The sequence below is a fragment of the Vitreimonas sp. genome, assembly GCF_036392335.1.
Classification (GTDB): Bacteria; Pseudomonadota; Alphaproteobacteria; order Caulobacterales; family Aquidulcibacteraceae; genus Vitreimonas.
This window is the reverse complement of the sequence record NZ_DASVYD010000070.1, coordinates 1-55,466: the sequence shown is the minus strand read 5'-3', so window position 1 is coordinate 55,466 and position 55,466 is coordinate 1. Positions and strand designations below refer to the sequence as shown.

The following is a 55,466-nucleotide window of genomic DNA, read 5'->3' as shown; positions in this document are numbered from 1 at the left end:
TGGGCGCCGCAATGGGAGCTGGCGTTGGCCTTCTTGATGGTCCCGATGTTCTTGAACTCGTTCTTCCTGACGGCCACGGTGACCCTGGTGCAGGGCGAGGTGAGCGCCAACCAACGAGTCATGGCCGGCGCATTGTTGCTGCTGGTGATGAATTTCATAGGCCTCGGCCTTGGGCCGACATTCGTCGGCGCGGCCAGCGATTTCTTTTCGCCGAACTTCGGCGCGCACGCTTTGCAGGCAGCGCTCTACGCGCTCTCACCCATGTATCTGATCGCAGCACTCCTCTATCTCGCCTTGGCGCGCCTTATCAAAGCATCAACGGCTTCTGGAGCATTCGCACGATGAAAAAGCCCTCACTCGTGCTGGCCTGCGTCTCGCTGTGCGCATTCCTACTCTCATGCGCGACGCCGCAGGCCGCCATGCAAACCGCCGGGCCCGTCGTCGATGCGCCCGCTGGCGCGGTGCGCGGCGTACGAGAGGGCGACGCAAATGTATTTCGCGCCATTCCGTATGCGCGTGCGCCGATCGGCGATCTGCGATGGCGCGCGCCGCAGCGCTTGCCGCGCTGGTCCGGCGTGCGTGAAGCCGCAGAGCAAGGGGTGGCCTGCATGCAGCCCGCCATGGCGTCGGGTCCGTACAATCGCGGCTCTGTGGCGATGGACGAGGACTGTTTGACGCTCGATGTCACCGCGCCTGCCAACGCGCGCGACGCGCCGGTGATGGTATGGATCCACGGCGGTACGCTCATCTGGGGCAGCGGGCATTCGCCCATGTATTCCGGCCGCGAGTTCGCCGAGCGCGGTGTGGTGCTCGTCTCGATCAATTATCGCTTGGGGGTGCTTGGCTATCTCGCGCATCCAGAATTGAGCGCTGAATCCACACACGGCGTTTCGGGCAATTATGGCCTGCTGGATCAGATCGCGGCACTGCAATGGGTACGTGACAATATCGCGGCGTTCGGCGGCGATGCGAGCAATGTCACGATCTTCGGGGAATCGGCCGGGGCTTTGAGCGTCGAAATGTTGCTCGCGTCGCCTGCCGCGCGAGGCCTGTTCGATCGCGCAATCGTGCAGAGCGGCTATCTCTTCACAATGCCGGAACTCAAGAGCGCGCGGTTCGAGGAATATTCAGCCGAAGCCATCGGCGCGTGGGTGGCGACACAAGTCGCGGCGCCCGATCTGGCGCATCTGCGTGCGATGGATGCGCGCGACCTGGTCGATCGAGCCGCCGCGGCTGGCTATGCGCCTCTCGGCACCATCGATGGGAGAATTCTTCCACGCCAGCTCGTCGATACGTTCGAGCGCGGCGAACAGGCGCCTGTGCCGTTGATGGCGGGCCTCACCAGCGGTGAAATCCGTGGATTGCGCTTCCTGCTGCCGCCGCTCGCCGCGAACGCAGACGCCTATATTGCGGAGATCAGAGCGCGCTACGGCGATCTTGCCGACGAGTATCTGCGACTCTACCCGCCGACGGACCTTGAACAGACGCGGCTTGCGGCTTCGCGCGACGTTGTGTTCGGTTGGGCGTCCGAGCGATTGGCGCGCAACCAAAGCGCCATCGGCCAGCCTTCCTTCCTCTATTATTTCGACCAGGATTATCCTGCGGCCGCCGAAGCGGACCTAACCGCCTTTCACGCGAGCGAAGTGCCATTTGTCTTCGGTACATTCGACGCAACGCCAGCTCACTGGCCGCAAATCCCTGATACCGCCGATCAGCGCGGCGTCTCGGATGCGATGATCGATTATTGGACGAGCTTCGCGCGCAACGGCGGGCCTGTTGCGGCGAACGGGCCTGCTTGGACGCCGTATGCGCAAGAGCGCGCCTTCATGCGCTTCAATCAGGGCGCACACCTGGAGACGCAATTCATGCCGGGCATGTACGAATTGCACGAGGAGGTGATGTGCCGCCGTCGCCAAAGCGGCGCACAATCCTGGAACTGGCGCTCCGGCTCCACAGCGCCCGTGCTTCCGGCGTCAGCGGCGGGGTGTGTGTCGGAGTGACGCGCGCGCCGAGATGTCAACTGAGAGGCGCGACTCGCACATTGCGGACGTGAGGAGTCTGTTGTCGGGTGACGAACGGTGGATTTCCGCTTCTTGGGATTGAACGCCTCACGAGGCGCCATCAGGTGCTCCATTTTCGAGTTGAGGCGCGAAGGCAAGTGTCTGCCTCTCGGTACGCGTGTGCGATACGACGGCCTGCCAATTTCATCTGAGTTCGGCGTCGTGGGTGATTTCGATCGGGTCGCTCGCTGGTATCGGCGACCGCGTCGCAAGCAGGACTTTCGACTTGCGATTATATGCGCCGAAGTCGCGCCACCGGATCGTCGGATGGGCATCGCGGAATTCGTGAAAAGCGCGGTACTCGCCTTCCTGCGCTAGATCCAGATCGTTGAGCCGTGAGGCTCTGAAGGATAGTCGTCCAAGCGGAGGGGAGAATGTGGGGGCGCTTCGGCGTACCAGTGGCGCTATGGCTGACTGTCGCTTTGCCGGCCGCGACCACAGCACAGATGAAGAGAGAGCGGGGCTAGTGCGAAGGGCGCGGAAGTGCGCTCTGGCACGTACACCATGCCCGACGGTCATCCAGTGCGGGCATTTGGTCTCCGTCATCCGCAAGGAGCGACAGCAAGCGGGCTTCGCGCTTCTGTCGAAGCTGCCCTTGGACCGGACCAAGGTCCGCTTAGGGGCGGTTCAACGTGGGAGTCTGAAACTGGGATGAATGGGATGGCTGGTGAGGCGTCGAAAACGGCCGGCTGCTCAGGTCGTGAGGACTGCTCGAACGGCTGCGATTGGCGCAGCATCCTCGCAGCGGACGCGTCATGCAGCACGCGCATGTGCTAATGCCGCCTGGGCATTTCGTCCAGGGGATCGACTTTGCTAAGCGACCCTCATGGACGCTGGCAGAGGAACCGGGCGGACGCTATACGACAAGATCGTCGACGCGCACGTCGTCCGTGATCTGGATGGCTTGGGTGAAGAAGTCCTCCTTTACGTCGATAGAAGCGTTCTCAACGAATACACCAGTCCCCAGGCCTTCACGCGGCTTCGCGCGGCCAACCGCCCGGTCTGGCGTCCTCGCGCAACCCTGGGCGTCGTCGATCATGTGAACTCGACCGCAGCCGATCGCGGTGCGCTCATGCCCGACGAGGCGGGGCAGACGCAGACCGATTATTTCGCGCGCAATAGCGCCGATTTCGGCATCGAGAAGTTCGACGTACTCCATCCTATGCAAGGGATCGAGCATGTCGTCATGCCTGAGATGGGCTTGGTCCAGCCGGGCATGGTGATCGCCGCGGGCGATAGCCACACGACCACCTATGGCGCGTTCGGCGCGCTCGGCTTCGGCATCGGCACGTCCGACATCGAGCATTATTTGGCGACGCAAACGCTCGTCTATCGCCGTCTGAAGAACATGCGCGTGCGCATTGACGGCCGATTGGGCTTTGGCGTGGTGTCGAAAGACCTCGTGATGACGCTGATCCGCGAGATCGGCGCGTCGGGCGCCACAGGTTATGCAATCGAGTTCGCAGGCCAGGCGATCGCGGCGCTCAGCGTCGAGGCGCGAATGACGATCTGCAATATGGCCGTCGAGTGCGGTGCGCGCGGCGCATTGATCGCGCCGGACGACAAAGTGTTCGCCGCCATCGAAGGCAAGCCACGCGCGCCGCGCGGCGCGCTCTGGGATCAGGCGGTCGCGTATTGGCGCACGCTGCGCAGCGATGAGGGCGCACGCTTTGACCAGGAGATCGCGCTCGACGCTTCCGAGATCGCGCCGATGGTCACTTGGGGTACAAGCCCGGATCAAGCCGCGCCCATCTCCGCGTACGTGCCGCAGCCCAACGGACGCGCCGACATCGCCCGGGCGCTCGACTACATGGACCTGAGGCCAGGCGCAGCACTCGCCGATATCCCTATCCAGCGCGCTTTCATTGGCTCGTGCACCAATGCACGCATCGAAGATTTGCGCCAGGCCGCCGCCGTGCTGCGCGGACGACGCGTTGCAGCCGGTGTGCGCGCCATGATCGCGCCCGGCTCCAGCGCGGTGCGTCGTCAAGCTGAAGCGGAGGGCTTGGATCGAGTCTTCATCGCCGCCGGCTTTGAATGGCGCCAATCCGGTTGCTCGATGTGTCTGGCCATGAACGACGACGTCTTGGCGCCGGGCGAGCGCTGCGCCTCGAGCACCAACCGCAATTTCGAAGGGCGCCAAGGCGCGGGCGGCCGAACGCATCTGATGAGCCCCGCCATGGTAGCCGCCGCCGCGGTGATGGGGCGTCTCACCGACGTACGTAAACTCGGTGCGCGCGCATGAGCTTTGAGCCGTTCATTGTGCGTGAGGGGCTCGCGGCAGCGATGCCGGTCGCCAACGTCGATACTGACGTGATCATGCCGAAGCAATTTCTGAAGGGCATCGATCGCGCCGGGCTTGATCGCGGCGTGTTTCATGGCTTGCGCTATGATGCGTCCGGCGCGCCGATCGCCGATTTCATTTTCAACGACTCACGCTGGCGTGCGCCGCGCTTCCTTATCGTTGGCCCCAATTTCGGATGCGGCTCCAGCCGCGAGCACGCCGTATGGGGCTTGATGCAAGCCGGTGTCTCCGCCCTCATTGGCACGAGCTTCGCCGGCATCTTCTTCGACAATTGCACGCGCAACGGCCTGCTCGCGATCTGCGCCGCGCCGAACGACGTAGACGCGCTCCTGGCGCGTGCGACGGAGGGGCCGTGTGCGATGCGTATTGATCTGCCGGAGCAAACCATTGTTGCTGGCGATCTCAAGAGCCGTTTTGAGATCGAGCCCGGCCGCAAGCGCGCGTTGACGAGCGGCTTGGACGCCGTAGGCCTCACACTCGAACACCGCGACGCCATCGCCGCGTTCGAAGCGGAGCACTTTGCTCGATACCCCTGGATCAAGCCCTGAGCGGGCGATGGAGTTGCTCATGCCCGCCAACAGGCGCGTCGTCATCACGCAGAACTTTTTCGATGAGGCATCACTGGACTATCTGCGTGCGCATGGCTGTGACGCGGAAATCGGCAAACTGCCGGCGGGGCAAACCGAAGCCACGCTCGATGTCGCCGCTATTAAGGAGATTGTCGGCGCCGCCGCCGGCTGGATCGTCGGGCACGCGCGGATCACACGCGAGGTGCTGGAAGCGCTGCCGCAGCTCAAAATCGTCTCGCGCCGCGGCGTGGGTTACGAACGCGTCGACACGCAAGCGGCGCAGGAACTCGGACGCGTGGTGACCATCGCGGCCGGCGGCAACGACGCGACGGTGGCGGATCAGGCGATCGGCATGATGATCGCGGTCGGCCGCCGCTTCCGCGAAGCACAGGCGCAGATGCAGGCCGGCCCATGGAAGATTCTTCTGGGGACTGACCTCTATCGGAAGAAGGTCGGCATTGTCGGTCTCGGTCGCATTGGCCGGTCTCTGGTGCAGCGCCTGCGTGGCTTCGAGGCGAGCATTCTTGTGGCTACGCCAAACCCAGATGCCGATTATGCGGCGCAGACCGGCGTGCGGTATGTCGATCTGGAAACGATCTGGCGCGAGAGCGATTATATCAGCGTGCACGCCCCGCTGACGCCAGCGACGCGGCACATGATTGACGCCGCCACGATCGCCAAGATGAAGCCGGGCGCGATTGTCATCAACACGGCGCGCGGGGGCCTGGTGAACGATGCCGATCTCTTGACGGCGTTACAAGCGGGGCATCTCGGCGGCGCGGGGCTCGACGTGTTCGAGAGCGAAAGCGATCCTTCGATGAAGTCAGTCACGGATGCGCTGCTCGCGCTGCCAAATGTCGTGGCGGCGCCGCATGCGGGCGCCTCAACGCGCGAAGGGCTGGATCGCACCAATATGACTGCGGCTCAGTGCGTGGTCGCGGTGCTGGATGGCAAGAAGCCGGCGGACGCGTGCGTCGTCGTCGACGGCCGTTAAGCGATGTCCGCGGCTTTCATCGCCGCGCGCCAGAAGCGTTCGGCGATAGCGTGCTGTGGCGCGAGCGGCCGCACGGCGCGGATCTCGACGGCGACATCCATCTCCGGCCCTGCCGCCCGTACGAGTTCGCCATGGCGCAGTGAATCTTCGATGAGACTGCGTGGTAACCAGGCCAGGCCGCGGCCGTCCCGCGCCATTGCGTAGAGCACACTGGCCAGCGGCGAGGCGAACGCAGCCGTTGCGCTGATCGGCCCGTGCGCTGCAGACAAAATGCGGCCCATGCCGGAGCCTTCGCTGAAGGCGAGCAGCGCGCCGCCATCGGCCAGGCCATGGCGCGGCGTTGGATCGTCAGCGCTTCGTGGCGCACTGACGGCGATCAATGTATCCCCACCCACGGCAATGGAGCGAAAGTGCGGTTCGTCCAGCGCATGTGCGGCGGCAGGGTGGTGATGGCACAACAAAAAGTGCGCATCGCCGCGCAACATCAAGCGCTCACATGCCGCCATGTTGTCGGCGACGAGGCTGATCGGGGTCTCGAGAACGAAGCTCCGCTCGATGCGCCGCACCCAATCTGGGAAGAACGTGGTGGAGAGCGAATTGGTCGAGAGGAAGCGCAAAGTCGTTTCGCTCGCGCCGCCAACCTCACGCGCCTGCTCGCGCGCGCTGTAAGCGCGGCGGACGATCTCCGCGATGGTCGGCCGCACCGCTTCACCTGCATGTGTGAGCGCCAGCCTTGGTGCGTCGCGATCGAACAATTGGGCGCCGAGCCAATGCTCAAGCGCGCGGATGCGTCGGCTAAAGGCGGGTTGAGTGATGTGGCGTAGTTCGGCGGCGCGCGAAAAGTTCCGCGTCTCGACCAGCGTCAGAAAATCTTCGAGCCAGTCCAGTTCCATTAGTCGGCATAGCCTGGCGAGAGGCGGTCGAGGCGGCGTAGCAGCGCGGGCCAGACCAAAATATCAGCCGCTTGGCCGAGTCCGCGCGATTGTTGCTCAACGACCTCCTGGACGTGGTCATGTGGAATGCGCAGCTTGCCGCCGGCTTGCGCCGCGATCTGCATCGCGCAGGCGCGTTCAAGAAAATACATGAACGTGAAGGCCTCGGCGACACTGCGTCCAGCCGTCAACGTGCCATGATTGCGCAAGACCATCGCATTCTTGTCGCCAAGATCGGCGACCAAGCGCGGGCGTTCGTCGTGATTGAGCGCGACGCCTTCAAAATCGTGATAGGCGATTTGGCCGTTGAGCAGCATCGCCGTTTGATTGAGCGGCAGCAGGCCTTCATCCTGGCAGGAAACGCCCGTGCCCGCGATCGTGTGCAAATGCATGACGCATTGGGCATCTTCACGCGCGGCGTGAACGGCGGAATGGATGGTGAAGCCAGCCGGGTTCACCGGAAAGTCGGATGGCTCGACCTTATTACCATCGAGATCGACCTTCACCAGCGAGGACGCAGTGATCTCATCGAACATCATGCCGTACGGGTTGATCCGAAAATGATGCTCTGGCCCTGGCACGCGCGCAGAGATGTGGGTGAACACCAGATCATCCCAACCGAACAGCGCGGTCAGTCGATAGGCGGCGGCGAGATCAACGCGCAAGGCGCGCTCGGCGGCGGCGGCGTCAGTGGGTGCGTGAAGCGTGGCGGCGTCGGCCATGTGTAGTTCCTAATCCAGTTCCACGTCGAGCAGGCGCACATATTGCTGGCCGCAATGCATGTCGCGTTCGACCTCGCCGCCCTGCGGGCTTGTGCGAGCGTAGGAAATTTTCACCATATGAAGGGTGCGCACCGGGTAGTGCTTCACGTGTGCTGGGTCTGCGCCGTAGAGGCGCGCGAACGTGTCGGGGCCAAGCTTTGGGCTCGTCGCGTATTTCTCGAAACTCGATTCGCCGTCAAAGAAGAGGTCGAACGTAACCCAGAAGGGGCCTGCGTTCTTCGAGCGGATGTGATGGACGACGTCTTTCACCTTCGCCATTAAGCGGCCTCCAAACGCTTCAGATCGATCCAATCGAGGCGCACCAATTCCATCGGGTCCGTGACTTCGACCACGTGATTGAGTTTGAATTCGTAAACCGGGCCGCGCTCGATGTCGGCGGGCGAAAACGCAAAGCCGTGGCTCGGGATTTCCTTCTCCAGATTGATCGGGAAGTGGAAGAAATACGGATTGCACGCCTTCGCGATTTGCGTGGCCATCGCTTGCGTGGCGGCTGTGGCGACGAAAAGGATGCCGACCTCGCGCGGCGGGGGCGTGCCGGGCGCGGGCTTGTCGCCGGAGACAGCGTTCCAGCCATAAAGCCGCAGTGAGATGTGGAAATCGCCGGCGGCCTCGCCGATGGCGGAGCGGACGCGCTGGTTCAACGCCGCGAGCATGTTGTCGTGAAACTCATCGATGCGGCTCAAGATCGCTGGATCTTGAATGCCGACAAGCATGATGGTTTGGAACCGTCCCGCCGCGGCGCCTTCCAGCTTCATCGTGTAGGGCTTCTTGTCCCACACCGAGCCGGTCACGCGCACAGTGCGGCTGTCGAGCGCAGTATAGACGGAGTTCGTGACATCCAAGACGCCGCCCGGCTCCGTCAGCAAGAACGGATTGGCGTTTTCATAGAGCATGTGCGCGGACACGCTGTGTGGATCGCAGCGGTTGTCCGGGTTCAATGGTTCGACATTGAAGCCTTCGGAATCGATCGAAATCAACACGCCCGAACCGCGCGTCGGATAGACGCTGCATTGCGCGCCGCACTCCGCCACTTTCGCTGCGTGCCATGATGCGGCTGTGTGCGCACCTTTCATCAGCGCGTAGCAGGAGAGCACGGCGGTATCGGTGGTGCGGCCGCCCAGCACGATGTCGGCGCCCGCCTGCAGCGCCGCGATGTACGGCTCGGGCCCCATCGCGGCGACGATGTGGGCGCATGAGTCGATCGTTGCGTCATCGAGCGCGCCGAGCGGTGGCAGCGGCTTGATCTTGCCTTCAGCGTTCTTGGCCCTGAGCGTCGCTTTGTCCTGCTCGGAATAGAGCAGTGCGATCTTCGGCGTCAGATTGTGTTCGCGCGCGATCTCGAGCGCGATGTCGCGCGTCCAGTTCAAGCCGGCATCGCCGCCCGCTTGGCCGCACGAGCCGATCATGATCGGAATTTTCGCCTTGGCTTGCGCAAGCATAAGGATGGTCAGATCGCGCTTCACCGCCTCGCGATTGTTTTTCGAGATGCCGAGCGCGAGATAGGCGGCGCCGCTATCGGTGGAGCCGGCGTCGCTGGCGATTGCATGCGCGCCTTGCGCGATGCCGTATTCGACTTCCTCCGGCCGCACGCCGGCGCCGAGCGAACCGCACGGCACGATGATCTTGATGGTGTCACCCATAGGCGTCAGGCTTTCTTGCTGCGGCGGCGTTGGACGGTCTTGGATTGTTCGAGCACGTCGCACACGGCGATTGCGCCGGCGTGAAGGTGGGCGCGCATCGCGCGTTCGGCGCGGGCGCCGTCGCCGGCGAGGATCGCGTCGATGATGTCTTCGTGCTCACGCTGCGACGCCTCGATGCGCGGCCGCCCCATCAACTCGGTGAAGAGCAAGCGATTGACTGGAAAGGTCAGGCGCAGGCCCGCTTCCTTCAGCACCTCATTGCCGGCGATGTCGTAGAGCACATCGTGGAAGACCTGGCGCGCGTCGCTGAGTTTCTTGACGTCGGCGTGAAGCGTGTCCTGCAACAGTTTTCGGCAATCGCGCATGCGCTGCGCATAGTCCGCGCGGTGAATGTTCTCGGCCGCGAGGCGCGCCACGTAGCCTTCGATCGCCTCGCGCGCCTGGAAAATCTCGCGCACGCCGCGTTCGCTGTAGGCGCGCACCGAGGCGCCGCGGTGCGGCGTGAATTCGAGCACGCCCTCGCCGGTCAAGCGGCGGATCGCTTCACGCACGGGGCCGACACTGACGCCATAGGTCTTCGCCACATCGGCGACGACCAGGCGTTCGCCCTGCGCCAGATGGCCCTGACGGATCGCTTCACGTAGCGAATCGATCACGTGCTCGACGAGCGTTTCAGCGGGGGCATTTTTCGATGGCGGGGTGCGCGGCGGCATCTGGACCTCAATGGACAACGAACGGAACGGCGCCGGTTGCAAGCGAGACGGCAACCATCAGGAGATAAAACAGGATCGCGAACGGCAGGCCGAAGCGCTGCAAGTCACCGACCTCAACCTTGAGCAAAGTCGCGACGAGATAAATCGGTGCAACCAATGGGCTCAACGCATGGACGTTGACGCCCAGCAGCGATGCGCGTGCAACCTCGACCGGCTCGACGCCAAAGTGCCCAGCGGTTTCCGCTAGAACCGGCACGATGCCGAAATAATAGGCTTCATTCGACAGCACGAAGGTGAAGGGCGCGCTGGCGAGCGCGATGATCGGGCCGAAATGCGGCCCGTATTCAGCAGGGACGAGCGCGAGCAGAGTCTCGCCCATCGCGGCGATCATGCCGGTGCCATCGAGAATGCCGGTGAACACGCCGGCCGAGAAAATCAGCAGGACGATAGGCACGACGTTGCTCGCGTGTGCGGCGACGCGCTCGCGCTGGTCCGAGAGCTTGGGGTAATTGATGATGCACGCGAGCGTGAGGCCAATCATGAACGCGATCGGCAACGGCAGCACTTGGCCAACCACGCAACCCAGCAGCGCCAGGGTCAGCGCCAGATTGACCCAGAAGAGTCGCGGCCGCTCCACGCCAGGTTCGCGATCGAACAAGGATTGCGAAAGATCGGTCTCAAGCTGCGCGATGCCGAGCCGCTTGCGCTCCCACAAGCCAAACACGAACGCCAACACGAAGACGCCAATGATCGCCGCGATCATGGTGGGCAGAAGCGGCAGGAAGACATCCATGATGTCGACATTGAGCGCGGAGGCCACGCGCGCCGTTGGCCCGCCCCAGGGCGTTAGATTGATCGTGGAATTCGCTGAACCAAGCAGCACCGCCAGCATCAAGAGATTCATGCCGAGTCGGCGATAGATCGGCAGGAAGGCGCCGATCGTGATGATCGCCGTGGTGGCGCCGTCGCCATCGAGCGAAACCAGCGTCGCCACCGTAGCGGTGGCCAAGCTCACGCGCAAAGGATCGCCATGCGCGAACTTCACCGCGCTGCGCACGAGCGGATCAAAAAGCCCCGCATCCATCATGATGCAGAAATAGAGTACGGCGAAGACGAGCGCGGCCGCCGTTGGTGCGAGCGCGATGATGCCCTCCAGCGCCATACCCGTCATGTCCGCGCCGTGGCCCGCGAGCAAGCCAAACACGATCGGCACGAGAATGAGTGCGGCGATCGCGCTGATCGTGCGCGTCATGATCAAAACCATAAAGGTCGCGATCATGGCGAAGCCGAGTATCGCCAACATCAAAGCACTCCCGTCGAGAAGAGGTGCGCCAGCGATCTCGTCGATCGCTGGCGCTCATATTTGAGGGGGGAGATCGCCCTCAATAGGTCCACCGCAGCGTGACGCCATAGGTGGGCGGTGCGTTGAACGAAGCGAACGTCGCGCCGATGAAGGTCGCTTGGTGCGTGCGCGTCACCTCATCCGTCAGGTTCTTGCCCCAGAGCGAGAGCGACCAATCGCCGTTTCCGCTCGTGTAAACGGCGCGCGCGTCGACGAAATGCGTCGGTTCGCGGTACTCTGCGCCGGCATTGCTGGCGTCATCCCAGATGTCGCTCTCGTATTGATAATCGACCGCGAACTCGACGTCGCCCCTGGCGTCCAGACCTAACGTATAGGAAGGCGAGAGAATGACCTTGTTCTCCGGCGTCCGCGTCAGGCGATTGCCGGTGTAATCGGACGACGGCAACACGTAGTTGTCGAACGTCGCGTCCGTGTAGGCGTAGGATGCATTCAGTGCGAGACCGGCGCCGATATCCCAACGCAATTGCGTTTCGTAGCCATTGATCGTGGCGTCGGCGTTGGCGGTGAAGATGTTGAGCCCGCTCGTTTCGCGCACCTGCAGGTCTTCATACTCCATCGTGTAGAACGTGTTGTTCCACACCACGCGGCCATCGAAGAATTCGCTGCGGACGCCGATTTCGTACTGCGTGGCGAATTCCGGATCGAACGCGGTCGATGCGTCGAGCTGGTTCTCCGGCGTGTCCTGAAAACCGCCGCTTTTGAAGCCGCGCGACACCATCGCATAGATCATGTGATCGTCGCTGAGATGATAATCGGCGCCGATGCGCCAGGTCAGGGCGTCCCATGTCGCCGAGTTCGTGGCGTCGATGTCCTCTTCGGCGCGGAAGGTGGCGTCGCTGTCGAGATTGTCGACGTGATAGGTCTTGTCGTCTTCGGTGTAGCGCGCGCCGAGCGTGAGGTTGAGGCGTTCGCCTAGCGGGATCGTCGCGTCCGCATAGATCGCGCGGCTCTCGACGTCGGCGGATTGGTGATAGATTTCCGTGAGCAGCAAGCCTTCGGTGCCGCCGTCAGTGAAATCAAAATTGCCGTCGAAGTCCGGGATCGCCAGATTGAGAATGTCGTCGCGCCGCGTGTCGGAATCATACGCGTAGAGACCAAGCACCCAGGAGATGCGGCTGTCTGCGGGTGAGAGCAGGCGCAGCTCATGGCTGGTCATTTCGCTCTGCTCGACATTGCCGCCGGCGATGCTGATGCGGCTCGCCGCATCGCGCGGGCCGCCGTCGAAATCATAATTCACATCGTAAGCGACCTCGCGATGTCCGACGAGATAATTGATCGTGCCGAACGGTAAATCCCAGGCGGCTTGCGCCCGGACGCCCCAGGTGTCGCGATCTTGGCGACCGTCGAATTCCTGGTCCGAGCTGTCGCGATCGGTGTCGAGGCTCCAGAATCCGGAGAGCGGGTCGCCGGAATCGAGCGCCACGACATGCTGGCCTGGGCCATTGGCGCGATCCGTGGTGGAATCGGCGGCGACGCTGAAGCGCAGCGTGCTGGTCGGCTCCAGCAGAAATTGGATACGACCGCTGCGCGTATCTTGATCGGCGAGTTCGCCGCCGGTCTCGTTATTGTCCACATAGCCCGCATGCGTGCGCACGCTGGCGCTCGCGCGAACAGCCGCGACGCCTTCGTCCAACGGCGCATTGATAAAGCCCGCGACGTCGCCGCGTTCATAATTGCCTACCGTGCCCTCAAGCTCGCCGCTGAAGGCGTTGAGGTCGGGCGCGTTGGAAATGACGTTGATCGCGCCGCCGACGACGTTGCGGCCATAGAGCGTGCCTTGCGGCCCCTTCAACACCTCGATGCGTTCGACATCGAATGCATCGAACGCCACCATGGCTGGGCGGCCGAGATAGATGTCGTCTACGAACACCGCCGAGCTCGGATCGCCGGCGGCGCCGCGGTCGGATGAGCCGATACCGCGCACGTGCAGGCGCGGTTGGCCGGACGGAAAAGCGTCGAAGTTCAGGCCCGGCGTGCGGGTGACGACGTCCTGCACTTCTTGAATGCGCGCGTCTTGGATTTCCTGGGCGGTGAACGTGGTGACCGTGACTGGCACGTCCTGCAAATTCTGATCGCGGCGCTGCGCTGTGACGATGATCTCATCATCGCCCGTCACTGGCTGCGCCAACGCCACGCCGCTCAGCACCCCAAGCGACGCGCTCGCGAGCAAGATCCCGCGCCCAAACCCAATCCGCATGACTTCCTCCCGATCCCCGTTTTTCGGGGTTGGCGGGACCCTATGGGCCGACGTCGCGTCAGTAAACATATTATAGCATAATCGGCGATGCCGATTGCGCATAGAACAATGCTTACAGCTCATCTGGTGTCCATTATCTGGCAAAATTATAGTATAATATTAGGTTTAGGTTCATGGGGCGCACGGAGGCGCGCCTGCGCCCGCCTGGGCGCGGGTCAAACCGGCGGTGGCTGGCTTAGATGGAGCAAGCCGATCTTGGCGTGCGTTTACGCGCCGCCGTTCAGCCTGCGTTGTGGCTGCCGCCGAGCATGCCGCGCGGCCAACGCTCCAAGTTTGCGCGTTTTTTCGGCGCGGGCGCACCCGTTCCCGACTAGGACCGGTAGCGCGTCTCGCATGATGAAACTGGCGCGAAGACCGATTCTATTGATCTCACGCTGTCGAAGTTCTGCAGCTGCGTGGCAGGTCGCGACTCGGCAATACGGGCGCGGGTCCTGCGCTCTGAGCGCGCTACTTCATCGCGGCAAAGCGGGGCGCCGCTGGGGCACGGACTATCTTGTGAGTTTGGGAAGATGCCCGAAGGCCTTGAAAAGATGGCGCGCCCGAAGAGATTCGAACTCCTGACCCCCAGATTCGTAGTCTGGTGCTCTATCCAGCTGAGCTACGGGCGCGAAGGCGGGGGGCATAGCCGCTCGCCACGGTGTTTGCAAGGCGGCGTTTTCAGGCGCGCACGGGAAACGGCGTTCGCCTGCGGCGGGAATGCGCCGATCGCCTGAAAAGTCTGCCCGGATGGGTGTATTGTTGCTCTAAATAAAGCAATTCGGGCAACATTATCCCGCCGATTTGATCCTTCTTGCATGAATCCGGCCTTTGTGCTTTTGCCCGGGAAACAAAAGCGGCGGCTGTCGCCAAGATAGCCGCTGGGAGCGAACGTCCATCATGAAGTCTACACGCCGCCGGGTCATCTCAGCGCTCGGCTCCACCGCGCTTGCGCCGCTGGTGGCCGCGCCCGCCTGGGCGCAATCGTCCAGCCGCGCTGATCGCGCTTTCGAGGCTTTGGGCCGTCATTGGCTCGACCGTTCGCTGCGGCTCTCGCCGATCAATGCGACAACCACCGGCGATCACCGTTTCGATCATCTCGTCGATGATGTGAGCGCCTCCGGCCGCGCCGCGAGCCTGCGCTTTACGCGCGAGACCTTGGCGGCGCTTGAAGCCATCGATGCAAGCCAACTCTCTCGCGCGAACCAAGTCGACGCGCTGATCCTCGGCAATGCGTTGCGCGCGCAGATTTGGCAGACGGAAACGTGGCAGAATTGGGCGTGGAATCCGTTGGGCTACCAAGGCCTCGCGGGCGGGGCGCTCTATGGCTTAATGGCGCGCGAGTTCGCGCCGTTGCCGCAGCGTTTGGAATCCGCGACGGCGCGTATGGAGCGTTTGCCGGCTTTGCTCGCGCAGGCGCGCCGCGAATTGCAGCCCGCGCGGGTGCCGGCGCCGCACGCGGAGACTTACGCCGCGCAAAACCGCGGGCTGAAAAGCATCGTCACCGACATGATCGAGCCGCACAAAGGCTTGCTCAATGCGCGCAAGCGCGCGCGGCTCGAAGCGGCGATCGCCACGTTCAACGCCGCCGTCGATGAACACCAAGCCTGGATCGAAGGCACGCTCGTGCCGGCGGCGCAGGCGGATTTCCGCGCTGGCGCCGACGTGTTCGACACGCAATTGCGCTTCACGCTGCAATCGGAATTGACCCGCGCCGAAATTCGCCGCCGCGCCGACGCCGCCGTGATCAGCGTGCGTGAGGAAATGTATCGCGTGGCGAAGCTCGCGCTGGCCGGCCGCGCCGATGCGCCCGCCACGCCAGACACGCCGACGCCCGAGCAACAGCAAAATGCGATCCGCGCCGCCCTCGATCTCGCGGCCGCCGATCGTCCTGCACGTGATCGCCTGGTCGAGACCGCGACGGAGGCGACCGAAGAGGCGCGTCGCTTCGTGATCGAGCGCGATCTCATCACGCTGCCGGAAGGCCCGGTGCGGGTGATCTTGATGCCGGAATTCCAGCGCGGCTTCGCCGTCGCCTATTGCGACTCACCGGGGCCGTTGGAACGCCACCTCGACACCTTCTACGCCGTCTCGCCGGTCCCCGATGATTGGACCGATGAACAGACCACGTCTTTCCTGCGCGAGTACAACAACCGCGCCACGCTCGACATCGCCGTGCACGAAGCCATGCCCGGCCATTACGTGCAAATTTGGCATTCCAACCGCTATCCTTCGACGCTGCGCGCCGTGCTGGGCTCTGGCTCGTTCGTGGAAGGCTGGGCGGTTTATGCCGAAGAGATGATGGTGCAGGAGGGCTTCCGCCGCGACGATCCGCTGTTCCGCCTGTCGCAGCTGAAAATCCAATTGCGCACCATCACCAACGCGATCATCGATCAAGCCATTCATGTCGACGGCATGAGCCGTGAAGAGATGATGCATCTCCTGACGCATACGGCGTTCCAGGAAGAGCGCGAGGCCGCCGGCAAATGGCGGCGTGCGCAACTCTCGGTCACGCAGCTCTCCACCTATTTCGTCGGCTTCCAAGAGCATCTGGAAACCCTGATCGCCGCGCGCTCGGCGTGGGCCGGGGATTTCAATCTGAAGCGCTATCATGACGGTGTGCTGTCTTTCGGATCGCCGCCCGGTCGCTTCGCGCGCCAACTCCTGCTGGATGAACCGATCCAATGATGAACTGGAAAGCAAACCCGTCCTACGACGGGCATGAGGATGTCGTGTTCGTCGGCGATGAAGCCTTGGGCTTCGCTGGCATCGTCGCGATCCATTCGACCGTGTTAGGGCCGTCAGGCGGCGGCGTGCGCGTGTGGACCTATCCGCGCGTCGAAGATGCGCTGACCGATGCGCTGCGGCTCTCGCGCGGCATGACCTACAAGAACGCGATGGCCGAGCTGCCGATGGGCGGCGGCAAGACAGTGCTCTACAAAATGGGTCCGGATCGCGCGGCGTGCTTCGAAAAATTCGGCGAGCAGGTGCAAGCGATCGGCGGGCGCTATGTGGCGGCCGAAGATGTCGGCGCCACGGTCGCCGACATGCGTGCGATCGCGCGCAAGACCTCGTACGTGTCCGGCATTCCGAAGGAGGGCGGCCAAGCTGGCGGCGATCCTTCGCCTTGGACCGCGCTCGGCGTGTTCTTGTCGATCAAGGCCTTGCTCGGGGGTTCTGTGCAGGGCCGCACGGTGGCGGTGCAGGGTACGGGCGCTGTGGGTTTTGGTCTTTGCAAGCTCTTGGCTGACGAGGGGGCCAAGTTGCTCGTCGCCGATGTGAACGCCGCGAACCTTGAGCGCGCCAAAGCGTTGGGCGCTGAGGTCGTGGCGGTCGATCACATCCATGCCGCGAAGGCCGATCTGTTCGCGCCGTGTGCTTTGGGCGCTGGCCTCAACGCGACAACGATCCCCGAGCTCGGCGCGCCGATCATCTGCGGCGCGGCCAACAATCAATTGGCGAGCGAAGACGACGGCGCCCGACTGCAAGCACGCGGCATCATCTATGCGCCGGATTATGTGGTGAACGCTGGCGGCATTATCAGCGTCAGCGCCGAATATCTCGGTGAGAGCGAGGCCGCCGTCGACGCGCGCGTGCGCGCGATCGCGCCGCGTCTGATGAAAGTGTTGGAAACCGCGAAGGCCGAAGGGCTGACGCCGCACCAGGCCGCTGACAATATGGTACGCGAGCGGCTCGCCGCCGCGCAAAGAGCTTGAGGGAGCCCATGAGCCGCAAGAACGCTCTTGATTTGCACATCCCGGCGCCGAATGCGCGCCCGGGCGACAAGCCGGACTTCAGCGGCTGGACCTTCCCCGAACCCGGCGATACGCCGCGCCCGGATATCGACGCCTCACCGAGCGAATTGCGCGATTACGCCTACGGGCTCATTCGCGTGCTTGACATGGAAGGCAATGCGCTGGGGGCCTGGGCGCCGCATCTTGATGCGGAAACGCTGCGCCGCGGCCTCAAATACATGATCCTCACGCGCGCGTTTGACGACCGCATGTATCGCGCGCAGCGTCAGGGTAAGACCAGCTTCTACATGCAGAGCTTCGGCGAAGAAGCAATCTCTGTGGCGCAATCCATGGTGCTGTCGCCGGAAGACATGTGTTTCCCGTCCTATCGTCAGCAAGGCCTGCTCATCGCCCGCGATTACCCGATCGTCGAGATGATGAACCAGATTTACTCGAACAAGCGCGACCCGATGCGCGGCCGGCAATTGCCGGTGATGTATTCGTCGAAGAAGGACGGCTTCTTCACGATCTCCGGCAACCTCGCGACGCAAGTGCCGCAGGCTGTGGGCTGGGCCATGGCGTCGGCCTATTCGGGCGATGTGCGCATTGCCGCGACGTGGTTGGGCGATGGCTCGACGGCGGAAGGCGATTTCCATGCGGCGATGACGTTCGCGGCGGTCTATCGCGCGCCGGTGATCATCAATGTCGTCAATAACCAATACGCCATCTCATCGTTCCAAGGCATCGCCGGCGGCGAGAACACGACTTTCGCCGCGCGCGGCGTCGGCTATGGCATGGCGCCGCTGCGTGTGGATGGAAACGACTTCCTAGCTGTCTACGCCGTGACGCAATGGGCGGCCGAACGCGCGCGCGCCAATCTCGGCCCGACTTTGATCGAACACTTCACCTATCGCGGCGGCCCGCACTCCACCTCGGACGATCCCTCCCGCTATCGCCCTGTCGATGAGGGCCGCGCTTGGCCGCTGGGCGACCCCATCGAACGCTTGAAGCAGCACCTGATTTCGCTGGGCGAGTGGAGCGACGAGCAGCATCGCGCCGCGCAAGAGGAAGCCGTGGAAAAGGTGCGTGAAGCCGGGCGTGAAGCGGAGAAGATCGGCGTGTTGGGCGAGGGCGCGCATCCGGCGCAATCCATGTTCGAGGACGTGTACAAGGAGATGCCTTGGCACCTGCAAGAACAGCGCAAGCAGGTGGAGATCTGATCAGATGGCCACGATGACCATGATCCAGGCGCTCAATTCAGCGCTCGACACCATGATGGCGCGCGATTCCCGCGTGCTCACGTTCGGCGAAGACGTCGGCTATTTTGGCGGCGTGTTCAAAGTCACCGAACATCTACAAGAGAAATACGGCGCCAAGCGCTGCTTCGATGCGCCAATCAATGAATGCGGCATTGCCGGCGCGGCGATCGGCATGGCGGTGTACGGCCTGCGTCCGGTGATCGAGATCCAGTTCGCGGATTATATGTATCCGGCCTATGACCAGCTCGTGTCGGAAGCGGCGCGCATTCGCTATCGCTCGGCCAACGACTTCACCGTGCCGATGACGGTGCGTATGCCCTATGGCGGCGGCATCTATGGCGGGCAAACGCACAGCCAAAGCCCGGAAGCGTTGTTTACGCACGTCGCGGGCCTGAAGACCGTGATTCCGGCGACGCCCTATGACGCCAAGGGTTTGTTGATCTCGGCCATCGAAGACGACGATCCGGTGATCTTCCTGGAACCCAAGCGCGTCTATAACGGCCCGTTCGACGGCCGCCGCGATCGCCCGGTGATCCCGTGGTCGAAGCATCCGGCGTCGGAAGTGCCGGAGGGCTATTACAAGATTCCGCTCGGCAAGGCGAATGTCGTGCGCGAGGGCGCGGACATGACGATTCTTGCTTACGGCACGATGGTGCACGTAGCATTGGCCGCGACGGAAGATAGCGGCATCGACGCCGAAGTACTCGATCTCCGCACGCTGCTGCCGGTCGATATCGAAGCGATCAAGACCTCGGTCGCTAAGACCGGCCGCTGCGTGATCCTGCACGAAGCGACGCGCACGTCCGGCTATGGCGCCGAACTCGCAGCCCTCGTACAGGAGCATTGCTTCTATCATCTAGAAGCGCCCATCGAACGCGTCACGGGCTTTGACACGCCCTATCCGCACGCGCTCGAATGGGAATATTTCCCAACCCCGCCGCGCATCATCAAAGCCATGCGCCGCGCGATGGAGGCGTAAGGGCTATGGGCCAATACGTATTCAAACTGCCGGACGTGGGCGAAGGCACGGCGGAAGCCGAGATCGTCGCCTGGCACGTGCGCGTGGGCGATGTCGTCAAGGAAGACGCCCCGCTCGTGGACGTGATGACGGATAAAGCGACGGTCGAAATGACCGCGCCGGTCAGCGGCAAGATCGTCGAGATCAATGGCGAGCCAGGCGACATGGCCGCGGTCGGCTCCGCGATCGTCGTGTTTGAAACCGATGCTGCTGACACGTCCTCCCCCGCAAGCGGGGCAGGTGGCGAGCGTAGCGAGCCGGAGGGGGCAAGTCCGCGAGCCGTCGCGCCGCCCCCCTCAGTCACGCATGCGCGTGACAGCTCCCCCGTAAACGGGGGAGCAAAGAATAATGGCGCCGCGCCCGAGCCCAAGCCTCGCATCAAGGCGCCGGCTGGCGCGGTGTGGAGCGAAGAAGCGGTTCAAGCGGCGATGGGCGTGAAGCCCGCCGTGCCGACAGCGTCGACGCCGGTTGGCAAATCGCCGATGCCGCCGCCCGCGCCGAAAGCCTCTCAAGCTGTCGCGCGTCCGGAAGCGCGTGAGCCGTCCGTTCGTGAGTGGGGCAATGTGCTGGCCTCGCCCGCCGTGCGCGCGCGTGCGCAAAAGCTTGGCGTTGATCTGGGCCAAATTCGCGGCACCGGTCCTGATGGGCGCGTGACGCATGAAGATTTGGACGCGGTGCTCGTGCCGGCGACGGGCGCGCGGGGCGCATCCTCGACGCTCGCCGTGAAGAACGGCGTGGAGCCCGTGAAGGTGATTGGCCTGCGCCGTAAGATCGCGGAGAAGATGCAGGACACCAAGCGCCGCATTCCGCACTTCGCCTATGTCGAAGAAGCCGATCTCACCGAACTCGAAGAGCTCCGCGCACATCTGAACGCCACCAAGCGCAACGATCAGCCGAAGCTGACCATGCTGCCGTTCCTGATGCGTGCGCTCGTGCTGGCGCTGCCGGACTTCCCGCAGATCAACGCGCGCTACGATGACGAGCAGGGCGTGGTCTATCGCCATGACAATGTCGACATCGGCATCGCCACGCAAACCGATAACGGCCTGATCGTGCCGGTCGTGCGTCACGCGGAAGCGCGCGACGTCTGGGATTCTGCGACAGAGGTTTCGCGTCTCGCCGCCGCCGTGCGCAACAACAGCGCGGGCAAGGACGAACTCTCCGGCTCGACCATCACCATCACCTCGCTCGGCGCGCTTGGCGGCATCGTCACGACGCCGGTGATCAACCATCCCGAAGTCGCGATCATCGGCGTGAACAAGCTGGTCGAGCGTCCAGTGGTGAAGAACGGCCAGATCGTCGTCCGCAAGATGATGAACCTCAGCTCGTCCTTCGATCACCGCGTGGTCGACGGCTATGACGCCGCCGCCTTCATCCAGCGCGTAAAGGGCCTGTTGGAACATCCAGCGGCGCTGTTCATAGAACGCTAAAGCTTGCGCGCAGCGGCGAGCTGTGCGCTCCTGTGCGTCACAGGATGGGGATTGTGATGCTACGCCAATTGATCGTTGCGATTGCTATCGCAGCACTTGCAGTTGGCGAAGCTGTGGCCTGTTCGATAGTGCCGCCGGTTCACGACGAGCCGTTCGTCGGTGAGACTGCGGAGGCGTTCCAGCAGCGGGTCGAAGCGCGTCGTGCGCAGGAGGAAGCGGACCGCCAAGCACGGCTGATCGCGTTTCAACGCCAGGCCTGGGAGGAGGCGTCATCAGTCGTTATCGCCCGCGTGACGCGGAGGGAAGAGGCTGTGCCGCTGCGCAATCGTTATGGCGAAGTGTACTATCGTACGCCACGCACGCACTTGCGCGTTGTGCGCTGGCTGAAGGGCGAGGCGCGCGGGCGCCCAAGTTTCGGCGTACGCTACGCCGGACTGACCAGTTGCGGCCCCTATGGCGGCGGCGATGCGGTCAATGGCGCTGTTGGGGAAGAATTCGTGGTGTTCCTGAGTGCGGGGCGGTTGCACGAAAGTCGTGTCACAGATTCTTTTGCGCCCGATAGCGTGGTGGAGCCCGGGCTGCGTGAATTGCTGACGCGTGCTGACTAAGGTGTCAGCTTCCCGCAAGCGCCTGTGTTTGCGACGAATTTCCCCTCACTCCCCATTCACGTGACCGGCGTCATCTTCCCGTCGCGTCCTTAAGCGCTTAATAGAGGCGCAAGGGACGACTTGTGCAGAAGGCTTAAGGGGCGCGGCGATGGCGGATGTCTTCATTTCCTACGCGAGCGAAGACCGCAATCGGGTCCGCCCGCTTGCCGAGGCGCTGCAATCGCGCGGCTTCAATGTGTGGTGGGATCGCTCGCTTGCGGCAGGGCAGGATTATACGGCTATCATTGAGAAGGAACTCAAGAACGCCAAGGCCGTCATCGTCGTCTGGACACAATCGTCTTCGGCTTCGACGTTCGTGCGTGACGAGGCGGGGCGCGCGCGCGATGAGGGCCGTCTCGTGCCTGTATTGCTCGATCGTGTAGAAATTCCGCTCGGCTTCGGCGCCTTCCAAGCCGAGGATTTCACCCGCTGGAATGGCGGCGCCAACGCGCCGCAAATGCAATTGCTTGAGGAAGTCCTCAAGGCGAAGCTCTCGGGTCGCGATGTGGATGGCAGCGCCATCGAACGCCGCCGCCGCAAACTCGGCGCGCGCATTCGCCTTGTGTCGGTGCTGACCGTGATCGCGCTCGTGATTGGCATCGCTGTCGGCGGCCGCTATCTCATCAGCCCGCCCGAGCCGGAGGTGACGCAAGCCGACCTGCGCGCCGAATTGCTGCGCCTGTTGGCCGAAGGCCAGCTCACGCCGGAGCAAGCGATCCAGCTCGCGCAAATCCTGGAATCGGGTGCGCTGGGCGAAACGCAAAGCGCGGCGCTGCAAGGTTCCGAAGAGGCGCCGGCCGCGAGCGCGCCGTCGCGCTCGGCGGAGGCTGATGCGCAATTGGCGTCCGTGTCGGAAGCCGAGTTCGACGCGACCGCGCGCGAGACTTATCGTCAGGCTTTTCTGGCCGTCGCCCGCCATCCCGACGCACAAGTGCGTCTGGCCGCAGCGCAAATGTCGCAACCGCAGGCGCGTGACGCGGCGATGCAGACATTGTGGAACTACGCGCAGAACAATCCGGACGACCCGCTGCGCGACGAAATCTTCCTGTTGTGCGGCTCGGTTGGCGAAGCGAATGGCGACCCGCTCGGGCAACGCGCGCTGGAAATCGCCACCAATCTCAGCCCGCGCAACACGGATGTGTGGCGCATGCTGTCGCGCTCCTACAATCGGGTGAACCGCACCGCGGAAGCGCAGGCCGCCGCGCAAGTCTCCGAGGCTGTCGTGGCGCAAGAAGAAGGCCGCACGGCGGAAGCCGAGCAGCAGATGCAAATCGCGGCGCAGAGTCTTGAAGCACCGGCAGTGCGCGCGCAGGTGGTCTCTGAATTGGGCGAGATCGCCGGCGAGCGTGGCGATTGGACCTCCGCCAGTGCGCGCTTTGCGCAAGCGTATACCTTACGCGAGCAGGTGGCTGACGCCGCCCCGGAGAACGCGCCCGCGCAGCAGATTGTCCAAGCGGACGCGCAGCAGCTCGTGGTCGCGCTCGACCGCTCGGGGCGGACACGCGAAGCATGCGAGCGTTTGCGTCAGGCGCAGCAGGAGCATGATGTGGCCGCGCCCGATCAGGAATTGCTGGATCGTTGCCAGCGGCTCTATCAAACGCAGCTGCGGCCGCAGGTCGAACTCGCGCCGACGCTGCGCGTGCGTCCCAATGTGATCCAGCGCGAGCAGACCGTCGCGCCCGCCCCAAGCCCCACACCGTAAGTGGGGAGCATCTAGCTACGCTTCAGAAACAGCACCTTCGCCGCGCCGTATTCGCGCGCGTCCAAAATCTCGTAACCCGGCAGCACTGGCGCTTCGTCGGCGGCGCATTCAAAGACGATCAGCGCGTCGGCGCTGAGCCAGCCGCCCGCGCCAAGCTTCGCCAGAGTGCGCTCGCCCAGGCCCTTGTGGTAAGGTGGATCAAGAAAGACGAGATCAAACGGCTCGCCCAACCCCGCAGGCTTCGCGCCTAAATCCGTGGCGTCGCGGCGATGGATGCGCGTCGTGCCGAACAGCCCCAGCGCCTCGACATTGTCGCGGATTGCGCCCCGCGCAGCTGCTTCGGTCTCCACGAAGAGCGCAAACGCGGCCCCACGCGACATCGCCTCCAGCCCCAACGCGCCTGAGCCTGCGAAAAGGTCAAGCACGCGCCGTCCCTCGAGGCCGGGCGACCATTCCGCATGCGCCAAGATGTTGAACACGGCTTCGCGGGCGCGGTCGCCGGTCGGGCGGGTGTCGCGACCGCCGGGCGCGGCGATAGCGCGGCCTTTGAATTGTCCCCCCACGATGCGCATTCTGTTCCCTAGCAAAGCCCGTAGCGAACGCCATATGTCGCGCCATCTGGCCGTCGCCAAGCGCTTGACGCATGCGGCAGCCTTCGTGAACAAGGGCGGCCCCCGCCCAGACCAAGGCAGGGGGAACCTGGGAGAGTAGCTGCCTTGCCATTCGACGCCGCCGACATCGCAGCCCTCTTTCAAGTCATTCTGATCGACTTGGCGCTCGCGGGCGACAACGCCGTTGCGGTCGGTCTCGCGGCCGCTGCATTGCCGGAGCAGCAGCAACGGCGGGCGATCTTCTGGGGCGTGGTGTTAGCGCTGGTGCTGCGCATCATCTTCGCCGGCATTACCATTCAGCTCTTGGCTATTCCGGGCCTGTTGTTTGTCGGCGGCCTGCTGCTCTTCTGGGTGGCGTGGCGCATGTGGTCGGACCTGAAGGCGCACGAGCCCGTCATGGTGGGCGATCCGGTGGCTGGCGAGCATGTGGCCGAGGCGATGGTGTCAGGCGGCAAGACGCCGAAGACCTTCGCCAGCGCGCTCTTCACCATCATCATCGCCGACGTCTCAATGTCGCTCGACAACGTGCTCGCGGTGGCGGCTGTCTCCAAGCACAGCCCCTACGTGATGGCGTTCGGCCTGGTGCTCTCGGTCGTGCTGATGGGCCTCGCGGCCTCGGTGATCGCGCGCATTATCAACAAGCATCGCTGGATCGCCGTGCTCGGCATCGTCATCATCGTCTTCGCCGGCACGCGTATGATTTGGGAAGACGGTCACAACTTCTTCCCGGCAATGGTGCCCGCGATCCCGAGCTTCCTCGGCGGTGGGCATCACTAAGACTGCGCGTTAGCGCAATGTCTTGATCGCGTTGCGCGCGAGTTCGTCGGCGCGGTTGTTATTCACGTTATCCGCGTGGCCTTTGACCCATTTCCATTCGACTTGATGCGCGGAATTGGCGGCGTCCAGACGCTTCCACAGGTCTTCGTTTTTCACCGGCTTCTTGTCGGCGGTTTTCCAGCCGTTCTTTTTCCAGCCGTGAATCCATTTCGTCAGGCCGTCCATGACGTATTTTGAATCAGTGTGCAGCCGCACTTTGCTTGGCCGCTTCAAGGCTTCGAGCGCCATGATCGCGGCCATCAGCTCCATGCGATTATTGGTGGTCGCGGCCTCGGCGCCGGAGAGTTCCTTCTCCGTGCCCGCATAATGCAGGATCGCGCCCCAACCGCCGGGCCCCGGATTGCCGCTGCACGCGCCGTCCGTCCAAATGTCGACTGTGTTGCTCATGGCGCCGCTCTATCGGGATTCGGCGCATCGCGATCCGGACGGAGAATGAGCCATGAATAGAGGCCTGTAAGTCCGCCCATTGTTGCGCCATAGAGCAAACTAATTCCTGCGTGAGCCCACCAACTCCAACCGAACGAGAGAAGGACAAGCGTCGGGCCCAACACAGCGCCGCATAAGGCGCCTGCGATGCAATAACTGCTCCGGCGCCGCCAGTTGCGCTTCAAAGCATGCACGTGCCACGCGACACCAAGCGTAAGGCTGGCAATCAGACACACCGGAAGAGAACTCATCGCGTACATGGCGACGAAGGCGATAATTTCCGGTTCATAGGGTGACGGCGAGGCGGCGTAGAACCCGATCCAGAGCAATAGGCTGGCCAAGAGCCACGCGAGTATCGCGCCCCCCAAGGCGGCTCGAAGGATTTTGCCGGAGTTGGTCAAGCGACGACGCCCTCAGCGCGATCGAAATCAACCGCCATAATCCCCCGCACCCTTCGCTTTGCGGTGGAACGCGAGCTTATCCGCGTACTCTAACGGGTCTTTGGGTTTCACCATTGCGCCCGGGGGCGTGTCGCCCCAATCGGTGAGGCGGGTAGCGAAGAAGCGGAGTGCCGCGCCGCGGCAGAGCGTTGGCAAGGCTTCGCGTTCGGCATCCGTTAAAGGCCGGATGGTTTCATACGCCGCGATCATCGCCGCGCCACGGGCGAAGTCGAATTCGCGCGGCGTAGCGAAGCACCAGGCGTTGAGGCAGACGGCGAGGTCGTAGGCCAGGAAATCGGTGCAGGCGAAATAGAAGTCGATCAGGCCGGTGAGGCGATCGCCGAGGAAGAGCGCGTTATCTGGAAAAAGATCAGCGTGGATCGGGCCGCGCGGCAAATCTGTCGGCCAGGCTGCGCGCACTTCGGCGACGTCGCGTTCGATCAGGCGCGCAAGACCGGGGCGCAGATATTCGGCTTGCGCCAAACGCGGCGCGATCAGCTTTTCCCAGCCATCGACCGAGAGCGCATTCGCCCGCGTCAGTTCAAAGCCGTCGAGCGCGACATGCATGCGCGCCAACGCTTCGCCGATCGCCGCGCAATGGCCGATATCGGGCGAACGCGGCCACACGCCTTCGAGGAACGAGATGATGGCGCAGGGTTTGCCCTTCACATGCGTGTAGAGCGCGCCTGCCTTGGTCGCGATCGGCAACGGCGCCACCACGCCGCGTTTGGCGAGGCGCTCCATGATCCGCATGAAGAAGGGCAGATCGGCTTCGTTGGTGCGCTTCTCAAATATGGTGAGGATGTATTGGCCCTTCTGCGTGCCGAGCGCGAAGTTCGAATTCTCCACGCCTTCGGCGATGCCCTTGCACGAGGTGGCGGGGCCGATGTCGTATTCGGCGAGCAGGTTCGCGAGGTCAGCGTCGGAGAGTTGGGTATAGACGGCCATACTAGCGCTGTTCGATCCGCGTCACGTTCCGCTCTTCATTCAGATGCACCATCCAGCCCGCCGTATGATGGCCCGCCAGCATGACGCGGGTGATTCGCTTGTAGTGCATGACGAAGCGGTCGAGCGCTAGGTTTTCTTCCGGACTGAGCGGTCGGCCAAGCGTTTCTTCCTCCTGCTGCCCACGCCAGCGACGCACGATCTCCCAGGAGGGCGCGCGGAGATAGATGAGCGCGTCGAAGGCGGCGAAGAAATCCGCGTAATCGGTGGCGAGCAGGTCGCGTGCGTGGGCGCGCCAAGCGCCGTCAACATCCTCGGCTTCGACAGCGTTCAGCGGGGTGGGATCGGGCGATGGCGGCAGGGCGCCGACGCACCAACCGTCGAAGAGAATGGCCTCGGGGCGGCCAGTGAACGCTGGCCAAGCGGCTTCGGGTGCGCGGTCGTCGCGGGCTTTGTCGAAGCGCGGCAACAGCGTGCGCGCGCCGCCATCCGCCTGCTCGAGCGCCGCGATGGTGCGATCCGCAAGGTCGAGATCATGCGTGCCGGGCGGCCCGCGCGTGATGCAGAGCGGATGCACTTCCTGGGCCAGCGCCTCGCGTTCGGCGCGCGTGAGATACACGTCGTCCAACGAAAAATGCGCCACGCGCGGATGGCCGGCGGCATAAGCGCGGCATTGATGCGATTTCCCCGAGCCCTGCGCGCCGCCGACGCCGATCAGAGCGGGCCGATTGGGATTGGCCGCGCGTGCAATCTCGATCAACTGATCGAGCAGAGCCGTCACGCTGAGTGCTGGCGATGCTCTCACTGCTTGGAAGGTGTCCCTGTTTCAACGGTTTGATAGATCGCGTCGATGATTTCCGGAACGGTTAGCGTGAAGACGCCGCCTTCGGCCTCTCTCCAAGTGCGATAGCCCTCCTCGAATTGGAGATCGGTCGGTGGACTATCGTCAACACGATGGGCGACCGAGTTGCGGAGCGCGGTTGAGGTGATTGGGAGATGTGACGCAATGAGCGGTGAGGCGACGATGTCCGTGATTTGCGGAGCAGGTGCGGGCACGCCCCACATCGAAATATGTATCGTCTGGCCGTGGTCCTCGATGCGTCCAACACGAACGCGCGCATCGGGATGCCCTGGCGGTTGAAGAGTCCACACTTGGCCGACCTCGAATGGCTCCTCCTGCGCAAAAGCAGGTGAAGCTAGCGCAAACAAGGCAAAAGCAAGGAGGAGGCGCCGGATCATCGTTTCACTCCGCCAACACGCGCGGCAGTTTGAACACCACGTCTTCCTTGGTCACCCGCACTTCTTCGACGCGCGCATCGAAACGCGCGGCGATGGCGGCGATCAGGTCTTCGACCAAATCTTCCGGCGCGCTGGCGCCGGCCGTGACGCCGACCGTGCGCACGCCGTCGAACCAAGCCCAATCCACATCATCGGCGGAGGCCACGAGTTGCCCATCGCGTGCGCCGGCGCGCTTGGCCACCTCAACGAGTCGCACGGAGTTCGAGGATTTCGGCGAGCCGATCACCAGTACAAGATCAGCTTGCTCAGCCATCGCCTTCACCGCGTCTTGGCGATTGGTGGTGGCGTAGCAGATGTCTTCCTTGTGCGGCGCGGCGATGCCAGGGAAGCGGCGCTGCAACACGCCCACCATTTCAGCCGTGTCGTCCACCGAGAGCGTGGTCTGCGTCACGAACGAGAGCTTCGCCGGATCGCGCGGCGCGAATTTCTCCGCGTCCTCGACCGTCTCCAGCAACGTGATCGCGCCAGCCGGCAATTGCCCCATTGTCCCGATCACCTCCGGGTGGCCGGCATGGCCGATTAGCACGATCTCGCGGCCCGCATTGAAATGGCGCTCGGCCTCGACGTGCACCTTGGAGACGAGCGGGCAGGTGGCGTCGACATAGATCATCGCCCGCGCCCGCGCCTCGGCCGGCACGGCTTTCGGCACGCCGTGGGCGGAAAAGATCACCGGGCGGTCGAGCGGGCACTCGTCCAATTCTTCCACGAACACCGCGCCCAGCGCCTCCAGGCGCTCCACGACGTGGCGGTTATGGACGATCTCGTGGCGCACATAGACCGGCGCACCCCATTTCCGGATCGCCTGCTCAACGATCTGGATGGCCCGGTCCACCCCGGCGCAGAACCCGCGGGGGGCCGCCAACAGGATTGAAATGGGGCGTTTTTCTGGCAAGCGGGCCTCTGGGGCGAAGTTTACACGCATGGCGCCAGGGTTAGTTGCCCGGGGCCAAAGCGGAAGCTATCACGACCTGACGCCGATTGCCTGCGGGTGGGGTGAGGCATGCAGCCGCCGCTGCGTGGCCCCTTTTGGTTCGGCGCGAGAGGGTCTTCGATGAAGCTTCCGGCAGCTTTGATGCTTTCCGCCGCCCTGGCGATTTCGGCTTGCGCGTCGAGCGAAACGCCGACGGTGGAATTGCCGGGCGGGGTGATGCCGGAGAACCAAAACGCCCAGGCGCGAGAGCCCACCTTCTTCGATCGTATGTTCGGCACCGATCCGCGTCCGAACGCCGGCCCATGCCCGCTGATGGGCGTGCTTTACGACAATTCGCGCATCGTCGATTTCGCCGCCGACGGCAATCAGCGTTACGCCAACATCGAATTCACCGGCGAGATGCAGGGCGTGCGCGGCCTGTGCCGCTATGTGGAAGCCGATCCGATCACCATGGCCATCGAAATCGACATGGCCTTCGGCCGCGGCCCGGCGGCGACCGAGGCGCGCCATACCTATCGCTATTGGGTGGCGGTGGCCCGCCGCGGCCGCGCCCCGATCGAGAAGGTCTATTTCGACGTCGACGTGCGCTTCGACCGCAACCAGCAGGTCGCCACCCGCACCGAGCAGATCGAACGCATCGTCATTCCGCGCGCCAATGAAGGCGTCTCAGGCGAGAATTTCGAAATCCTGGTCGGCTTCGAACTGACGCCCGAGCAGCTGCAATTCAACCGCGACGGCCGCCGCTTCCGCATCGACGCCGCGAGCAACGCGGGCGGCTAAGTTTTGGACAATGGGCAGTAGGGAATAGGCAGTGGAGGCGCCAAGCCGCTGCTTGCATTCCCATGGCCCACTGCCTACTGCCTATTGCCTCAATGAAAGACCTCGCGACCGCACTGAGCGCGGCGAACGCCGCTGTTTTCACAGAGCTTGGGCTCGACCCGAAGCATGCGGATGTGCGCCGATCGGACCGCCCGGACCTCGGCGAGTTTCAGGCCAATGGCGCGCTGGCGGTGGCGAAAGCCGCCGGTAAGAAGCCGCAAGAGGTGGCCCAAAGCGTCGCCGCCGGCTGGACCGCCACCGATCTCGCCGCCGCGCCCACCATCGCCGGCCCTGGCTTTCTCAATTTCAAAGTGACGCCCGAAGCGCTGGCCAAGCGCGCGCAATTCGTGGCGGAGGATGAAAAGGCTGGCGCGAGCCCGGTTGAACACAAGCGCCGTGTCGTTGTCGATTACGGCGGCCCGAATGTCGCCAAAGGCATGCATGTCGGCCATTTGCGCGCGTCGATCATCGGCGAGAGCGTGAAGCGCATATATCGCTTCCGCGGCGATGAAGTCTGGGGCGACGCGCATTTCGGCGATTGGGGCTTCCAGATGGGCCTCGTCATCACCGCGTTGGAAGATGAACTCGGCGGCTTCAATGATCGCGCCAAGCTCGACGCGCGGCTGAAGACGCTGACGCTGGACCAACTCGAGGCGATCTATCCAGCCTACGCGGCCAAGGTGCGCGATGGCGACACCGACGTGCGCGATCGCGCGCGCAAGGCGACGGCGGCGCTGCAAGGCGGCAGCGCGTTGCATCGCGAAATCTGGAAGGCGATGCACGATGTCTCGATGGCGGCGCAGAAGCGGGACTTTGCTGCGCTAGGCGTCGATTTCGATCTCTGGCTCGGCGAAAGCGACGCCGATCCGCTGATCCCGGATATGGTCAAAGACCTCGAAGCCAAGGGCTTGCTTGAGGAGGACCAAGGTGCGCGGATCGTGCGCGTGGCCGGGCCTGGCGAGACGAAAAAGAAGAAGCTGGATGACGGCAGCGTGGTCGAGGTCGAGAGCCCCGATCCGCTGCTCGTGGTCTCCAGCGAAGGCTCGGCCATGTATGGCACGACCGATCTGGCCACCATCGTGCAGCGCGTGCGCGATCAGAATCCGGATATGATCCTCTACGTCGTCGATCAGCGCCAGGGTGACCATTTCGAGCAAGTCTATCGCGCCGCCGCGAAGGCCAATTACATTTCTCGCGACAAGCTCGAGCATGTCGGCTTCGGCACCATGAACGGCGCCGACGGCAAGCCGTTCAAAACCCGCGCCGGCGGCGTTCTGAAGCTGCAAGACCTGATCGGCCAGGCCGAAGAGAAGGCGCGCGAGCGGCTGAAGGAAAACGAGATCGGTGCGGATTTCTCGAAAGAGGAATTCGAGGACGTCGCCCACAAGGTGGCGATCGCCGCGATCAAGTTCGCCGATCTCTCAAATTTCCGCGGTACGTCCTACGTGTTCGACCTCGACCGTTTCATGAGCTTCGAAGGTAAGACCGGGCCGTACCTACTCTACCAAGCCGTCCGCATCAAAAGCATTCTGCGTAAAGCCGACGAGCAGAGCGTGAAGCCGGGCGCAATCGCGATTGCGCATGAGTCAGAGCGCGCGTTGGCGTTGGCGTTGGATGCGTTCGACGGCGCATTGCGCGCCGCCTACGACAAAAAGGCGCCGCACTTCCTCGCAGAGCACGCCTATTCGCTGGCGCAAGCGTTTTCGAGCTTCTACACGCACTGTCCGATCCTGCCGTCCGAAGGCGCCGTCCGCGCCTCGCGGTTGGCGCTCGCGGCGGCGACGTTGAAGCAGCTCACGCTGACGCTCGATCTCCTCGGCATCGACGTGCCGGAGCGGATGTAACGTTACGTTAGTCCCTTGCGTCACAGCGTTTCGGCTCGCAGGCTGTCCGCAAAGACCAAGGGGAAACGACGATGGCGCAGGCGCGGGTCAACGGTATCTCGCTGGAATATGAGACGCACGGCCCCGAGGACGGCGCGCCGCTGCTGCTGATCTCAGGCTTGGGCACACAGCTCACGCGTTGGCCGCCCGGCCTCTATGAGAAGCTGGTGGCGCGTGGTTTCCGCGTCATCCGTTTCGACAATCGCGATGTTGGCCTGTCGCAGAAATTCGCCGGCGCGCCCACCATCGAAAGCGTCGTCGCCGCGCGTATGCAAGGGCAGGCGCCGGATATTCCCTATACCCTGGACGACATGGCCGCCGACGCCGTTGGCGTGCTGGATCACCTCGGCGTCGATCGCGCCCATATCGCCGGCGCGTCGATGGGCGGCATGATCGGCCAATTGGTGGCCGCCGATTACCCTGAGCGCGTGCTTTCGTTCACGGCGATCTTCACCACGACCGGCAATCCGACGCTGCCGCCGTCAAAGCCGGAGGCGATGGCCGTGCTGACCACGCGTGCGCCCGACCCGAACAAGGATATCGAGGCTTACGTCGAGCACGTTGTGCGCGGGGCGCGCACCATTGGCAGTCCCGCTTATCCCTTTGAGGAAAGCCTGCTGCGTGAGCGCGCCTTGACGGATGTGCGTCGCGCTTACGAACCCTTGGGCGTCGCCCGCCAGCTCGCGGCGGTGATCGCCAACGGTGATCGGCGGGCGAAGCTGGCAAACATCAAGGCGCCGGTGGTGGTGCTGCACGGCGATGCCGATCCGCTCGTGCCTGTGGAGGGCGGGCGCGACCTCGCGGCATGCGTCGCGGACGCGGAATTGCGCATCGTCGAAGGCATGGGCCACGATATTCCGCCGTCCCTCTACGATACAGTCATCGACGCCATTGCCCGCGCCGCCGAACGTAGCCGCGGCTTGGCCTAATGCTTGTTGCGCGCGGACACTTCGTGCGCTTTTTCCTCAAGCCAATCCATCGCCGCCACCGCGACGCCTGAGAAGATGAAGGTGAGGTGGATGATCGTGTACCAGAGCAATTGCTGCTCTGTGTACTGACTGATGTTCATGAAGATCTTGAGCAGATGGATGCCCGAGATCGCCACGATCGAAGCGATCAGCTTGATCTTCAAGCCGCTGAAATCGAGCGTACCCATCCATTCGGGACGATCTGGATCGCCCTTGGCCGCGTCCATCTTCGACACGAAATTCTCGTAGCCTGAAAAGAGAATGATCAGCACCAGGTTGCCGGCGAGCGAGAGATCGACCAGCGTCAGCACGAGCAGGATGATGTCGGTCTCGTCCATGGCCATGATCTGCGGCGCTTGCAGATAGAGCTCGCGGAAGAAGGTGATGATGAGAATGCCGAGGGCGGCGATCAGGCCCAGATAGACCGGCGCCATCAGCCAGCGGCTCGTATAGATGATCCATTCGATCGCCGCTTCCAGGATTGGCGTGCGGGAGCGGGGGGATTTCACGTCGTCGGTCATGCGGGCCCTCAAAATGCGGCGCGAACCTAGGAGCATCCGCGATCGTCGCCAAGCGCGCTCCCGTAAGGGGAGGCTTGCCGAAATGAGCCAACCGCGCTGATGCTCCGCCCAGAGCGAGGGGAGGACAGCATGTACGAACATGGAATGATCGCGCCGGTCGTGGCGCTGGTGATCTGGACGCTGATCATGTGGGTCTGGATGTACGCCACGCGCATCCCGGCGATGCAGAAAGCCGGCATCAAGCCGGGCCAAGCCACGAAAGCGGCGATGGAGGCGCTGCCGAGCGCCAATGTCGCCAACAATTACAACCATTTGATGGAGCAGCCGACGATCTTCTACGCCATTTGCTTCTCGCTCCAATTCTTGGAGCAGACGCAGGAGATCAATATCGGCTTGGCGTGGACCTATGTGGCGCTGCGCGTCGTGCACTCGTTGATCCAGGCGACGACGAACTTCATCCCGCTGCGCTTCCTGGTGTTCTCGCTGGCAAGCCTGGTGCTGGTGGCGCTGACCTTCCACGCCGCGCTCGCGAGCGGCTTGGCCTGGTTCAACTGGCCGTTCTGATTGTTCGGACCGCGGGCCGGAAGCCGGCGGTCCGAACTTCAATCCATCTCCGCGATCCACTCGCGCATGAGGGCGACACCACGGTCGTCGACGAGCTGTCGGCCCGTCTCCGGCATCATTACGCCCGGGTCGGTGCTCTCCATCCGGTAGAGCAGGAACGAGCGTTCCGGATGGCCAGGTTCGATCGCGAATTCGTAGCCGGCCGAACCACGCCCCGCCGCGACCGGCCGCTTCAGCACGCCCCATTGGATCGGCTCGTGCTGGCTCCAGCGCAGATCAAGTCCCGACGTGTGCGCCGGCCCTTGCGGGTTATGGCAGTGCGCGCAATTCACATCGAGGTACGCGCGGGCGCGTTGTTCGAGCGTGCCGGATGATGCGTCGTATGCTTGCGGAACACTTGGCACGTCGGATTCGGGCAAACCGTCGACCAGCCCTAAACGCCGCCACACGTCCAACTGAGGTGCAGTTTCGCCTTCGAGGATGATCGGATTGTTGTCTCTTCCGCCAATTGGAGGCCGATCTCCTGCGCTGCCGATAGTGGTCGTCGGATAGGTCATAGGCCTATTCAAATTTCGCGCACTCGGCCCAATAGGTGTGAGTTCGCCCGCGAGATCGTGGCAGCCTTTGCATTGATTGCGATTGGGCACGGCCCAATCGAGAGTGATCGCGTCACCATCTTCATCAGTGAAGCTCACCGGGATTTGCGCGCCGATCGGCGATAGCCGCGCTTCGGTCTGCGCTTCGTTCCAAACATAGGGCAACGCGATCCAGCCATCGGCGCGGCGGATCAGCAGGCGGGTTTCGAGGAAGCGGACGTTCTGCGTTGGCTGACGCATATCGGCGGCGAACGCGAAGGTCTTGATCAACACTGTGCCGACCGGAAAATCGAACACGCCGTCCGGATTATAGCGCGCCTGCGCGCCCGGCGGCACATAGACGTAGCGAAACTTCAGCGCGCCGTCGGAATAGAGCGGCGTATTGAGATCGTAGGGCGTTACACCCGCGACCGGCTCACGCGCGCCTGGATCATGAAAGAAGCCGTACGCCGACAAAAGCTGCGGCGGTCGCTCAGCGCTGATCGCGGCGACATTCACCGCTGGCGGCGCTTGCGCCACTGCGCCCGCCGTCAGCAGGACGACGAGCGCGAGCGCCGCGGAGATCCAGAGCCGCATCGATCAATTCCTGATCCGCACCTGCGCCGGTTCGGCGATGTCCAGCAGCGGCGGGGGCGTTGGATCGGGCGCGGCCTCTGTCAGCGGCGAACCGGCGACGGGGATGCCCAGCGACAAGAAACTGCCGGACCCGGTGCGGGTGGAGCGATTGTCGCGTACGACGATGCGGACATTTTCGGTGCGGGGCGTGCCGGCGACCGAATACATGCTGGCGCCGTCCCAGAGCACGTCCGGGATCGGCACGCCCATTTGCGGCAGGGAAGCCAGCACGCCCGCCGGCGCAAAACCGGTGTTGCCGAAGCGATTGTTGCGGACGACGATGTCGCGCGGCAGCGGGTTATAATCGCGGTCCTCGAAACTGTCGCGATAGGAGCTGATCAGCACGTTCACCGTGGCGTTGTCGGCGATCTCATTGTCGAACACGTGCACGTTGCGATTGGCCATGATCAGCACGCCGGTGCCGGTCGGCACGTCCGCGACAATGTTTCCGGCCGGCGCGAAATTCGGCGTGTCGTTATTAAAGATGCGGTTCTCGAACACGCGCACGCTATGGCCGCCCTTTTGCGGCAGGCCTGGCAGGTCGAACACCAGAATGCCGCCGGTATTGCGCGTGGCCGTATTACCGAACACGTCGGCGTTGAAGCTGTTCTCGATCTCGATGCCGGCGACGTTGAACTCGGCCACATTGTCGCGGACGATGATGTTGCGCGATTGGCCGACATAAATGCCGGCGTCTGAGGCGCCGCGCGCGATCGAGCGCTCGATCAGCACATTGTCGCAATTGACGGGATAGAGCCCATAGGCGCCGTTGTCCGGGTTTGGGCCGCGCGTCCATTCCACGCGCACTTCGCGGATGGTGATGTGGTCGCAATCGCGCGCCTTGATCGCGTCGCCGCGTGCGTTCTCCACGCCGAAGCCGCGCAGCGTCACATTGTCGGAAGTGATGAGCAGGCCCTCGGCGCCGCGGCGCTGGCCGTCGAACGAGAGCACCGAGCGGTCGTGGCCTTCGCCGCGAATGGTGACGTTGTTGACGTCGAGCGAAAGTCCGCTCGTGAGTTCAAAGCGCCCGCGCGCGAGTTGCACCGTGTCGCCGGGCTGCGCCTCGATCAGTGCGGTCTGCAAGTCCTGCTCGGCTTGCGGGCCGGGCCGAATGCGCCACGTGCGCGCGTCGGCGACGCTGGCGCAAAACACCAAGGATGCGCCCAAAAGCGCGGCGGCGAACCTCATGCAAATCTCCCCACTGTGTGAGGCGACCTTTGCCGGCTCGCCGCCGCGTGTAAAGGCTAGGCTTTAATTGCCCGGGGCCGCAGGCGCCGCCGTGTCGGCGACAGCGGCCGATTCTGGCGCCGGTGCGGCTTCGACCGCGACCGGCGTGACTGTCGAGCCGATTGGCTCGATCGTGCCCCGGAGTGGATTACGCGAGGGTAGAAAAGCCTAACCTAAAGTTCGCGTCAACGCCGAGTTCCAAATCTCGCCACGATATGGATCAAGTCGCGCACAAGGGTCGGGTGGCGCGCGGCGAGCAGTCCAGCGGCGGCAGTGATGCCCAACGTCATCAGCGGACGATCACGGGCGATGTCGCCCAGGCCTATCGGCAATTCGTCGAGCAATTCAGCCTGCGCGATCGCCGTCTCCCGTTCGCGCTTGCGCGCGCGCATCGTTGCAATGAGGGCGAAGAGCGCCAGCGCCAACGCCGCCGCCAACGCCACGATCGCGGCGGCGCCGGCGGCCCCCACGACGGGTTCAGTCGAAGCATAAAGTGCGAAGCCCAAGGCAAACACGGCCATGACCACGGCCGCGCATGCGGCCGCCGTCGCAATAACGGCGGACATGGCGCGGTCGAACATTATCGTCGGCCCCCGTTCAGCAGCAGCCCGATCAGGATGCCCACGCCGAGCGCCGTCGCTGCGACCGCGACCGGGCGCTCGCGCCATTGTCGTTTCAGGTAGCGGTGCGCTTCGTCCAAGCCGTCCTCGATTGCGTCTTGCGCGGCTTCATAGGCTTCCTCGGCGCGTTCGCGGGCGTCCTCGGCAAGCTCTGCGGCGCGCTTTGCCCGATCCGTGGCCATGAAAATCTCTCCTTGCCCAATCCTATAGGAGATCGGTTAGGCTCGCGCTCACGCAAGCCCATGTGGCGAAATGGCGATCAGAGAGCGCATGAGCGAGCCAAAAGTTCCCGAGGCCCCCAAGACTTGGCCGGTGGTCGCGGCAATCGCCATTAACCTAATCCCGATCGTCGGCGTCATGTTCTGGGGCTGGAGCGCGTTTGCCTTGATCGTGCTCTACTGGTTGGAGAACGTCGTCATTGGCGCGCGGAACGTCGCGTCGATGTGGGCGAGTGCGATTGTCGGCGGCGGCTTGAGGATACCGGCGGCCGCCTTCTTCAGCGTCTTCTTCACCTTCCACTACGGGCTGTTCTGCTTCGTGCACGGCATCTTCGTGATGGCCATGTTCGGCGACATCGAGGATGGCGGGTTTCACGCCGAGTCCATTTTCGATCTCGCCGGCGCGGTCGGCGCATTGTTCACGGCGCAGCCAAATCTGCTGATCGGCTTTGGCTCGATCGTGCTGTGGCAGATTGTGCAGTTCGTTCTATTCCTTGTGCGCGGCGACGCGCGGCGCACCAATCCCTTGGATCTGATGGCTGCGCCATACCCGCGCATCATCGTGTTGCACGTCACCATTATCGTAGGCGGCTTCATCCTGATGGCGCTCGACGCGCCGGCTGGCGGCGTGCTCATTCTGGCGCTGGTGAAAACGGCCTATGATGTCGCAGAGATCATGGGCAAGGCGCCGCGTTTCGGCAGACCGCATTCAAAGCAGAGTCCGCGCGGCGGCGATGATGCGCAGCGTCTCATCCCATAAGCCGAGCGCTTCAAGCTCCGCAGGGGAGAAGAAGCGGGCCTCACGCGCGTCATCGCCCGCCTGCGGTTCGCCGGACAGCCAGCGCGCCGCGTAGTCGATCAGAACATAATGGCCCCACGCCTCGCGCTCGCCGCGGCGGGTGAGCACGGCGTCGACCACATCCACGAGGCCGACGAGCTCCGCCGCGCAGCCCGTCTCCTCTCTGAGTTCGCGCAGCGCGGCGTCGGCGGCGCGTTCGCCCCATTCGATCCGTCCGCCGGGGATCGACCAGCGATCCTCCATGGGCGGGGCGGCGCGTCGGATCAGGAGAACGTCATCGCCGCGCAGACACACGACCCCCACGGCAGGTGTCGGCGATCGTTTCGGGTGTTCACTCATGCGCGCTCCGCCTTTCGTTCCATTCCCACTCTGATCGCGGCGCCCGCAACTGCAAAAAGTTCTGCGCGCCGCCGCGATTCCGGTCGCGAAGCGCCGAGTCGCACCGACTCACTCGCTCGTTGAGGCACACTCACGCGCGCGGTTCGGCCCTCTTGCGGCGTCGTGCGCCGGCTCGGACTCAAGGGTGAGCGATGCGGATCGCGCGATGCGTCCTGTCGCAATCGTTCGGCTTCGATGGACGATGGGCAATGCTCGATGGGCTGTCGGGAGCCATGGCGTGCGCGTCGCCTCCGTCGTTCCGCCCCGCGCGAGAACGCGCGTGCTGCGCCAACAAGAGGCTATGGTGAAGCAGGCGTGGATCAAGCGCGCGCGCCGCCGCCGCATTCTTTGTGCTCGAAATAATTTAATGAAATTAACGACTTCAACCGCGATCCAGGAAGGTCAAAAGGAAAGAGCCGCGACACTTGCGTGTCGCGGCTCTCTTGTTCTGGTCAGACGCTCCCTAGAGAGCATCCGGCAGAGGCTTAGCGCTTCGCGGCCTTTTTGGCCTTCGCCTTCTTCGCCTTTTTAGCGGCGGTCTTGCGCGGCGCTTTCTTCGCGGCCTTCGCCTTCTTCGGCGCTGCCTTCTTCGCCTTTGCCTTCTTGGCTACCTTCTTCGTAGCCTTCTTTGCTTTTTTCACAGCCATGCCCTGGCTCCTCTAGTGTCACTGCGACGAGCCGCAGTACGTCTTCATAATGTCATGTGCAAGCGAGATCGCCAGAGAAATTTTCTCGCGCGGCGATTTTGCAACATCACGTCGATTGAAAATCGATGTGAGCACACGAACGAAGCGGCGCTCATGTGTATCGATTCGACGCGCGCGTCACGCGATCAGCGCGCGCGGGTTCATGATGCGATGCGGATCGATGGCCTGCTTGAGTGCGCGCATCAGCGCCATCGACTCGGGATCCTTGAAGCGCGCGAGGTCCGATGTGCGCGCCACGCCGATGCCATGCTCCGCCGAGATCGATCCATTCAACGCGCTGGCGATCTCATAGATCGTTTGGGTGAGGGCCGAGCCCGGGAAGGCGTCGCGGGCCATGCCGATGGGTTGGATGGCGGTGTAGTGGAAATTGCCGTCGCCCATGTGTCCGAAGGCGACAATGCGCACGCCAGGGCAGGCGGCTTCCATCGCCGCATTGGCGCGCTGCAGGAAGTCCGGCGTCTTTGAAACAGGCACACTGACGTCGTGATTAACCTGCGCGCCCTCGGGCTTGTGGCCGGCGGAAATGTCTTCGCGAATACGCCAGAAATCCCTTGCCTGGCCTGCGTTTTCGGCAAGAAGCGCGTTCGCGCCGAAGCCTTTGTCGAGCGCGCCGGCAAGCGCGCCGAGAATAGTCTCGCGCAACCCCTCCGCGTCGAAACTTTCGAACTCGATCAGCACGAGGTAGGGCGCGCCGGGCAGCGGGTCGCGACGGTCGGGAACGTTCTTGACGACGAGATCGACCGAAAGCCGGTTCATGATCTCGAACGCCGCGACGGCGCCCGTCTCGGCCTTCATGTGGTGCAGCAGCTGGAGCGCGGCCCCTGGCGTCGCGGTTGCGACCAAGGCCACCTCATGCGCGCGCGGTCGAGCGAAGAGCTTCAGGCTGGCGGCAGTGACGAGACCCAGCGTCCCCTCGGCGCCGATGAAGAGCTGCTTCAGATCGTAGCCGGTGTTGTCCTTGCGCAGAGACTTGAGGCCGCTGAACACACGGCCGTCCGGCAACACCGCTTCAATGCCGAGCACGAGGTCGCGCATCATCCCGTAACGCAGCACGTGCACACCGCCGGCGTTTGTCGAAATGAGTCCGCCGATCGTCGCTGTGCCTTCGCTCGCGAGGCTCAGCGGGAAGAGCCGATTCGATTCGGCGGCGGCTTGCTGCACTGCGGTGAGCACCACGCCGGCTTCGGCGACAAGCGAGTCGTTGTCGACGTCGAGCGCGCGAATGCGGTTCATCCGCTTTGTGGATAAGAGCACCTCGCCATTCGGCGTTTGACCGCCGACGAGCCCGGTATTGCCGCCCTGGGGCGTGATCGAAACCCGCGCTGCGGCGCACATCCGCACGATATCCGCCACCTCTTCGGTGCTGGCGGGCATGGTCATGAAGGGCGTCACGCCTTGGTAACGGCCGCGCCATTCCTGCAAGTGAGGGGCAAGCACCTCGGGGTCGGTGGAATAGCCCTTGGGGCCGAGGCGCGCGGCGAGGCGCTCGAATAGGTCGCTGCTCATGCACCGACCCTAGCGCTGGGCGGGTCAAACGTCAGCCGCGCGGGGCTGCGGCGCGGCGCAAACGGTCGGCGATGGCTTCGCCAAGGCCATGGGCGGGAATGGGCGCCACCGCGATCGTCTCAACGCCGCTGGCGTCGAGCGCGCGCAAATGCGCGTAGAGATTCGCCGCCGCCTCGACGAGATTGCCGCTGGCCGAGAGCGTAAGCCCGCCAGCCGGGGCTGGCGCGCCGAAGGCCAGATAAGCAGCGCCGGGCGGCGGCGTCACGACATCCAGCAGCACGCGCGCGCGTGGCGCGTAATGGCTCTCCAACATGCCGGGCGCGCTGACGCGTTTGGGGTCGCTGGGGGCTGCAAGTGGCCCAATGATGGCTTCGATGTCCGCGCGCGGGATCGCGCCGGGGCGTAGAAGCATGGCTGCACCGTCCGCGTCGATCGCCACGATCGTGCTCTCCAGACCCACCGGGCTCGCGCCGCCATCGAGCACGACATCGACAGCATGCCCAAGGTCGGCGGCGGCGTGCTCCGCCGTGGTGGCGCTCACATGGCCCGACCGATTAGCGCTCGGCGCCGTGATCGGTTTGCCGAACGCGGCCATCAATTGGCGCGCGATCGGGTGTGACGGCGCACGGATAGCGATGGTCGAGAGCCCGGCGCAGGCGAGCTCGGAGACGGTGCTGTCGGCGCGGCGGGGCGCCACTATGGTCAGTGGGCCCGGCCAAAATTGCAGCGCCAGCTTATGCGCCTTCTCATGAAAGATTGCGTGCTCTTCCGCCTGCGCCATCCCTGGCACGTGCACGATCAGCGGATTGAGCTGCGGTCGGCCCTTGGCCTCATAGACGCGCGCCACCGCCTTAGGGTTCGTCGCATCGCAGGCGAGGCCGTACACGGTCTCGGTGGGCATGATGACGAGCCCGCCATTGCGGAGGGCTTCAGCGGCGGCTTCTACGCTCATGAAGCGCGATAGGCTTCAACCCGGATGATGATGTCAATGTCGCGCGAGATACTGTCGTCAGCATCCGAGTCCTTGCCGATGTCGAAATCATTCCGATCGATGCTGGTGCGGCCATTCATGCTGGCGCGGTCGCCATCGATCGTCAGGGTGAAGGGCAGCTGCACCGCGCGCGTGCGGCCGCGGATCGTGAGTTCGCCCTCGGCGCGATATGCATCGCCCCCCAGGTGTCGAATCGAGGTGGTGCGATAGGTCGCGGTCGGGTGCGTCGCGGCGTCGAACCATTGCGCGCCCGGCAGCGCGCGATCGTGCATGGCGACGCCGTCGGTGGCGGAGGCCGTCTCTATCGTGACATTCGCCGACGAGCCGGGCAGGTCGGCCGGATCGAAGATGATATCGGCGCGCCAGCTGGTGAAGCGGCCGGTGAAATTCTGCGCGCCGTTGATATCGTCCCTGTAGACGAACCCAAAGCCGATCGCGCTGGTGCGCGCATCGACGCGCCAGGCATTCGGATGCGCCGGCGCGGGCGACGTCCCTGGCGCGGGTTCGCCGATGGCGATGGTGGAGCTTTGCTGCGGCGCGTTGGCGCCCGAATCCGCCGCCATCCCGGCGAACGCAAACAAGCTGGCGATCAGCGCGATCGCCACGAGGCTCAAGCCGCCGCCAAGTATGGCGAGCCGCACCGGGTTCTTCGGCGGCGCCTCGGTCTGGAACGGTGGCTTCAAGCCCGGGACCATGTGCGACAGCACGTCGTCGCGGTCGAAGACGTGATGTTTCAGCGCCGCGCCCACGTGCAGCACGGCCAGCACGATCACGCCCCAAGCCAACTTCGAGTGCACGGTCATCGACACATCGGCTACACCCGCGCGCACGCCCTCGGCGGCATGCGGTAGGCCAAACAATTCCGGCACGCGGATCAGGCCAAACCAATGCGTGGCGACAACCAGCGGCTCGTCTTCGTGTACGGACCAGCCGGTGGAAACATAAACCCACCCCGTCAGCGGCAGCGCGATCATCAGGAAATAGAACGCCCAGTGCGTCGCCTTGGCGATGATGCGCTCCCAGGCGGGCATGTGCGGCGGTAGTGGCGGTGGCGGATTCGCCAACCGCCAGCCCAAGCGAACGAGGCTCAGCGCGAGAATGCTGAGCCCGATCGATTTGTGGAATTGGAAGGCTTGGAACACGCCATCGGTGACGACGCCGTCTTCGACCTGATCGCCCATCCACCAACCGAGCGGGATCATCAGCAAGATCGCAATCGCGATCGCCCAGTGCAGGACGATCGCGACAGCTGTGTAACGCTGCTGAGCCTCGGCGCTCACTTAGTTCACCGGTTCGGCGGGCGTGGCGGGGGCCGGGGTGTCCGTCGCAGCAGGAGCCGGGCGCGTGAACTCGGCTTCGATCACGAGTTCGACTTGCGTGGCGACGCCGTCGCTCGCATCAGCCGAAGATGGCACCAGCGTGTTGGCGCCCAAGCCGTAATCGAGGCGATTGAACGTGCCGTGCGCGGAGAAGCCGATCTGTTGGATCGGAAAGCCCATCGGGTGCGCGGCGTGGCTGGTATTATAAGTCGCTTCCAGCGTGATCGGGCGCGTGACGCCTTTAATCGTCAGGTCGCCGGTGACGCGCGCGGTGTTCGGGCCGGTGCTTTCAATGCTGGTTGAGCGGAAGGTCGCGGTTGGGTGCGTGGCCGCGTCGAGCCATTCGGAGTTTTGCAGTTCTGCGTCGAAGTCGCGATCGCCAGCATAGGGCGTGTCAAGCGACCCGGCTTGCACGGTCGCTTCGACTGTCGATTGCGTCGGGTCTTCGGCGTTGAAGTTCAGTGTGCCGCTGACCGTGTTGAGGCGGAAGACATAATTCGAAAGGCCGAAATGCTTCACGCGCACGCTCACCGTTGTATGGGTCGGATCGACCTCATACGTGCCGGTCGGTACGTTCACGACGGCCGGCGCCGGCGGCGGCGCTTCGGTCGGGGCGGGTTGAGAGCAGGCGGCCAAGGCCAAGGCCGCCGCGGCGAACGTCACATATTTCATAAGAAGGGTCTCCCTCGCTACGCGGTCTATGTAGGGCGCCGCCCCCTCGGGACCACAAGTACGCACACCAATGTAACCGACAAGGTTTTTTGCAGAACCTGCGACGCGCCTGACCTAGCGGGCGCAGTCGCGATCCTTATGCTCGTGCATCATGACTTATACCGCACCTATCGCCGACATGCGCTTCGCTTTGGAAGCCTGCGCTGATTTCTGGTCCTTGCGCGCGCGCTACCCGGACCTCGACGAGGATTTGCTGGCCGCGATCCTGGAGGGCGCTGGCGCTTTGGCGGCCGAGACTTTGGCTCCGCTCAATCGCAGCGGTGATCGCGCCCGCGTTTCGCTCGTCAACGATGTGGTCGCCGCCCCGCCTGGATTCCGCGAGGCCTATGAAGTCTTCAAACAGGGCGGCTGGCAGGGGCTCGCGGCCGATCCAACCTATGGCGGCCAGGGCTTGCCGCGCTCCCTCGCGCTCGCGGTGATGGAAACTCTGCACGCGGCCAATATGTCGTTCGCGCTGCTACCGATGCTGACCTTGGGCGCCATCGAAGCGATCGAACATCACGGCGCGCCAGATCAGAAAGCGCTCTATCTCGAGAAGCTGATCTCCGGCGAATGGTCCGGCACAATGAATTTGACCGAACCGCAGGCCGGCTCCGACCTCGCTGCGCTGACGACGAAGGCTGCGCCGCAGGCGGACGGCTCCTACGCGATTACCGGCCAAAAGATTTTCATCACTTGGGGCGAGCACGATCTCGCTCCGAACATCATTCACCTCGTGCTTGCGCGTATCGAAGGCGCGCCGCCGGGTTCAAAGGGCATCTCGCTTTTCATCGTGCCGAAGTTCCGAGACGAAGACGGCTCGCGCAACGCCGTGCGTTGTATCGGTTTGGAAGAGAAGATGGGCATCCACGCTTCGCCCACCTGCACAATGGCGTATGAGGGCGCGACTGGTTGGCTCATCGGCGAAGAAAATCACGGCCTCGCGGCAATGTTCACGATGATGAACGCCGCGCGCCTGAACGTGGGCATGGAAGGTGTCGGAGTCGCCGAAGCCGCGTACCAAAAGGCGCTGGCCTACGCGAAAGAGCGCAAGCAAGGCCTCGTCATTATCGAGCACCCGGACGTGCGCCGTATGCTGTTGACCATGCGCGCCAAAATCCAAGCCGGCCGCGCCATTTGCTACGCCTGCGCGGTCGCAGCCGATGGCGGCGACAAAGCGATGGAAGATTTGCTGACGCCCATCGCGAAAGCCTGGTCCACCGACCTCGGCGTCGAAGTCGCAAGCCTTGGCGTGCAAATTCACGGCGGCATGGGCTTCGTCGAAGAGGGCGGCGCCGCGCAATTCTATCGCGACGCCCGCATCGCCCCGATCTATGAGGGCACGAACGGCATCCAGGCGATTGATCTGTATGGCCGCAAGCTGCTTGGCGATCGCGGCGAGGCCATGGGCCGCGTGATCGCCATGGCCCGTGACGCTGCTGCGCAATCCAAGGACCCCCGCGTCGCCGCCCGTTTGGGCGATGCCGCGACCGCGCTCGAAGAAGCCACCGATTATATGCTCTCCGCCGAGCGCAACGACGCGCTCGCAGGCGCCAGCGCCTATCTCTCGCTCGCGGGCGATGTGATCGGGGGCATGCTCATGGCGCGCGGGGTCGCAAAAACCGAGGACGCGGAGAAAGCCGCCTTGCTCGCCTTCTACGCTGAGATCGTGCTCTCGCGCGTCGGTTCGTATCTGCCGCTAATCAAGCTGACCGCCGCGCCGCTTGCGGCGCTGACCTAAAGCTCAGTCTGGCCGCCATTCCTTGATTGCCTTCTGGAACGGCTTCAGCGGCGCGGGCCGGTAGCGCGGCTTCAAATGGTCCGCATGCGCGCGTTGCAGAACGCTCGGCGCGAAAATGCTTTGCGCGTCATCCAAAGTCGGGCGTTCGCGGCGGGTCCACACTTTCCGCGTCCGCCATGGATAATTGATCGGCTGCAGCGCCTTCGGCAGGCGCGGACGGACGATGTCCGCGTCGAAACACATGCCTGCTTCGCGCATGCGCTGATCCAGCGGCGATTCATCCTCGCCATAGGTGGCGTAGAAGCGCAGACCGGCATCGCGCGCACCCTCGGCGATCCATTTCAGCGCGATGGCCGAAAGCTTCGAACCGTCGCCGCCGCCAATGTCGCCGTGCGAGCCGGTGAACCAGCGTTGCTCATAGGCGCGGCGGCCCAGCCGCGCATTATCTTCCTCGATCCCGTCCCAAAGCGTGACGGGAAAGCCTAAGCGGTTCTCATCCAGCGCCACGGCATGGCGCGCGTTCAGCACATTTGGGCTGACGCGATAATTCGAGAATCTGTGGCTCTTGCTGTCGCCCCACGGCGTAAACGAAGCAATGACCTCGCCGATCCCTCGCTGCGCCACCGTGTCGAACACGCCAAGATAAGCGATCTTCGGCACATCATCAGTGACACGCCGCGTGCCGTCGTTGTTGCGGTCGCCCTTGCCGTAGAGCCGGCGAAACTGCGCCGCCGCTTCTTCATGCTCGCGGCGGGCATCGTCCGTGGCGTTCGAGTCCGGGCGATTGTAATAGAGGCGGAAGCCGTCGCGCGCCTTGTTGATGTGGCGGCGCGAGACGATGCCGGCGGTGTTGATAAAGCCGGAGAGGCGACGCGCGGCGAAGGCGCCGCGGCTGAAACCGAAAATATAAATCTCGTCGCCCGTTTCATAATTGAAGGCGAGGCGCAGATACGTATCGAGGACAAGGTCTTCGAGGCCTTCGCCAAACGCGCCGCCGGCGAAGCGATTGAATGAGGTCTGCGCGCGCTGCAGAAAACTCGTATCCGCCAGCGCCCCCAACGACGAGCCCACGCCCAGCGTATAGATCACCGTCTGTTGTACGGTCGATCCATCCGGCTTCGTTTCCTTGTGTGCGACGCTGCGTGCGATGAGGCCAATATTGGTCAGCTCATCCTGGTTCAGCGTCTGCCACGTGCCGTCCATGCAAACGACGATGCGCTTCATGCAAGTCCCCTTTGCCCTGCGCCAACGGCAATTTAGCCTGTCCTTTGCGTCAACCGAAAGACGAAACCCGCCGCTTTTCTGTGGGGTCGCCCATTTAGTCGGCGAACGGGACCGGCTAGGCTGTACTTATGGACAAACCAAGAATGTCGATGGACGGTACGGAAGAGGAGAACGGCGCGCGCGGGCGGCCGACCCTCGTCTATCCGCTCGGCGAACCGCCCGAGGCAGGGATCGCGCGCGAGATTGCCCCCGGCGTGCACTGGGTTCGCATGCCGCTGCCGTTCGTGCTGCAATGGATCAATCTTTGGCTGATCGAAGACGGCGACGGCTGGACCGTGGTCGATACGGGCATGGGGATCGAACAATCGCGCGAACATTGGCGTGCGATCTTCGAGGCAACGCTCAAGGGCAAGCCGGTGAAGCGTGTGATCTGCACGCACATGCATCCCGACCACATGGGGCTCGCCGGTTGGATTTGTCGTAAATTCGACGCACAGCTTTGGATGAGCCGACTCGAATACATCACCGGCCGCATGCTCGTCGCCGACACGGGCCGCGAAGCGCCGGAAGAAGGTGTTCGTTTTTATCGCGGCGCGGGCTGGGATGAAGACGCGCTCGATTCCTACCGCGTGCGCTTTGGCGGATTCGGCAAAGGCGTGTCGCGTATTCCCGACGCCTATCATCGGTTGAGCGACGGCGACGTCATTGACATCGGCGGCCGCCCTTGGCGCGTCATCACCGGCAACGGCCATTCGCCGGAGCATGTCTGTTTGTGGCAGGAGGAGCTGAAGCTCTTTATTTCCGGCGACCAAGTGTTGCCGCGTATCTCCTCAAACGTTTCGGTGTTTCCCACCGAGCCGGAGGCCGATCCGCTGGCCGATTGGATTGCGTCCTGCAAGAAGCTGCTCCTGGCGGTGCCGAACGAGGTGCTCGTCCTGCCTTCGCACAACGAGCCGTTCCAAGGCCTGCATGAGCGCCTGAACAATCTGATCGACGGCCACGAACGCGCCCTGTCACGAGTGCTGCATCGTCTGCGGCAAGGGCCAAAGCGGGCGACCGATCTGTTCGGGGCGCTGTTCGCGCGCAAGATTGGCCAGGATTTGATCGGCATGGCCACCGGCGAGGCCATCGCCCACACCAATTGCCTGATTGGGCGCGGACTGGCGCGCGCGGTGAAAAACGAAGACGGAGTGGTGTTCTATGAATCCGCCTGACCGCAATCCCGAACATCGCTCCAGCAGCGCGCTGCTGTGCTTCTGCATCGGCGCCGGTCTCTGCATTCTCGCCTACGTGCTCGGCATCGGCGCGGTGATCGGCGCAGCTTTCAGCGGCGGCGATCCCGCACTCGTTGTCGGGAGCTTATTCGCCGCCATCGGTATCGGCCTCGCCGGCGTATCCGGTGTCATCATGATGCTGATCGGCGGAATCTGGATGCTGGTGCAGGTCGTCGCCGACCAAAACAGCAACGCCGAAGAAAAGCGCTACCGCGATGTCGAGCGCTGAGCTAGGGAAAGTACATGATCCTTTCGACCACCTTTGAAGTGCACGGTCGCAACATCGTGCAACATCTCGGCCTCGTGCGCGGCAACGTCGTGCGCTCGCGCTTCATCGGCCGCGACATCGTCGCCAATTTGCGCATGATCGTGGGCGGCGAAATCCACGAATACACCAAGCTGCTAGCCGAAAGCCGCGAGCAGGCGCTCGATCGCATGATCCAGCACGCGCAATCGTTGGGCGCGGATGCTGTCATTGGCGTGCGTTTGGAAACCACCGACGCCGGCCAGGGCCAGGCGACGGAAGTGTTGGCTTACGGGACCGCCGTTAAGCTCGGCTGACGCAGCGGCGCGGCATGCGCCAAACGCCAGGCCGCCAGCGCAACAATACCGGCAGACACGTCAATCATGAGGCCGAAAGCCAGGATGAAGAGGATGTGATGCGTCAGCAGATGGCGCGCCGGCGCGGCGGCGAGTTCGCCGAGTCGCCAATCGACGGCGCGTTGCAGACCCCAATCGAACAGCGCGCCGAGAGCGATCAGGCCAGCAGCTATCGGAACCCAAACCGGTACGTGCGGCAAATCGAGCGGCAGGCCAGCAATCATGTGCGGCGCCGTGTAGGCGACGAGCGTCAGGCCAAACGCCGGCGTCGCCCAAGCATGGATCGTCGCCTTTAGCGACGTTTCGTTTGGACGTCCCGCCGCCAGTGAAAGTCGTTTAGCTTCCGCAACACTCCAACGTGTGTCGGCAAACATGCGCCAGACGAACAGCACGCCGACGCCGCCGGCAAGGCCCGTGAACGCGCCCACGATCAGCGCCGCGAAGATCGGCCCGGCCAACGAAAGCGGCTCGAAACGGATATGCTCCACCCGCATCAGCGCATGCGCGCCAAGGGCCGCCAACACCAACAGCGACAGCACCGGCGAAACAAACGCCGTGGCCCCCGCGCAGAGCGCGATCCCCACCGCCAGCCACGCATGTCTGCGGTGGGTGGCGTTGTCAGAAGCGACGGCAAGGGCCGGGGCGGAAGTTCTCATGGCTCATACTCATGAGCCAACGTCGTGAATTGCGCGTAAATGCGAGAATAACCAAGCGTTTACGATATTTCATGGCAACCTTGCCTTAACGAATTTGGCGCAGCCGCCGCCTATTGGGCAGGCGGCGGCGTCGGCGCCGGTGTCAGCGCTGCCGCCCAGGCCGCGTCGTTGGGATGGCCCACCGAGCGAATGACTTGATCGTACAGCGCGGTCGGCTCGGCGCCCCCGTAGGTCATGCACAGCGTGATCAAGTCAAAGCCCGGGCGCAGCTGCATAGCGGCGTGCACCGGGCGGCGTGGCGATGTCGCTTCCGCACGTTGAATCGGCCAAGCGCCATCGGTTTCAGATGTTGTCGACGTCACTGTCGCCGAACTTGCTGGGAAAATATTGCCGATGCCGTTGAGTGTCGTTGTCCAGAATTCCGTGGTGAAGCGTGCGGGATCAGCGCCTGCGGCGCGCACGGCGTCCGGTGTCGCCCGCGCCGTGCCGGCATTGGCTTGGCCAATGATGTGGCATTCGTTGTTGGCATTGCCGGAGATCACATACGTGAACGTGTCCGTCGCGTTCTGACCGCGCTCTTGCGTTGTGGTCCAGCCGTTTGGTGCGTCAAATTTCACGCGCCCCGCCGGGTCCACCCATTCGCGGGCCGACGCCGCGCCCGCCGCACAAAGTCCAACCAGAGCCGCCGCAATTGCGATCGCGCGCATGTCTTCCTCCCAAACCTTGTCCCTTGGCGCGGACTCTCTCCGCCGCCACGTTGTCGTCAAGGGGCAAAGGGCGGCTGGAACCAGCGGCGGAAGCGCCTAGGATGGAGGCTGGTAGAGGAGACGCCTTATGAGCTTGGCCGGGAAAACCTTATTTATCACGGGCGCGAGCCGGGGCATTGGCTTGGCCATCGCGCTCCGCGCCGCCCGCGACGGCGCCAATATTGTGATCGCGGCCAAGACGGCCGAGCCGCACAAGAAGCTGCCCGGCACCATCTATTCTGCCGCCGAAGAGGTCGAAAAGGCCGGCGGCCAAGCGCTCCCGCTTGTGGTTGATGTGCGCGAGCCGGACAATGTGAAAGCGGCGGTGGAGGCCGCGGTCGAGCGCTTCGGCGGCATCGATATTTGCGTGAACAACGCGTCCGCCATCCAGCTCACCGGCACGCTGCAAACCGACATCCGCCGCTATGATTTGATGAACCAAGTGAACGCGCGCGGCACCTTCATCGTCTCGCGCGCGTGTCTGCCGTATCTGCTCAAAGCCTCGAACCCACACGTACTGATGCTGTCGCCGCCGCTCGACATGAGCCCGCGTTGGTTTGGCAATCACGTCGCTTACACGATGGCCAAGTACGGCATGAGCATGTGCGTGCTCGGCATGGCGGAAGAGTTCAAGGATCAGGGCGTGGCGTTCAACGCGCTCTGGCCGCGCACCGGCATCGCCACCGCCGCGATCGAGTTCGCGCTCGCCGGCGAAGAAGGCATGAAGCATTGCCGCACGCCCGACATCATGGCCGACGCGGCGCATGTGATCTTCACCAAGCCGTCGCGCCAATGCACCGGCAATTTCTTCATCGACGATCTGGTGCTTTACGAAGCCGGCGTCCGTGAGTTCGACAAGTATCGCGTCGATCCAACGAAATCGCTGATGCCGGATTTCTTCGTGCCGGAAAACACGCCGCTGCCGTCGGAGATCAAGATGGGGCCGGCGGGGTGAGTCTGTTTTGGCCCAACCAGGACAGGGCGAGCTGATGAAGGTCTACGTTTTCGCAACAGTGCTCGCCGTCACGGCTTGCGCTTCTGAACGGATCGACACGACCACGAGCCTTGAGCCGCTGCTTATCATCAGGGTTTCGGACGGCTATGAACGTGGGCCGGTGGCGGTCTGCGAAAACGGTCGCTTTAGCTACAACGAGATCAGGCGTGACACCTGTGCTGGGCATGGCGGCGTGCGCGCGTGGATGCAGCAATGACCGCTCCCGGCGAAGTGGAGGCCTCTCTGCCGCCTAACTCTCCCCGCGCAATTGCGCGCTGAGCGCAGCCTGCCCGCCGCGCGCATCGAGCCAGATGCCGAAGAAGTGGCGGCGGAAGTTGGGCCACTCGATCTCGCAGCGTTGTGCGCCGTTGAGATAAAAGCGCGCGGTGTTTGCCCCGGTGCTGACCCCCGTGATGCGGTCGCCGTTTTGCACGTCGGCGAAGCAGGCGGTGAGCGGCGCGCGGAGCGGCTGCAAGGAAGCTTCGCTGCCGGCGCCGCGCTGGCGCATTTCGCTGATGGTGCGGTTGACGAGGGAATTGGCGCGGATCGAGCGTTCGTAGATGAGCGACAAAGCGAATGGGCGTTCCCAAGAGAACGCGCCGCTCGATGTCCAAAGCTCGGCTTGGAACAGTGGGATTGAGAGCAGGCTGTAACGCCCGGCGCCGACTTGCTGGGCGCTGGGAATGGATGCTGCGACTTCGGGATGGCGCGCGAACGCGGGCGTTGCGAGCGAAAAGAGTGCGAGTGCGGCGAATAGGGAGCGGAGAGGGCGCATGTCAGGGATACGCGCCGCCCGCCCATTTGGATCCCTAGCCGCCGCGCGCGGCGGCCACTTCTTGCGGCGTCAGCGCAACCGTCGAGATGTCGATCTTGGCGGAACCCTCGACGACCTCGCGCGAGTGCGAGACATAGACGATCGAGCTGTGTTCCAAATCTATGATGCGGCGGACGGCGACGTTCTTGAAGAAGAGGCTCTGGCGCTGGTTGAAAATCTCGTCGCCGGAGCGGCCTTCATCCACACCGGCCAAGCTGATCGGACCGATGCGCTGGCAGGCGACTGCTGAGTTCGACGGATTTTCGAACCAATTGCCCTGGCGCAGGCGATCCAGCGCGCTGCGGTCGAAATAGGACACGTGGCACACCACGCCCGGAATTTCGGGATCGGTGAAGGCTTCGACCATGATTTCGTTGCCGAGAAAATCGTTGGAGAATTCGCCCACGGAGCCTTCGCGATCGCCGCACGCGGCGAGAGTGAGCAGGGCGCAAGCGGCGGCGGCGTATTTGAGCATGAGGCGTCTCCGGTTCCGGGCCGGAACTTCGCACGCGCGGTCGTTGTTCCCAAGGTTTAGGAATAGATCGGCCAGCCCGGATTCACATCCGGATGCGCCCCCATGACGGCATCCTTGCATTGATTGCAGACAAACCCTGCCTCCGCGCCGTCATGCGTGCCGCGGTGCACGTGCCCGGCGACGCATGGCGCGAAGCCGAAGCGTGCGCGTAGCGCCGCCAGATCAAGCACGCACTCGAAATAGGCCCATTCGCGGCAATTCTCGCTCCAGGCTTGGCCGCGGAAGGTCTCCTTGACCCCGTGCTCCAGCAATTCGCGCTCCAGCGCGCTCAAATGTTCGCAGACCATGCGAGAAGGCTCCGGTGTTGCGCGCCTAGTCACAGGGCTCCGGGTGCGCATCGATCACCTGCGTGATCTCGATCTCGCGAGCAAACATGCCCAAGTGGCCATAACGGCCCCGCGGGCTCAGTCGTCCCATGATCGTCGCGCAGACGCGAAAGCCCGCCTCCAGATTGCTCCCCGGAGGGGCTGCGGCGCGCAATTGAATCTGCGCGGAGCCCCCAGTGTACCAATGTTCGTCGCGCCCCCTTGGCTCAAACACCATGTGTTCGAAGCTTTCGCTGTACACGCCCGTATATTGCCGTTCGCTCGCCGCGAACGGCGACGCGCACGCGGCGACGACCAGGCACGACAGAATGCCAAAGACCAAAGCGCGCATAAGGGCCCTCCCGCCAGGAATGGAGCACGCAGCCGCAGGCGGTTCAAGCACTCGCCCGCGTCTCGCTGCCACGGTTCAAGAATTTCGATAAGTCCTCCAGCGTATCGGCGTCCTTCGGCGACTTATCCCAGCGGATGCGCGAGATGCGCGGGAAGCGCATGGCCACGCCGCTCTTGTGGCGCGTCGAACGCTGCAGGCCTTCGAACGCGACTTCGAGCACGAGGCCTTTGCTTTTGGTGTGCGTCACCTCCCGCACCGGACCAAAACGATTGGTCGTGTTGTTGCGCACGAATTTGTCGAGTTCGATCAGCTCTTCATCCGTGAAGCCGAAATAGGCCTTGCCCACCGGCGCCAATTCGCCGCTCTCAGTCCAAACCCCGAATGTGTAATCGCTATAGAACGAGCTGCGTTTGCCTGAGCCGCGCTGGGCGTACATCAGCACGGCGTCGATCACCATCGGATCGCGCTTCCATTTGAACCAATAGCCCTTAGGCCGGCCCGCCAGATATGGCGCATCGCGCCGCTTGATCATCACGCCCTCAACCGCCTCAGCATCGACACCCGCGCCGCCAATCGCGGGATCAGCGCGCGCCGCCGTCAGCGCGTCCCAAGTCGCGAATGGGATCAGCGGCGAGAGATCGATCGGCGCAAACGGGTGTTGTTCGATGAAGGCTTCGAGCTTGGCCCGGCGCTCTATGAAGGGCAGCGCGCGCAGATCGTCGTCGCCAAGCGCCAGAATATCATAGCAGCGAATGAACGCCGGAAACTCAGCGATCAGCTTGGGCGTCACGCTCTTGCGGTTCAGCCGCTGCTGTAGCGTATTGAAATCCTGCACCCGGCCTTCGCGGCGGATCAGCAATTCGCCGTCAAGCACCGCGTCGAAATCGAACCCGGCGACCAGATCGGGGAAGGATTTGGAGATATCCTCGCCCGTCCGCGAATAGAGCCGCGCCACAAGCTTGCCGCCAGCGTCGCGCCCTGCGGCGGCCTGCACGCGGATGCCGTCCCATTTCCATTCGGCGCTGAACTCGGCGGGATTGAGCGGCGCAAATTCCCCCGGATCAATCGGATGCGACAGCATCGGCGGATAAAAGCGCGTCAGCGTCGCCGTGCTCGGCGCCTCGGCGCGGCCTTCGAGCCAGGCGAACAGATGCGTGTAGGGCGGCGCGTCCGCGTGCCATACATCCTCGATCTCGTCGGCGGACTTGCCGCCAAACTGCGCCAGCGCCGTCCGCGCCAGCCGCGCCGAAACGCCAATCCGCAGCGCGCCGGTGATCAGCTTCAGCAAGGCCCACCGGCCGTTCTCATCGAGCCGATCCAGCCAATCCGCAACCCGCGCCGGCAATTCATCCTTCGCCGTCGTGTTCAAACCTTCGACCACATCGCTGATCGTCAGCTCCGCGTTGGCTCGCGCCTCGTTGGCGGGCCACATCAGCGACACAGTCTCCGCGAGATCGCCGACGAAATCGTAGGAGAGCCCAAACAGCACCGGATCGGTACGCTCCGCCGCTAGATTACGGATGAGCCCCGCTTTTGCGTGCTTGAACGTGAGCGCGCCGGTCATCGCCGCCAGCGCCCAACCGCGATCGGGATCGGGCGTCTCGCGGAAGTAGGTTTCCAGCAGCGCCAGCTTGCCAAGCCTGCGCGGCTCGTAGGCTAAGCGATCGAGGAGGGCGGCGAACTTATTCATGCCGCACTCGGCTCTTCTTCGTCGCCATAGCCGACAAGATGCAGCGCCTTAGCCTTCAGCCCTTGCCCCTCGCACCAATGCGCCAGCGCGTCAGCTTCGCCGTGGGTGATCCACACTTCACCAGCGCCCGTGTCCAAAATCGTGCGCTGCAAATCGCTCCAATCGGCGTGATCGGAGATCACCAGCGGCAGCTCGACGCCTTGCTGACGCGCCCGCGCCCGTATCCGCATCCAGCCCGACGCCACGGCCGTCACCGGATCGGGAAAACGCCGCACCCACGGCGTCTGCAGCGCACCGGGCGGGCAAAGCACGATCGCGCCCGCATAAAAGCTCTTCGGCGCCGTGTCCACATGGCGCACATCGCCCAGATCAACACCGCGCGCTTTGTAGAGCTCCGTCAGCTCCATGAGCGCGCCATGCACGAAGATCGGCTTGTCCCAACCGCAGCGCCGCAACTCCGCCATCACGCGCTGCGCCTTGCCCAGCGCATAGGCGCCCACAATGTGCGCGCGCTCCGGAAACATCGCGACGGAGGCGAGGAGCTTCTTCACCTCATGCGCGGCGCTCGGATGATTGAACACCGGCAGCGCAAACGTCGCTTCGCTGATGAACACATCGCACGAAACGATTTCGAACGGCGCGCAGGTCGGATCAGGCTGGCGCTTGTAATCGCCGCTCACGACGATGCGGCAGCCGTCCGCTTCCACACACGCCTGCGCGGAGCCCAGCACATGCCCCGCCGAGTGCAGCGAAAAACGCACGCCGCCCAGCGTCAGCGTCTCGCCATAGGCCAAGGCTTGTTGCGAACCCGCAAAATCCGCCCCGTAGCGCGCGGCCATGATTGCTAATGTGTCAGCAGTCGCCAGCACGGAACCGTGACCGGCGCGGGCATGATCGGAATGACCGTGTGTAATCAACGCCCGCGCCACCGGGCGCACGGGGTCGATATGAAGGTCCGCCAGCGGGCAATAGAGGCCTTCCGGGCGCGGATGTAGGATTTGGGCCGGCTGCATCGTCCTGGAAAAGATAGGGCGCGCGCGGTGCAATGTCCGCAATCGGTTGCGGATTGTCGATCGCCCCTAGCGCTTGCGCGTCCGCGCCCCTATGTGCGGCGCTTCGCGGGGAGAGACGATTTTCGTATGGCCGAACCCATCATATCCATTCGGGATGTGAGCAAGACCTATAAGTCTGGCTTGCAGGCCCTGAAGCCGATCAATCTGGAC

58 protein-coding genes and 1 tRNA gene (1 of these 59 running past the window's edge) are annotated in these 55,466 nt (G+C 63.7%); 25 read left to right on the top strand and 34 right to left on the bottom strand.

All coding sequences use genetic code 11. The annotated features are described in order from the left end of the window. The 5 genes from VF769_RS16745 to VF769_RS16725 all read left to right on the top strand — a co-directional run. Positions 1-345 carry the end of an MFS transporter gene (locus VF769_RS16745; protein WP_331009576.1) on the top strand. Its footprint begins 975 nt before the window's first position, so only the last 345 of its 1,320 coding nucleotides appear in the window; the start codon falls outside the window, past its left edge; it ends in the stop codon at positions 343-345. Further along, a complete protein-coding gene (locus tag VF769_RS16740; RefSeq protein WP_331009575.1) occupies positions 342-2,000 on the top strand; it encodes a carboxylesterase/lipase family protein in 1,659 nt (552 codons plus the stop codon). The genes VF769_RS16745 and VF769_RS16740 overlap by 4 nt, the downstream gene beginning before the upstream one ends. Before the next feature lie 886 nt (positions 2,001-2,886). Further along, entirely contained in the window at positions 2,887-4,305 is a 1,419-nt protein-coding gene (leuC, locus tag VF769_RS16735; RefSeq protein WP_331009574.1) for a 3-isopropylmalate dehydratase large subunit, read from the top strand. Beyond that, a complete protein-coding gene (gene leuD, locus VF769_RS16730) occupies positions 4,302-4,913 on the top strand; it encodes a 3-isopropylmalate dehydratase small subunit (RefSeq protein ID WP_331009573.1) in 612 nt (203 codons plus the stop codon). The genes leuC and leuD overlap by 4 nt, the downstream gene beginning before the upstream one ends. 19 nt (positions 4,914-4,932) lie before the next feature. After that, positions 4,933-5,928: a phosphoglycerate dehydrogenase gene (locus VF769_RS16725; protein WP_331009572.1), complete on the top strand. Its 996-nt coding sequence runs from the start codon at positions 4,933-4,935 to the stop codon at positions 5,926-5,928. On the opposite strand, the gene VF769_RS16720 is transcribed toward VF769_RS16725, so the two are convergent. The 8 genes from VF769_RS16720 to VF769_RS16685 form a co-directional block, all read right to left on the bottom strand. Continuing rightward, positions 5,925-6,821: a LysR family transcriptional regulator gene (locus VF769_RS16720; protein WP_331009571.1), complete on the bottom strand. Its 897-nt coding sequence runs from the start codon at positions 6,819-6,821 to the stop codon at positions 5,925-5,927. The genes VF769_RS16725 and VF769_RS16720 overlap by 4 nt on opposite strands. After that, a complete protein-coding gene (locus tag VF769_RS16715; protein WP_331009570.1) occupies positions 6,821-7,582 on the bottom strand; it encodes a class II aldolase/adducin family protein in 762 nt (253 codons plus the stop codon). Before VF769_RS16715 ends, VF769_RS16720 begins: the two co-directional genes overlap by 1 nt. A 9-nt stretch (positions 7,583-7,591) precedes the next feature. Next, positions 7,592-7,900: a DUF4387 domain-containing protein gene (locus VF769_RS16710; RefSeq protein ID WP_331009569.1), complete on the bottom strand. Its 309-nt coding sequence runs from the start codon at positions 7,898-7,900 to the stop codon at positions 7,592-7,594. Further along, entirely contained in the window at positions 7,900-9,282 is a 1,383-nt protein-coding gene (locus tag VF769_RS16705) for an acyclic terpene utilization AtuA family protein (RefSeq protein WP_331009568.1), read from the bottom strand. The genes VF769_RS16710 and VF769_RS16705 overlap by 1 nt, the downstream gene beginning before the upstream one ends. 5 nt (positions 9,283-9,287) lie before the next feature. Next, on the bottom strand, positions 9,288-9,995 hold the full coding sequence (locus VF769_RS16700) for a GntR family transcriptional regulator (protein WP_331009567.1): 708 nt from the start codon (positions 9,993-9,995) through the stop codon (positions 9,288-9,290). Positions 9,996-10,002: 7 nt separating this feature from the next. Beyond that, on the bottom strand, positions 10,003-11,298 hold the full coding sequence (locus VF769_RS16695; RefSeq protein ID WP_331009566.1) for a citrate:proton symporter: 1,296 nt from the start codon (positions 11,296-11,298) through the stop codon (positions 10,003-10,005). A 79-nt stretch (positions 11,299-11,377) separates the two neighbouring features. Continuing rightward, positions 11,378-13,555 (bottom strand): TonB-dependent receptor, encoded by a 2,178-nt coding sequence (locus VF769_RS16690; protein ID WP_331009565.1) that lies wholly within the window; start codon positions 13,553-13,555, stop codon positions 11,378-11,380. A gap of 591 nt (positions 13,556-14,146) precedes the next feature. Then, positions 14,147-14,223 (bottom strand) — tRNA-Arg (locus VF769_RS16685). Between the two features lie 268 nt (positions 14,224-14,491). On the opposite strand from VF769_RS16685, the gene VF769_RS16680 reads away from it, so the two are divergent. The 7 genes from VF769_RS16680 (at position 14,492) to VF769_RS16650 (ending at position 23,381) form a co-directional block, all read left to right on the top strand. Next, the gene (locus VF769_RS16680) at positions 14,492-16,279 is read left to right on the top strand and encodes a DUF885 domain-containing protein (protein WP_331009564.1); all 1,788 of its coding nucleotides are present in this window, start codon (positions 14,492-14,494) and stop codon (positions 16,277-16,279) included. After that, positions 16,276-17,307, top strand: a complete 1,032-nt coding sequence (locus VF769_RS16675; RefSeq protein ID WP_331009563.1) for a Glu/Leu/Phe/Val dehydrogenase family protein — start codon at positions 16,276-16,278, stop codon at positions 17,305-17,307. The genes VF769_RS16680 and VF769_RS16675 overlap by 4 nt, the downstream gene beginning before the upstream one ends. Positions 17,308-17,315: 8 nt before the next feature. After that, on the top strand, positions 17,316-18,545 hold the full coding sequence (locus tag VF769_RS16670; RefSeq protein WP_331009562.1) for a thiamine pyrophosphate-dependent enzyme: 1,230 nt from the start codon (positions 17,316-17,318) through the stop codon (positions 18,543-18,545). Positions 18,546-18,549: 4 nt separating this feature from the next. Beyond that, complete coding sequence (locus tag VF769_RS16665) at positions 18,550-19,563, top strand: alpha-ketoacid dehydrogenase subunit beta (RefSeq protein WP_331009561.1); 1,014 nt, start codon at positions 18,550-18,552, stop codon at positions 19,561-19,563. 5 nt (positions 19,564-19,568) lie between these two features. Further along, complete coding sequence (locus VF769_RS16660) at positions 19,569-21,032, top strand: 2-oxo acid dehydrogenase subunit E2 (RefSeq protein WP_331009560.1); 1,464 nt, start codon at positions 19,569-19,571, stop codon at positions 21,030-21,032. A 56-nt stretch (positions 21,033-21,088) separates the two neighbouring features. Next, complete coding sequence (locus VF769_RS16655) at positions 21,089-21,640, top strand: hypothetical protein (protein ID WP_331009559.1); 552 nt, start codon at positions 21,089-21,091, stop codon at positions 21,638-21,640. A gap of 148 nt (positions 21,641-21,788) precedes the next feature. Continuing rightward, positions 21,789-23,381: a toll/interleukin-1 receptor domain-containing protein gene (locus VF769_RS16650; protein ID WP_331009558.1), complete on the top strand. Its 1,593-nt coding sequence runs from the start codon at positions 21,789-21,791 to the stop codon at positions 23,379-23,381. Between the two features lie 11 nt (positions 23,382-23,392). On the opposite strand, the gene rsmD is transcribed toward VF769_RS16650, so the two are convergent. Beyond that, the gene (gene rsmD, locus VF769_RS16645) at positions 23,393-23,953 is read right to left on the bottom strand and encodes a 16S rRNA (guanine(966)-N(2))-methyltransferase RsmD (RefSeq protein WP_331009557.1); all 561 of its coding nucleotides are present in this window, start codon (positions 23,951-23,953) and stop codon (positions 23,393-23,395) included. A gap of 144 nt (positions 23,954-24,097) precedes the next feature. On the opposite strand from rsmD, the gene VF769_RS16640 reads away from it, so the two are divergent. Next, on the top strand, positions 24,098-24,769 hold the full coding sequence (locus tag VF769_RS16640) for a YjbE family putative metal transport protein (protein WP_331009556.1): 672 nt from the start codon (positions 24,098-24,100) through the stop codon (positions 24,767-24,769). Positions 24,770-24,778: 9 nt separating this feature from the next. Here VF769_RS16640 and rnhA read toward each other — a convergent pair whose 3' ends face one another. The 5 genes from rnhA to ispH all read right to left on the bottom strand — a co-directional run bounded on the left by rnhA (position 24,779) and on the right by ispH (position 28,861). Next, positions 24,779-25,216: a ribonuclease HI gene (gene rnhA / locus VF769_RS16635; RefSeq protein ID WP_331009555.1), complete on the bottom strand. Its 438-nt coding sequence runs from the start codon at positions 25,214-25,216 to the stop codon at positions 24,779-24,781. A 467-nt stretch (positions 25,217-25,683) separates the two neighbouring features. Beyond that, positions 25,684-26,643 carry a homoserine kinase gene (locus VF769_RS16630; RefSeq protein WP_331009554.1) on the bottom strand — a complete coding sequence of 320 codons (960 nt, stop codon included), beginning with the start codon at positions 26,641-26,643 and terminating at the stop codon, positions 25,684-25,686. Between the two features lies 1 nt (position 26,644). Then, positions 26,645-27,421 (bottom strand): hypothetical protein, encoded by a 777-nt coding sequence (locus VF769_RS16625; protein WP_331009553.1) that lies wholly within the window; start codon positions 27,419-27,421, stop codon positions 26,645-26,647. A gap of 20 nt (positions 27,422-27,441) precedes the next feature. Beyond that, positions 27,442-27,792, bottom strand: a complete 351-nt coding sequence (locus VF769_RS16620) for a hypothetical protein (RefSeq protein ID WP_331009552.1) — start codon at positions 27,790-27,792, stop codon at positions 27,442-27,444. A gap of 91 nt (positions 27,793-27,883) precedes the next feature. After that, entirely contained in the window at positions 27,884-28,861 is a 978-nt protein-coding gene (gene ispH, locus VF769_RS16615; protein ID WP_349258160.1) for a 4-hydroxy-3-methylbut-2-enyl diphosphate reductase, read from the bottom strand. A 129-nt stretch (positions 28,862-28,990) separates the two neighbouring features. Between ispH and VF769_RS16610 the strand changes: the two genes are divergently transcribed. The 3 genes from VF769_RS16610 to VF769_RS16600 all read left to right on the top strand — a co-directional run bounded on the left by VF769_RS16610 (position 28,991) and on the right by VF769_RS16600 (position 32,501). Continuing rightward, complete coding sequence (locus VF769_RS16610) at positions 28,991-29,650, top strand: hypothetical protein (RefSeq protein WP_331009551.1); 660 nt, start codon at positions 28,991-28,993, stop codon at positions 29,648-29,650. A 92-nt stretch (positions 29,651-29,742) separates the two neighbouring features. Further along, positions 29,743-31,533, top strand: coding sequence for an arginine--tRNA ligase (gene argS / locus VF769_RS16605; RefSeq protein WP_331009550.1), 1,791 nt, complete (start codon positions 29,743-29,745; stop codon positions 31,531-31,533). 71 nt (positions 31,534-31,604) lie between these two features. Further along, a complete protein-coding gene (locus tag VF769_RS16600) occupies positions 31,605-32,501 on the top strand; it encodes an alpha/beta fold hydrolase (RefSeq protein ID WP_331009549.1) in 897 nt (298 codons plus the stop codon). Here the strand turns inward: VF769_RS16600 and VF769_RS16595 are convergent. Continuing rightward, positions 32,498-33,061: a TIGR00645 family protein gene (locus VF769_RS16595; RefSeq protein ID WP_331009548.1), complete on the bottom strand. Its 564-nt coding sequence runs from the start codon at positions 33,059-33,061 to the stop codon at positions 32,498-32,500. The genes VF769_RS16600 and VF769_RS16595 overlap by 4 nt on opposite strands. Before the next feature lie 129 nt (positions 33,062-33,190). On the opposite strand from VF769_RS16595, the gene VF769_RS16590 reads away from it, so the two are divergent. Then, the gene (locus tag VF769_RS16590) at positions 33,191-33,625 is read left to right on the top strand and encodes an MAPEG family protein (protein ID WP_331009547.1); all 435 of its coding nucleotides are present in this window, start codon (positions 33,191-33,193) and stop codon (positions 33,623-33,625) included. Between the two features lie 38 nt (positions 33,626-33,663). On the opposite strand, the gene VF769_RS16585 is transcribed toward VF769_RS16590, so the two are convergent. From VF769_RS16585 to VF769_RS16570, 4 genes are all read right to left on the bottom strand, one after another. Beyond that, the gene (locus tag VF769_RS16585) at positions 33,664-34,797 is read right to left on the bottom strand and encodes a hypothetical protein (RefSeq protein WP_331009546.1); all 1,134 of its coding nucleotides are present in this window, start codon (positions 34,795-34,797) and stop codon (positions 33,664-33,666) included. Between the two features lie 3 nt (positions 34,798-34,800). After that, positions 34,801-36,024, bottom strand: a complete 1,224-nt coding sequence (locus tag VF769_RS16580) for a parallel beta-helix domain-containing protein (protein WP_331009545.1) — start codon at positions 36,022-36,024, stop codon at positions 34,801-34,803. Between the two features lie 224 nt (positions 36,025-36,248). Then, positions 36,249-36,629: a hypothetical protein gene (locus VF769_RS16575; RefSeq protein ID WP_331009544.1), complete on the bottom strand. Its 381-nt coding sequence runs from the start codon at positions 36,627-36,629 to the stop codon at positions 36,249-36,251. Positions 36,630-36,643: 14 nt separating this feature from the next. Beyond that, complete coding sequence (locus VF769_RS16570; RefSeq protein WP_331009543.1) at positions 36,644-36,865, bottom strand: hypothetical protein; 222 nt, start codon at positions 36,863-36,865, stop codon at positions 36,644-36,646. 88 nt (positions 36,866-36,953) lie between these two features. On the opposite strand from VF769_RS16570, the gene VF769_RS16565 reads away from it, so the two are divergent. Beyond that, positions 36,954-37,661, top strand: coding sequence for a DUF6498-containing protein (locus tag VF769_RS16565; RefSeq protein ID WP_331009542.1), 708 nt, complete (start codon positions 36,954-36,956; stop codon positions 37,659-37,661). On the opposite strand, the gene VF769_RS16560 is transcribed toward VF769_RS16565, so the two are convergent. From VF769_RS16560 to VF769_RS16535, 6 genes are all read right to left on the bottom strand, one after another. After that, positions 37,611-38,039, bottom strand: a complete 429-nt coding sequence (locus VF769_RS16560) for an NUDIX hydrolase (protein ID WP_331009541.1) — start codon at positions 38,037-38,039, stop codon at positions 37,611-37,613. The two genes, VF769_RS16565 and VF769_RS16560, sit on opposite strands and share 51 nt — an antisense overlap. Positions 38,040-38,563: 524 nt before the next feature. Further along, entirely contained in the window at positions 38,564-38,725 is a 162-nt protein-coding gene (locus VF769_RS16555; protein ID WP_331009540.1) for a hypothetical protein, read from the bottom strand. A 177-nt stretch (positions 38,726-38,902) separates the two neighbouring features. Further along, a complete protein-coding gene (locus VF769_RS16550; RefSeq protein ID WP_331009539.1) occupies positions 38,903-40,291 on the bottom strand; it encodes an FAD-binding oxidoreductase in 1,389 nt (462 codons plus the stop codon). Between the two features lie 31 nt (positions 40,292-40,322). Then, entirely contained in the window at positions 40,323-41,243 is a 921-nt protein-coding gene (locus VF769_RS16545) for an L-threonylcarbamoyladenylate synthase (RefSeq protein WP_331009538.1), read from the bottom strand. After that, positions 41,240-42,562: a YceI family protein gene (locus VF769_RS16540; RefSeq protein ID WP_331009537.1), complete on the bottom strand. Its 1,323-nt coding sequence runs from the start codon at positions 42,560-42,562 to the stop codon at positions 41,240-41,242. Before VF769_RS16540 ends, VF769_RS16545 begins: the two co-directional genes overlap by 4 nt. Continuing rightward, complete coding sequence (locus VF769_RS16535) at positions 42,563-43,273, bottom strand: YceI family protein (RefSeq protein WP_331009536.1); 711 nt, start codon at positions 43,271-43,273, stop codon at positions 42,563-42,565. Between the two features lie 151 nt (positions 43,274-43,424). Here VF769_RS16535 and VF769_RS16530 point away from each other — a divergent pair, with 151 nt between their 5' ends. Further along, a complete protein-coding gene (locus tag VF769_RS16530; RefSeq protein ID WP_331009535.1) occupies positions 43,425-45,053 on the top strand; it encodes an acyl-CoA dehydrogenase in 1,629 nt (542 codons plus the stop codon). Between the two features lie 3 nt (positions 45,054-45,056). Here the strand turns inward: VF769_RS16530 and VF769_RS16525 are convergent, their stop codons facing one another. Then, on the bottom strand, positions 45,057-46,277 hold the full coding sequence (locus VF769_RS16525; RefSeq protein ID WP_331009534.1) for a DUF2235 domain-containing protein: 1,221 nt from the start codon (positions 46,275-46,277) through the stop codon (positions 45,057-45,059). A gap of 128 nt (positions 46,278-46,405) precedes the next feature. Between VF769_RS16525 and VF769_RS16520 the strand changes: the two genes are divergently transcribed. From VF769_RS16520 to VF769_RS16510, 3 genes are read left to right on the top strand one after another with little or no spacing between them, the layout of a single operon-like run. Next, positions 46,406-47,491 (top strand): MBL fold metallo-hydrolase, encoded by a 1,086-nt coding sequence (locus VF769_RS16520; RefSeq protein WP_331009533.1) that lies wholly within the window; start codon positions 46,406-46,408, stop codon positions 47,489-47,491. After that, positions 47,478-47,780 (top strand): hypothetical protein, encoded by a 303-nt coding sequence (locus tag VF769_RS16515; RefSeq protein ID WP_331009532.1) that lies wholly within the window; start codon positions 47,478-47,480, stop codon positions 47,778-47,780. Before VF769_RS16520 ends, VF769_RS16515 begins: the two co-directional genes overlap by 14 nt. Before the next feature lie 14 nt (positions 47,781-47,794). Then, complete coding sequence (locus VF769_RS16510; RefSeq protein WP_331009531.1) at positions 47,795-48,112, top strand: YbjQ family protein; 318 nt, start codon at positions 47,795-47,797, stop codon at positions 48,110-48,112. On the opposite strand, the gene VF769_RS16505 is transcribed toward VF769_RS16510, so the two are convergent. After that, positions 48,085-48,807, bottom strand: a complete 723-nt coding sequence (locus tag VF769_RS16505; protein ID WP_331009530.1) for a hypothetical protein — start codon at positions 48,805-48,807, stop codon at positions 48,085-48,087. The genes VF769_RS16510 and VF769_RS16505 overlap by 28 nt on opposite strands. A 110-nt stretch (positions 48,808-48,917) precedes the next feature. Next, positions 48,918-49,514, bottom strand: coding sequence for a hypothetical protein (locus tag VF769_RS16500; protein WP_331009529.1), 597 nt, complete (start codon positions 49,512-49,514; stop codon positions 48,918-48,920). A gap of 127 nt (positions 49,515-49,641) precedes the next feature. On the opposite strand from VF769_RS16500, the gene VF769_RS16495 reads away from it, so the two are divergent. Together VF769_RS16495 and VF769_RS16490 are read left to right on the top strand one after the other, a co-directional pair. Continuing rightward, entirely contained in the window at positions 49,642-50,508 is an 867-nt protein-coding gene (locus tag VF769_RS16495) for an NAD(P)-dependent oxidoreductase (protein ID WP_331009528.1), read from the top strand. A gap of 34 nt (positions 50,509-50,542) precedes the next feature. Beyond that, positions 50,543-50,764, top strand: a complete 222-nt coding sequence (locus VF769_RS16490) for a hypothetical protein (RefSeq protein ID WP_331009527.1) — start codon at positions 50,543-50,545, stop codon at positions 50,762-50,764. Between the two features lie 33 nt (positions 50,765-50,797). Here the strand turns inward: VF769_RS16490 and VF769_RS16485 are convergent, their stop codons facing one another. From VF769_RS16485 to VF769_RS16460, 6 genes are read right to left on the bottom strand one after another with little or no spacing between them, the layout of a single operon-like run. Further along, positions 50,798-51,322, bottom strand: a complete 525-nt coding sequence (locus VF769_RS16485) for a chalcone isomerase family protein (protein ID WP_331009526.1) — start codon at positions 51,320-51,322, stop codon at positions 50,798-50,800. A gap of 34 nt (positions 51,323-51,356) precedes the next feature. Then, positions 51,357-51,836, bottom strand: coding sequence for a CreA family protein (locus VF769_RS16480; RefSeq protein ID WP_331009525.1), 480 nt, complete (start codon positions 51,834-51,836; stop codon positions 51,357-51,359). A 56-nt stretch (positions 51,837-51,892) separates the two neighbouring features. Beyond that, on the bottom strand, positions 51,893-52,183 hold the full coding sequence (locus tag VF769_RS16475; protein WP_331009524.1) for a hypothetical protein: 291 nt from the start codon (positions 52,181-52,183) through the stop codon (positions 51,893-51,895). 25 nt (positions 52,184-52,208) lie between these two features. Next, positions 52,209-52,553 (bottom strand): hypothetical protein, encoded by a 345-nt coding sequence (locus VF769_RS16470; RefSeq protein WP_331009523.1) that lies wholly within the window; start codon positions 52,551-52,553, stop codon positions 52,209-52,211. Between the two features lie 43 nt (positions 52,554-52,596). Then, a complete protein-coding gene (locus VF769_RS16465; protein WP_331009522.1) occupies positions 52,597-54,243 on the bottom strand; it encodes a cisplatin damage response ATP-dependent DNA ligase in 1,647 nt (548 codons plus the stop codon). Then, positions 54,240-55,256 (bottom strand): ligase-associated DNA damage response exonuclease, encoded by a 1,017-nt coding sequence (locus VF769_RS16460; RefSeq protein ID WP_331009521.1) that lies wholly within the window; start codon positions 55,254-55,256, stop codon positions 54,240-54,242. The genes VF769_RS16465 and VF769_RS16460 overlap by 4 nt, the downstream gene beginning before the upstream one ends. A gap of 27 nt (positions 55,257-55,283) precedes the next feature. On the opposite strand from VF769_RS16460, the gene VF769_RS16455 reads away from it, so the two are divergent. Further along, on the top strand, positions 55,284-55,466 hold a 183-nt coding region (locus tag VF769_RS16455; protein ID WP_331009520.1), incomplete at its 3' end, for a hypothetical protein.

Bases quoted from the DNA above. Each gene is read 5' to 3' on its own strand.
- VF769_RS16460 (WP_331009521.1), bottom strand. From the start codon at position 55,256: ATGCAGCCGGCCCAAATCCTACATCCGCGCCCGGAAGGCCTCTATTGC.
- VF769_RS16710 (WP_331009569.1), bottom strand. From the start codon at position 7,900: ATGGCGAAGGTGAAAGACGTCGTCCATCACATCCGCTCGAAGAACGCA.
- argS (WP_331009550.1), top strand. From the start codon at position 29,743: ATGAAAGACCTCGCGACCGCACTGAGCGCGGCGAACGCCGCTGTTTTC.
- VF769_RS16570 (WP_331009543.1), bottom strand. From the start codon at position 36,865: ATGGCCACGGATCGGGCAAAGCGCGCCGCAGAGCTTGCCGAGGACGCC.
- VF769_RS16565 (WP_331009542.1), top strand. From the start codon at position 36,954: ATGAGCGAGCCAAAAGTTCCCGAGGCCCCCAAGACTTGGCCGGTGGTC.
- VF769_RS16485 (WP_331009526.1), bottom strand. From the start codon at position 51,322: ATGCGCCCTCTCCGCTCCCTATTCGCCGCACTCGCACTCTTTTCGCTC.
- VF769_RS16595 (WP_331009548.1), bottom strand. From the start codon at position 33,061: ATGACCGACGACGTGAAATCCCCCCGCTCCCGCACGCCAATCCTGGAA.
- VF769_RS16680 (WP_331009564.1), top strand. From the start codon at position 14,492: ATGAAGTCTACACGCCGCCGGGTCATCTCAGCGCTCGGCTCCACCGCG.
- VF769_RS16535 (WP_331009536.1), bottom strand. From the start codon at position 43,273: ATGAAATATGTGACGTTCGCCGCGGCGGCCTTGGCCTTGGCCGCCTGC.
- VF769_RS16580 (WP_331009545.1), bottom strand. From the start codon at position 36,024: ATGAGGTTCGCCGCCGCGCTTTTGGGCGCATCCTTGGTGTTTTGCGCC.
- VF769_RS16660 (WP_331009560.1), top strand. From the start codon at position 19,569: ATGGGCCAATACGTATTCAAACTGCCGGACGTGGGCGAAGGCACGGCG.
- VF769_RS16630 (WP_331009554.1), bottom strand. From the start codon at position 26,643: ATGGCCGTCTATACCCAACTCTCCGACGCTGACCTCGCGAACCTGCTC.
- VF769_RS16505 (WP_331009530.1), bottom strand. From the start codon at position 48,807: ATGAGAACTTCCGCCCCGGCCCTTGCCGTCGCTTCTGACAACGCCACC.
- VF769_RS16470 (WP_331009523.1), bottom strand. From the start codon at position 52,553: ATGCGCGCTTTGGTCTTTGGCATTCTGTCGTGCCTGGTCGTCGCCGCG.
- VF769_RS16495 (WP_331009528.1), top strand. From the start codon at position 49,642: ATGAGCTTGGCCGGGAAAACCTTATTTATCACGGGCGCGAGCCGGGGC.
- VF769_RS16490 (WP_331009527.1), top strand. From the start codon at position 50,543: ATGAAGGTCTACGTTTTCGCAACAGTGCTCGCCGTCACGGCTTGCGCT.
- VF769_RS16480 (WP_331009525.1), bottom strand. From the start codon at position 51,836: ATGCTCAAATACGCCGCCGCCGCTTGCGCCCTGCTCACTCTCGCCGCG.
- VF769_RS16465 (WP_331009522.1), bottom strand. From the start codon at position 54,243: ATGAATAAGTTCGCCGCCCTCCTCGATCGCTTAGCCTACGAGCCGCGC.
- VF769_RS16575 (WP_331009544.1), bottom strand. From the start codon at position 36,629: ATGTCCGCCGTTATTGCGACGGCGGCCGCATGCGCGGCCGTGGTCATG.
- VF769_RS16670 (WP_331009562.1), top strand. From the start codon at position 17,316: ATGAGCCGCAAGAACGCTCTTGATTTGCACATCCCGGCGCCGAATGCG.
- leuD (WP_331009573.1), top strand. From the start codon at position 4,302: ATGAGCTTTGAGCCGTTCATTGTGCGTGAGGGGCTCGCGGCAGCGATG.
- rnhA (WP_331009555.1), bottom strand. From the start codon at position 25,216: ATGAGCAACACAGTCGACATTTGGACGGACGGCGCGTGCAGCGGCAAT.
- VF769_RS16560 (WP_331009541.1), bottom strand. From the start codon at position 38,039: ATGAGTGAACACCCGAAACGATCGCCGACACCTGCCGTGGGGGTCGTG.
- ispH (WP_349258160.1), bottom strand. From the start codon at position 28,861: ATGCGTGTAAACTTCGCCCCAGAGGCCCGCTTGCCAGAAAAACGCCCC.
- VF769_RS16665 (WP_331009561.1), top strand. From the start codon at position 18,550: ATGGCCACGATGACCATGATCCAGGCGCTCAATTCAGCGCTCGACACC.
- VF769_RS16475 (WP_331009524.1), bottom strand. From the start codon at position 52,183: ATGGTCTGCGAACATTTGAGCGCGCTGGAGCGCGAATTGCTGGAGCAC.
- VF769_RS16555 (WP_331009540.1), bottom strand. From the start codon at position 38,725: ATGGCTGTGAAAAAAGCAAAGAAGGCTACGAAGAAGGTAGCCAAGAAG.
- VF769_RS16675 (WP_331009563.1), top strand. From the start codon at position 16,276: ATGATGAACTGGAAAGCAAACCCGTCCTACGACGGGCATGAGGATGTC.
- VF769_RS16520 (WP_331009533.1), top strand. From the start codon at position 46,406: ATGGACAAACCAAGAATGTCGATGGACGGTACGGAAGAGGAGAACGGC.
- VF769_RS16650 (WP_331009558.1), top strand. From the start codon at position 21,789: ATGGCGGATGTCTTCATTTCCTACGCGAGCGAAGACCGCAATCGGGTC.
- VF769_RS16690 (WP_331009565.1), bottom strand. From the start codon at position 13,555: ATGCGGATTGGGTTTGGGCGCGGGATCTTGCTCGCGAGCGCGTCGCTT.
- VF769_RS16700 (WP_331009567.1), bottom strand. From the start codon at position 9,995: ATGCCGCCGCGCACCCCGCCATCGAAAAATGCCCCCGCTGAAACGCTC.
- VF769_RS16655 (WP_331009559.1), top strand. From the start codon at position 21,089: ATGCTACGCCAATTGATCGTTGCGATTGCTATCGCAGCACTTGCAGTT.
- VF769_RS16600 (WP_331009549.1), top strand. From the start codon at position 31,605: ATGGCGCAGGCGCGGGTCAACGGTATCTCGCTGGAATATGAGACGCAC.
- VF769_RS16545 (WP_331009538.1), bottom strand. From the start codon at position 41,243: ATGAGCGTAGAAGCCGCCGCTGAAGCCCTCCGCAATGGCGGGCTCGTC.
- VF769_RS16610 (WP_331009551.1), top strand. From the start codon at position 28,991: ATGAAGCTTCCGGCAGCTTTGATGCTTTCCGCCGCCCTGGCGATTTCG.
- VF769_RS16500 (WP_331009529.1), bottom strand. From the start codon at position 49,514: ATGCGCGCGATCGCAATTGCGGCGGCTCTGGTTGGACTTTGTGCGGCG.
- rsmD (WP_331009557.1), bottom strand. From the start codon at position 23,953: ATGCGCATCGTGGGGGGACAATTCAAAGGCCGCGCTATCGCCGCGCCC.
- VF769_RS16590 (WP_331009547.1), top strand. From the start codon at position 33,191: ATGTACGAACATGGAATGATCGCGCCGGTCGTGGCGCTGGTGATCTGG.
- VF769_RS16550 (WP_331009539.1), bottom strand. From the start codon at position 40,291: ATGAGCAGCGACCTATTCGAGCGCCTCGCCGCGCGCCTCGGCCCCAAG.
- VF769_RS16695 (WP_331009566.1), bottom strand. From the start codon at position 11,298: ATGTTGGCGATACTCGGCTTCGCCATGATCGCGACCTTTATGGTTTTG.
- VF769_RS16715 (WP_331009570.1), bottom strand. From the start codon at position 7,582: ATGGCCGACGCCGCCACGCTTCACGCACCCACTGACGCCGCCGCCGCC.
- VF769_RS16585 (WP_331009546.1), bottom strand. From the start codon at position 34,797: ATGCGGCTCTGGATCTCCGCGGCGCTCGCGCTCGTCGTCCTGCTGACG.
- VF769_RS16705 (WP_331009568.1), bottom strand. From the start codon at position 9,282: ATGGGTGACACCATCAAGATCATCGTGCCGTGCGGTTCGCTCGGCGCC.
- VF769_RS16510 (WP_331009531.1), top strand. From the start codon at position 47,795: ATGATCCTTTCGACCACCTTTGAAGTGCACGGTCGCAACATCGTGCAA.
- VF769_RS16725 (WP_331009572.1), top strand. From the start codon at position 4,933: ATGCCCGCCAACAGGCGCGTCGTCATCACGCAGAACTTTTTCGATGAG.
- VF769_RS16525 (WP_331009534.1), bottom strand. From the start codon at position 46,277: ATGAAGCGCATCGTCGTTTGCATGGACGGCACGTGGCAGACGCTGAAC.
- VF769_RS16515 (WP_331009532.1), top strand. From the start codon at position 47,478: ATGAATCCGCCTGACCGCAATCCCGAACATCGCTCCAGCAGCGCGCTG.
- leuC (WP_331009574.1), top strand. From the start codon at position 2,887: ATGGACGCTGGCAGAGGAACCGGGCGGACGCTATACGACAAGATCGTC.
- VF769_RS16530 (WP_331009535.1), top strand. From the start codon at position 43,425: ATGACTTATACCGCACCTATCGCCGACATGCGCTTCGCTTTGGAAGCC.
- VF769_RS16740 (WP_331009575.1), top strand. From the start codon at position 342: ATGAAAAAGCCCTCACTCGTGCTGGCCTGCGTCTCGCTGTGCGCATTC.
- VF769_RS16720 (WP_331009571.1), bottom strand. From the start codon at position 6,821: ATGGAACTGGACTGGCTCGAAGATTTTCTGACGCTGGTCGAGACGCGG.